The 57,671-nt window shown below is 41.4% G+C and carries 51 protein-coding genes (1 of these 51 running past the window's edge); 28 read left to right on the top strand and 23 right to left on the bottom strand.

What is annotated here, in order from left to right; translation table 11 throughout:
* Positions 1 to 850, bottom strand: partial view of an ArnT family glycosyltransferase gene (locus tag V7K41_RS31270; protein ID WP_334854407.1) — the 5' portion only. 692 nt of this gene lie to the left of the window's left edge; only the first 850 of its 1,542 coding nucleotides appear in the window; it begins with the start codon at positions 848 to 850; the stop codon falls past the left edge of the window.
* A 176-nt stretch (positions 851 to 1,026) separates the two neighbouring features.
* Between V7K41_RS31270 and V7K41_RS31265 the strand changes: the two genes are divergently transcribed.
* Both V7K41_RS31265 and V7K41_RS31260 read left to right on the top strand, forming a co-directional pair.
* Positions 1,027 to 2,214, top strand: coding sequence for a hypothetical protein (locus tag V7K41_RS31265; protein WP_334854391.1), 1,188 nt, complete (start codon positions 1,027 to 1,029; stop codon positions 2,212 to 2,214).
* Between the two features lie 28 nt (positions 2,215 to 2,242).
* Positions 2,243 to 3,625, top strand: coding sequence for a DUF2079 domain-containing protein (locus V7K41_RS31260; protein ID WP_334854390.1), 1,383 nt, complete (start codon positions 2,243 to 2,245; stop codon positions 3,623 to 3,625).
* A 137-nt stretch (positions 3,626 to 3,762) separates the two neighbouring features.
* Here V7K41_RS31260 and V7K41_RS31255 read toward each other — a convergent pair whose 3' ends face one another.
* The 5 genes from V7K41_RS31255 to V7K41_RS31235 all read right to left on the bottom strand — a co-directional run bounded on the left by V7K41_RS31255 (position 3,763) and on the right by V7K41_RS31235 (position 7,840).
* Complete coding sequence (locus V7K41_RS31255; protein WP_334854389.1) at positions 3,763 to 4,149, bottom strand: endonuclease domain-containing protein; 387 nt, start codon at positions 4,147 to 4,149, stop codon at positions 3,763 to 3,765.
* A 30-nt stretch (positions 4,150 to 4,179) separates the two neighbouring features.
* Positions 4,180 to 4,431, bottom strand: coding sequence for a hypothetical protein (locus tag V7K41_RS31250; RefSeq protein WP_334854388.1), 252 nt, complete (start codon positions 4,429 to 4,431; stop codon positions 4,180 to 4,182).
* Positions 4,432 to 4,544: 113 nt separating this feature from the next.
* Positions 4,545 to 5,018 (bottom strand): hypothetical protein, encoded by a 474-nt coding sequence (locus tag V7K41_RS31245; RefSeq protein ID WP_334854387.1) that lies wholly within the window; start codon positions 5,016 to 5,018, stop codon positions 4,545 to 4,547.
* An 81-nt stretch (positions 5,019 to 5,099) separates the two neighbouring features.
* Positions 5,100 to 6,104 carry a hypothetical protein gene (locus V7K41_RS31240; RefSeq protein ID WP_334854386.1) on the bottom strand — a complete coding sequence of 335 codons (1,005 nt, stop codon included), beginning with the start codon at positions 6,102 to 6,104 and terminating at the stop codon, positions 5,100 to 5,102.
* A 344-nt stretch (positions 6,105 to 6,448) separates the two neighbouring features.
* A complete protein-coding gene (locus V7K41_RS31235; RefSeq protein ID WP_334854385.1) occupies positions 6,449 to 7,840 on the bottom strand; it encodes a malic enzyme-like NAD(P)-binding protein in 1,392 nt (463 codons plus the stop codon).
* A gap of 350 nt (positions 7,841 to 8,190) precedes the next feature.
* On the opposite strand from V7K41_RS31235, the gene V7K41_RS31230 reads away from it, so the two are divergent.
* The gene (locus tag V7K41_RS31230; RefSeq protein WP_334854384.1) at positions 8,191 to 9,783 is read left to right on the top strand and encodes a gamma-glutamyltransferase family protein; all 1,593 of its coding nucleotides are present in this window, start codon (positions 8,191 to 8,193) and stop codon (positions 9,781 to 9,783) included.
* 27 nt (positions 9,784 to 9,810) lie between these two features.
* Here V7K41_RS31230 and V7K41_RS31225 read toward each other — a convergent pair whose 3' ends face one another.
* The gene (locus V7K41_RS31225) at positions 9,811 to 10,752 is read right to left on the bottom strand and encodes an ADP-ribosylglycohydrolase family protein (RefSeq protein ID WP_334854383.1); all 942 of its coding nucleotides are present in this window, start codon (positions 10,750 to 10,752) and stop codon (positions 9,811 to 9,813) included.
* A gap of 393 nt (positions 10,753 to 11,145) precedes the next feature.
* Between V7K41_RS31225 and V7K41_RS31220 the strand changes: the two genes are divergently transcribed.
* The 5 genes from V7K41_RS31220 to V7K41_RS31200 all read left to right on the top strand — a co-directional run bounded on the left by V7K41_RS31220 (position 11,146) and on the right by V7K41_RS31200 (position 16,721).
* Entirely contained in the window at positions 11,146 to 11,685 is a 540-nt protein-coding gene (locus V7K41_RS31220; protein ID WP_334854382.1) for a hypothetical protein, read from the top strand.
* Between the two features lie 239 nt (positions 11,686 to 11,924).
* The gene (gene sir, locus V7K41_RS31215) at positions 11,925 to 13,862 is read left to right on the top strand and encodes a sulfite reductase, ferredoxin dependent (RefSeq protein ID WP_334854381.1); all 1,938 of its coding nucleotides are present in this window, start codon (positions 11,925 to 11,927) and stop codon (positions 13,860 to 13,862) included.
* A 150-nt stretch (positions 13,863 to 14,012) separates the two neighbouring features.
* Positions 14,013 to 14,762, top strand: a complete 750-nt coding sequence (locus V7K41_RS31210) for a 16S rRNA (uracil(1498)-N(3))-methyltransferase (RefSeq protein ID WP_334854380.1) — start codon at positions 14,013 to 14,015, stop codon at positions 14,760 to 14,762.
* A 68-nt stretch (positions 14,763 to 14,830) separates the two neighbouring features.
* On the top strand, positions 14,831 to 15,895 hold the full coding sequence (locus V7K41_RS31205; protein WP_334854379.1) for a tetratricopeptide repeat protein: 1,065 nt from the start codon (positions 14,831 to 14,833) through the stop codon (positions 15,893 to 15,895).
* A 256-nt stretch (positions 15,896 to 16,151) separates the two neighbouring features.
* Positions 16,152 to 16,721 (top strand): after-VIT domain-containing protein, encoded by a 570-nt coding sequence (locus tag V7K41_RS31200; protein ID WP_334854378.1) that lies wholly within the window; start codon positions 16,152 to 16,154, stop codon positions 16,719 to 16,721.
* A gap of 34 nt (positions 16,722 to 16,755) precedes the next feature.
* Here V7K41_RS31200 and V7K41_RS31195 read toward each other — a convergent pair whose 3' ends face one another.
* Positions 16,756 to 17,334 (bottom strand): hypothetical protein, encoded by a 579-nt coding sequence (locus tag V7K41_RS31195; protein WP_334854377.1) that lies wholly within the window; start codon positions 17,332 to 17,334, stop codon positions 16,756 to 16,758.
* Positions 17,335 to 17,851: 517 nt separating this feature from the next.
* On the opposite strand from V7K41_RS31195, the gene V7K41_RS31190 reads away from it, so the two are divergent.
* A complete protein-coding gene (locus V7K41_RS31190; RefSeq protein ID WP_334854376.1) occupies positions 17,852 to 18,532 on the top strand; it encodes an esterase/lipase family protein in 681 nt (226 codons plus the stop codon).
* 110 nt (positions 18,533 to 18,642) lie between these two features.
* Here V7K41_RS31190 and V7K41_RS31185 read toward each other — a convergent pair whose 3' ends face one another.
* Complete coding sequence (locus tag V7K41_RS31185; RefSeq protein WP_334854375.1) at positions 18,643 to 19,074, bottom strand: VOC family protein; 432 nt, start codon at positions 19,072 to 19,074, stop codon at positions 18,643 to 18,645.
* Between the two features lie 419 nt (positions 19,075 to 19,493).
* Here V7K41_RS31185 and V7K41_RS31180 point away from each other — a divergent pair, with 419 nt between their 5' ends.
* The 5 genes from V7K41_RS31180 (at position 19,494) to V7K41_RS31160 (ending at position 26,570) form a co-directional block, all read left to right on the top strand.
* On the top strand, positions 19,494 to 20,291 hold the full coding sequence (locus V7K41_RS31180) for a TIGR00297 family protein (protein ID WP_334854374.1): 798 nt from the start codon (positions 19,494 to 19,496) through the stop codon (positions 20,289 to 20,291).
* A 358-nt stretch (positions 20,292 to 20,649) separates the two neighbouring features.
* The gene (locus V7K41_RS31175; protein ID WP_334854373.1) at positions 20,650 to 21,432 is read left to right on the top strand and encodes a peptidylprolyl isomerase; all 783 of its coding nucleotides are present in this window, start codon (positions 20,650 to 20,652) and stop codon (positions 21,430 to 21,432) included.
* Positions 21,381 to 24,083 carry a type I secretion system permease/ATPase gene (locus V7K41_RS31170; RefSeq protein ID WP_334854372.1) on the top strand — a complete coding sequence of 901 codons (2,703 nt, stop codon included), beginning with the start codon at positions 21,381 to 21,383 and terminating at the stop codon, positions 24,081 to 24,083. Before V7K41_RS31175 ends, V7K41_RS31170 begins: the two co-directional genes overlap by 52 nt.
* Positions 24,084 to 24,517: 434 nt before the next feature.
* Positions 24,518 to 24,700 carry a hypothetical protein gene (locus V7K41_RS31165; RefSeq protein WP_334854371.1) on the top strand — a complete coding sequence of 61 codons (183 nt, stop codon included), beginning with the start codon at positions 24,518 to 24,520 and terminating at the stop codon, positions 24,698 to 24,700.
* A 277-nt stretch (positions 24,701 to 24,977) separates the two neighbouring features.
* Complete coding sequence (locus V7K41_RS31160) at positions 24,978 to 26,570, top strand: S8 family peptidase (protein WP_334854370.1); 1,593 nt, start codon at positions 24,978 to 24,980, stop codon at positions 26,568 to 26,570.
* A 337-nt stretch (positions 26,571 to 26,907) separates the two neighbouring features.
* On the opposite strand, the gene V7K41_RS31155 is transcribed toward V7K41_RS31160, so the two are convergent.
* The 3 genes from V7K41_RS31155 to V7K41_RS31145 form a co-directional block, all read right to left on the bottom strand.
* Entirely contained in the window at positions 26,908 to 28,416 is a 1,509-nt protein-coding gene (locus V7K41_RS31155) for an HlyD family efflux transporter periplasmic adaptor subunit (protein WP_334854369.1), read from the bottom strand.
* Between the two features lie 56 nt (positions 28,417 to 28,472).
* Entirely contained in the window at positions 28,473 to 29,348 is an 876-nt protein-coding gene (locus V7K41_RS31150) for an SDR family oxidoreductase (RefSeq protein WP_334854368.1), read from the bottom strand.
* Between the two features lie 561 nt (positions 29,349 to 29,909).
* Positions 29,910 to 30,287 carry a hypothetical protein gene (locus V7K41_RS31145; RefSeq protein ID WP_334854367.1) on the bottom strand — a complete coding sequence of 126 codons (378 nt, stop codon included), beginning with the start codon at positions 30,285 to 30,287 and terminating at the stop codon, positions 29,910 to 29,912.
* A gap of 128 nt (positions 30,288 to 30,415) precedes the next feature.
* On the opposite strand from V7K41_RS31145, the gene V7K41_RS31140 reads away from it, so the two are divergent.
* Positions 30,416 to 30,604, top strand: a complete 189-nt coding sequence (locus V7K41_RS31140) for a hypothetical protein (RefSeq protein WP_094341361.1) — start codon at positions 30,416 to 30,418, stop codon at positions 30,602 to 30,604.
* A 28-nt stretch (positions 30,605 to 30,632) separates the two neighbouring features.
* On the top strand, positions 30,633 to 30,863 hold the full coding sequence (locus V7K41_RS31135) for a hypothetical protein (RefSeq protein WP_334854366.1): 231 nt from the start codon (positions 30,633 to 30,635) through the stop codon (positions 30,861 to 30,863).
* Positions 30,864 to 31,322: 459 nt separating this feature from the next.
* Here the strand turns inward: V7K41_RS31135 and V7K41_RS31130 are convergent, their stop codons facing one another.
* Positions 31,323 to 32,225: a S1 RNA-binding domain-containing protein gene (locus V7K41_RS31130; RefSeq protein ID WP_334854365.1), complete on the bottom strand. Its 903-nt coding sequence runs from the start codon at positions 32,223 to 32,225 to the stop codon at positions 31,323 to 31,325.
* A 114-nt stretch (positions 32,226 to 32,339) separates the two neighbouring features.
* Positions 32,340 to 33,080, bottom strand: coding sequence for a dienelactone hydrolase family protein (locus tag V7K41_RS31125; protein WP_334854364.1), 741 nt, complete (start codon positions 33,078 to 33,080; stop codon positions 32,340 to 32,342).
* Between the two features lie 297 nt (positions 33,081 to 33,377).
* Here V7K41_RS31125 and V7K41_RS31120 point away from each other — a divergent pair, with 297 nt between their 5' ends.
* Positions 33,378 to 34,361 carry a GntR family transcriptional regulator gene (locus V7K41_RS31120; protein ID WP_334854363.1) on the top strand — a complete coding sequence of 328 codons (984 nt, stop codon included), beginning with the start codon at positions 33,378 to 33,380 and terminating at the stop codon, positions 34,359 to 34,361.
* A gap of 58 nt (positions 34,362 to 34,419) precedes the next feature.
* Positions 34,420 to 35,619 (top strand): FAD-dependent oxidoreductase, encoded by a 1,200-nt coding sequence (locus tag V7K41_RS31115; protein WP_334854406.1) that lies wholly within the window; start codon positions 34,420 to 34,422, stop codon positions 35,617 to 35,619.
* Positions 35,620 to 35,633: 14 nt separating this feature from the next.
* Here V7K41_RS31115 and V7K41_RS31110 read toward each other — a convergent pair whose 3' ends face one another.
* The 4 genes from V7K41_RS31110 to tig form a co-directional block, all read right to left on the bottom strand.
* Complete coding sequence (locus tag V7K41_RS31110; RefSeq protein WP_334854362.1) at positions 35,634 to 36,554, bottom strand: alpha/beta fold hydrolase; 921 nt, start codon at positions 36,552 to 36,554, stop codon at positions 35,634 to 35,636.
* Between the two features lie 97 nt (positions 36,555 to 36,651).
* Positions 36,652 to 37,992 (bottom strand): ATP-dependent protease ATP-binding subunit ClpX, encoded by a 1,341-nt coding sequence (gene clpX / locus V7K41_RS31105; RefSeq protein ID WP_334854361.1) that lies wholly within the window; start codon positions 37,990 to 37,992, stop codon positions 36,652 to 36,654.
* A 9-nt stretch (positions 37,993 to 38,001) separates the two neighbouring features.
* Positions 38,002 to 38,700, bottom strand: a complete 699-nt coding sequence (gene clpP, locus V7K41_RS31100; protein ID WP_334854360.1) for an ATP-dependent Clp endopeptidase proteolytic subunit ClpP — start codon at positions 38,698 to 38,700, stop codon at positions 38,002 to 38,004.
* A gap of 332 nt (positions 38,701 to 39,032) precedes the next feature.
* Positions 39,033 to 40,472, bottom strand: coding sequence for a trigger factor (gene tig, locus V7K41_RS31095; protein WP_334854359.1), 1,440 nt, complete (start codon positions 40,470 to 40,472; stop codon positions 39,033 to 39,035).
* 866 nt (positions 40,473 to 41,338) lie between these two features.
* On the opposite strand from tig, the gene V7K41_RS31090 reads away from it, so the two are divergent.
* From V7K41_RS31090 to V7K41_RS31075, 4 genes are all read left to right on the top strand, one after another.
* Positions 41,339 to 42,376, top strand: a complete 1,038-nt coding sequence (locus V7K41_RS31090; protein WP_334854358.1) for an aspartate-semialdehyde dehydrogenase — start codon at positions 41,339 to 41,341, stop codon at positions 42,374 to 42,376.
* A 140-nt stretch (positions 42,377 to 42,516) separates the two neighbouring features.
* The gene (dapA, locus tag V7K41_RS31085; RefSeq protein ID WP_334854357.1) at positions 42,517 to 43,401 is read left to right on the top strand and encodes a 4-hydroxy-tetrahydrodipicolinate synthase; all 885 of its coding nucleotides are present in this window, start codon (positions 42,517 to 42,519) and stop codon (positions 43,399 to 43,401) included.
* A 281-nt stretch (positions 43,402 to 43,682) separates the two neighbouring features.
* The gene (locus V7K41_RS31080; protein ID WP_334854356.1) at positions 43,683 to 45,455 is read left to right on the top strand and encodes a ribonuclease J; all 1,773 of its coding nucleotides are present in this window, start codon (positions 43,683 to 43,685) and stop codon (positions 45,453 to 45,455) included.
* A gap of 153 nt (positions 45,456 to 45,608) precedes the next feature.
* The gene (locus V7K41_RS31075) at positions 45,609 to 46,169 is read left to right on the top strand and encodes a Uma2 family endonuclease (RefSeq protein ID WP_334854355.1); all 561 of its coding nucleotides are present in this window, start codon (positions 45,609 to 45,611) and stop codon (positions 46,167 to 46,169) included.
* Between the two features lie 156 nt (positions 46,170 to 46,325).
* On the opposite strand, the gene V7K41_RS31070 is transcribed toward V7K41_RS31075, so the two are convergent.
* Positions 46,326 to 46,940, bottom strand: a complete 615-nt coding sequence (locus V7K41_RS31070) for a hypothetical protein (RefSeq protein ID WP_334854354.1) — start codon at positions 46,938 to 46,940, stop codon at positions 46,326 to 46,328.
* 517 nt (positions 46,941 to 47,457) lie between these two features.
* Between V7K41_RS31070 and V7K41_RS31065 the strand changes: the two genes are divergently transcribed.
* Positions 47,458 to 47,835 (top strand): Mo-dependent nitrogenase C-terminal domain-containing protein, encoded by a 378-nt coding sequence (locus V7K41_RS31065; protein WP_334854353.1) that lies wholly within the window; start codon positions 47,458 to 47,460, stop codon positions 47,833 to 47,835.
* A 111-nt stretch (positions 47,836 to 47,946) separates the two neighbouring features.
* On the opposite strand, the gene V7K41_RS31060 is transcribed toward V7K41_RS31065, so the two are convergent.
* A complete protein-coding gene (locus V7K41_RS31060; protein ID WP_334854352.1) occupies positions 47,947 to 49,803 on the bottom strand; it encodes a caspase family protein in 1,857 nt (618 codons plus the stop codon).
* A 202-nt stretch (positions 49,804 to 50,005) separates the two neighbouring features.
* Here V7K41_RS31060 and V7K41_RS31055 point away from each other — a divergent pair, with 202 nt between their 5' ends.
* The 3 genes from V7K41_RS31055 (at position 50,006) to V7K41_RS31045 (ending at position 51,768) form a co-directional block, all read left to right on the top strand.
* Positions 50,006 to 50,497, top strand: a complete 492-nt coding sequence (locus tag V7K41_RS31055; RefSeq protein WP_334854351.1) for a hypothetical protein — start codon at positions 50,006 to 50,008, stop codon at positions 50,495 to 50,497.
* Positions 50,498 to 50,693: 196 nt separating this feature from the next.
* Positions 50,694 to 50,867 (top strand): 50S ribosomal protein L32, encoded by a 174-nt coding sequence (gene rpmF / locus V7K41_RS31050; protein WP_094328804.1) that lies wholly within the window; start codon positions 50,694 to 50,696, stop codon positions 50,865 to 50,867.
* A 295-nt stretch (positions 50,868 to 51,162) separates the two neighbouring features.
* Entirely contained in the window at positions 51,163 to 51,768 is a 606-nt protein-coding gene (locus tag V7K41_RS31045) for a sulfite oxidase-like oxidoreductase (protein WP_334854350.1), read from the top strand.
* An 86-nt stretch (positions 51,769 to 51,854) separates the two neighbouring features.
* Here the strand turns inward: V7K41_RS31045 and V7K41_RS31040 are convergent, their stop codons facing one another.
* Positions 51,855 to 53,237: an aldehyde dehydrogenase gene (locus V7K41_RS31040; protein ID WP_334854349.1), complete on the bottom strand. Its 1,383-nt coding sequence runs from the start codon at positions 53,235 to 53,237 to the stop codon at positions 51,855 to 51,857.
* Between the two features lie 191 nt (positions 53,238 to 53,428).
* Complete coding sequence (locus V7K41_RS31035) at positions 53,429 to 54,574, bottom strand: hybrid sensor histidine kinase/response regulator (RefSeq protein ID WP_334854348.1); 1,146 nt, start codon at positions 54,572 to 54,574, stop codon at positions 53,429 to 53,431.
* A gap of 120 nt (positions 54,575 to 54,694) precedes the next feature.
* On the opposite strand from V7K41_RS31035, the gene V7K41_RS31030 reads away from it, so the two are divergent.
* Complete coding sequence (locus V7K41_RS31030; RefSeq protein ID WP_334854347.1) at positions 54,695 to 54,829, top strand: hypothetical protein; 135 nt, start codon at positions 54,695 to 54,697, stop codon at positions 54,827 to 54,829.
* 128 nt (positions 54,830 to 54,957) lie between these two features.
* On the opposite strand, the gene V7K41_RS31025 is transcribed toward V7K41_RS31030, so the two are convergent.
* Positions 54,958 to 55,188, bottom strand: a complete 231-nt coding sequence (locus V7K41_RS31025) for a hypothetical protein (protein WP_334854346.1) — start codon at positions 55,186 to 55,188, stop codon at positions 54,958 to 54,960.
* A 173-nt stretch (positions 55,189 to 55,361) separates the two neighbouring features.
* Between V7K41_RS31025 and V7K41_RS31020 the strand changes: the two genes are divergently transcribed.
* On the top strand, positions 55,362 to 57,623 hold the full coding sequence (locus V7K41_RS31020) for an NACHT domain-containing protein (RefSeq protein ID WP_334854345.1): 2,262 nt from the start codon (positions 55,362 to 55,364) through the stop codon (positions 57,621 to 57,623).
* Positions 57,624 to 57,671: the final 48 nt, after the last annotated feature.

Below are 57,671 nucleotides of genomic sequence, written 5' to 3'. Positions count from 1 at the left end.
CTAGATAAAAACCTGACGGTAAAAATAATAGCCAAGGAAAACTATACTTAATTAACTCAATTAAATAGTACCAGGGTGGCCCACTATGACCTTCAACAGATTGTGTAAGGCGCTCAAAGGTTTGTGTTTGAAAATTCACTTGGAAGAAAGTTTCACCATAATGTTGCCATTGAGCAGCAAACCAAGCGATCGCTGGTGCATTTCCTAAAAATATTCCCACTAATAAATAGGGGCTTGTTAACAAAGCAAACTGCCGATCTGCAATCAGGAATAAACAAGCGATCGCCCCTAGTGGCAAAACTATCATCCCTTTAGTTAGCACGATCAACCCTAGACAAAATCCCACACCTAGAGCATACCGACGATTCTGACGTGCTTTTAGCAAACAAAACAATAACAGCAAGAAAAAGGTAATAGTTGTACCATCTAGCATTGCTAGCCTTCCATGACGCACCACAGGCAACATCGTCAGGTAAACTAAAGCGCCAAACAAAGCTGGTAAACTTTGGTTAAAAAGCAGACATCCCACCAAGTAAAGCAAAGGCACTCCCAAGGCAGTTAACACTGCACCTGGTAGACGCGTTGTCCACTCATTCACGCCTCCGATCGAATAAGTCCAAGCAATTAACAAGTGCATCAGAGGTGGCTTATTATGATAAGGTTCTCCTCCCAAGGTGGGGTAAAGCCAATGCATTGAACCGAGTGGGGCACGCCAAATTTCACGGGCAACCTGTGCCACAGTACCTTCATCCCAATCTCGTAAAGGGGAGTTTCCCAAAAATATCAGCCATAGAAATAGAGATATTACCAGTAGGCTAAATAACCATTCTTTTTCTCGGAATAAACGCATATCTAAAATCGGGATAATCATCTCAAACCTCCAAGATATCTCCACGAAAGCTTGCTTTTTCTGGCATCATAGCAGCTTGTTAAACCAGTCTTATGCTACAGCGAAGTGTTGAACGGTCTTTGCTGAAATAAATACTTTGACATGATTTCATAATTTCTGAATAACAAATACAATTTATGACAAAAACTCCAGATAAGACATTATTAAAATTAATGAAATCTCGCTTCAATAGGTTATTAAACTTTTTTCCATCCCCGGTTTCTGGATACTTAACTATTGGAGTTATCTTAGCAGTGCTGATCCGATTGGTTTGTGTTCCTAATCAATCGTCTGATTATAAATCTTTCTTAGCACCTTGGTATGATTTCATCGCATCTCATGGCGGATTTAGCGCTCTTAAATATAGTTTTGCCGACTATACACCCCCGTACCTCTACTGGATTTTAATTGCTGCCACCCTGCTATCTGGATTGCCGAAAATTTTTGCAATCAAGCTTTTTGCGATGGCTGTTGATTTTATTTGTGGCTTTTTTACTTATAAAATTGTCCGACTGAAATGCCCAGAGGGTAATAAACCAATATTTGCTTTTTTGGCAGTTATTTTGAGTCCGACTGTTATATACAATAGTGCCCTCTGGGGCCAATGTGACAGCATCTATACAACAGGGATGATTGCCTGCATTTACTTTTTATGTATTCAAAAAGAAATTCCCGCCTTACTCAGTTTTGGCATAGGACTTTCTTTTAAGTTGCAAGCGATGTTTTTAGCACCTTTATTATTAGCTCTTTTGCTCCAAAAAAGGATTCATTGGTATTATTTACCATTAATTCCAGCAGTATATATAATTGCAGTTTTGCCACCTTTGTTGATGGGAAGACCGATACAAGAATTGCTATTAATCTACTTTAACCAAGCTAATAAATATAAAGAGTTGGCTAAAGGTGTGCCTAATCTTTATCAATGGATTCCTAACAATTTTTATAATATTGTTGTCCCGATAGGTTTAACATTAACTGTATCTGCAATATTTTTATTCGCATACATTGTTTATAAAAGTAAGCTAAAAATTACTCAAGATAGACTGATACACTTAGCCACTATCTCAGTTTTGTTTATGCCATATATCCTGCCCAAAATGCACCAAAGATATTTTTATCCTGCCGATATTCTTTCGATTATCTTTGCTTTTTACTTTCCTCGATATTTTTGGGTAGCTATAGTTGTGCAAATGGCATCATTATTTAGCTACTTGGGAACTCCCATATTTATCAAGTTATTTTCAGTACCTTTAGGTTTTGCTCTCTGGTTTGTTGTGCGAAAGTGCGATCTGATTTATCCAAAATTACAAACTGGATTTAAGTAGAATTTCAATAACAGAAAACCTGTCAAAAATGAATAATATCAAAGCAATTATCGGTATTAGTACCTTAATTTTATTTATCTCCAGCAGCTTACGACATGAGTTATTTAATTCGTCTGGGGATTTAGCATTTTTTGACCAAGGTATTTACTTAATTAGTGAGGGAAAACCACCAGTTTCTTCTGTACTTGGTTTTCATGTTTTAGCCGATCATGCTGCTTGGATTTTATATCCTTTGGCTTTATTATACAAAATTTACCCTAGTGTTTACTGGCTGTTTGCAGTACAATCTGTTGCTTTAGCATTAGGTGCTTTACCTACATATTTTCTAACGCTGCAAGCAGGTTTAAAAGAAAATTTAGCAGTTGCAATGGTGGCTGTATATCTAATGTATCCGGTGATATACAATAGCAATTTGTGTGATTTTCACCCAGATACGATCGCAGTCCCTGCCCTTTTGTTCGCAGTTTTGGCTGCTAGATCGAAAAAAATAGCTTGGTTTTGCGTCAGTATTCTTGTGGTATTGGGTTGTAAGGCTGTATTGTCACTGACTGTAGTGGCTATGGGGATTTGGTTACTTTTGTTTGAAAAGCGACGTTTATATGGTGCGATCGCCATTATTGGTGGGACAATATGGTTTTTGATTGCTAACTGGATTATCATCCCTTATTTTGGTACTGAAGCCGCGTTACTTAACCGTCATCTTTATCGCTATAGCTATTTGGGAAACTCATTTTCCGAAATGGTACAAATATTACTTTTCCAACCAAAAATTATTTTTAGCAATCTTTTTTCAATTATAAATTTAGAATATTTATGCTTTTTACTATTACCTGTAATTTGGGGTTTAAGACCACAATATCTCATGCCGTTGATAAGTATAATTCCTTGCATAGGACTAAATTTACTTGCCGATCATCCTTCGCAAAAAAATCTAGTTTTACATTATTCTTTACCAGCAATTCCATTTTTTATTTTAGTTTTAATTGCCAGCCTAGTAGCAGGTAAAGCTTGGCTAAAACAAAGACAAGCAATTATTTTGTGGTCTTTAGTTTGGTTTTTAGTTTTCGGTAAATTTGGTTTCTTTAGCTCCAAATATCTCCACAATCTGGACAATTGGACAGCTACAAAAGAGGCGATCGCTCTAGTTAAGACTAAAGATAGCGTTTTAACTACAGATATAATTACTCCACATTTAACCCACAGACAGTTGATTAGTTTTAAATATAATCCTTCTCAAGACATTGCTGAATTGAATAAGTTTCATTATGTCTTGCTCAATGTTCGCCATCCAGGTTGGGCTGCCAGTTCAGAGTCTCTTTCTAACTTAGTAAATGTTTTGAAAAATCAGTCAAGTTTTAACTTGGAATATCAACAAGATGATGTATATCTTTTTGAAAAAACTATTAGTTAAGAATACTACTTTTGCTGAAACTGGCTCAATAACCAAGCTCCAACTTCAGATTGATTCATCTCACGGCTACTGCGTAAAGCTTCCTCTAAAGTAAATTTCTACTGTAAATAAACTAAACTACAATTTCCCCCCCCTTTTTAAGGGGGGTTAGGGGGGATCAAACCCTCTATCTGCTCACACACACTATCAAACTGATTTGAAACTTGGTTATTTGTAAACCTGAGAACCTTTAAACCATACCCTTCCAGAATATGAGTTCTCTCCATGTCATAATCTTGACCTTGATCTGTAAAATGACTATCCCCATCAATTTCTATCACTAGTTTTAAAATGGGACAGTAGAAATCAACGATGAAATGATTAATTGTCCGTTGTCTTAAAACGCGAAATTGAAAGGTTCTCAGATATCCATACCAAAGCTTCTTTTCTGCTGTAGTCATGTTTTTGCGAAGTTCTTTTGCTCTTTCCACAAGCTTTGGATTGTAGGGTAGATGGAAATTGCTATTATTGAGGTTTTTGGTCATAGTTTCTAGTTTTGATCCCCCCTGCCCCCCTTAAAAAGGGGGGTAATATATACTTTTATCTCCAACTTGAGCCTCTGAACTCGGAAGTTGCACCTTTTTACTCGAACGTTGAGCTTCTGAACTCGGAAGTTGCACCTTTTTGCTCGAACGTTGAGCTTCTGAACTCGGAAGTTGCACCTTTTTGCTCGAACGTTGAGCCTCTGAACTCGGAAGTTGCACCTTTTTGCTCGAACGTTGAGCCTTTGAACTCGGAAGTTGCACCTTTTTGCTCGAACGTTGCACCTTTGAACTCCAAAAATTGAGCTTCAGACTCGAGATGTCGTGCTTTTAACTCCAACATTCAAGTTCTGAAGCTCTAACGTTTTACTTTTGACGTGCAACTACCAAGTTATTTTCTACAACATTGGTTCTTTAGGTTCCAACTTTACAGATTTACGAGTAAATCGTTTTCCCATTTCCGCAACCACTGTATCTAAACCCGCCCCTTGTCCACTGGCTTTGGCGTAGCTATACACCTGCAACGCGGCTGCATAAGCTTCACTGCCCACTGCCAAAGAAGTATCATCCACGAGTTCTTGCAATTGTGTCAAGGATAACAACACCGGATACAACGCTTCAAATAATTGCACGTCCTTTCGCATTTCATTCAAATCGAACGATCGCGGTAAAAACTCTGGGTTCTGCGCGGCCACCTCTAATGCTTTGCTGACAAAGGCGCGACTCTTATCGCCCATCTTGGGTAAAGTCTTGCGATCGTCGGAACTCAAATCAACTAAAAATGGTAACTTTTCTTTAATCGTGCTAATCGCTTGCAACACAGCATCTCTCTCTGTTTGTGCCAGTGTTGCACTAATTGGGGTCGTAGACATAGAAATCACTCTCCAGTATGTTTCTTAAATCTAGAGTGCCCACATATACAACAAAAATTTGCATTCACACAGCAAAGTCGATCATCGTAATAAGGACTGATTGGGCGTTAACTGGCTCTCAAAACGGCTGTAAACAATTTGGGTTGGATACCAAGAAGAAAACCAGTATAAATCTTGCATAACTTTGCAAGAACTACTCTCATCTGCAAATTCAAAGTGAACCAGAGCTAAATTATTCAATCCAACAACTTCTCGCCCGTCCTGAAACCAACGAGATTTCCAAAATATCAGGGGTTGCAACCATTTCCATTTAGCATTTTCGGTTCGTTTCCAGGGAGCTATCAACGATAATATATCTGCTGTGTAGGTAGAAGTCTGAACACTGTTTCGAGGTATCCACTCCAGTGCACAATGCCAGTCGGAGTTAGTCAGCATCTGACGATTATGGTGTAATTGTTTCTCGGAAATTTCTACCATATTGGGTGGATCGATCCAGCCTATCCAATGTCGCACCTTTTCTGGTAGCAGCCAATCTTTCAATCGTGTATGAATTAGCCGCGTCAAAATCTCTTCATTCTTCAATGCACTAGCGGTTAACTGCACTAACACAGACTGTAATTTGGAATGGGTGCGGGCATAAGATAAGTGAGCAACAGAACTGTAGTGGATATCTCCAGAAAGAATCACGACTTGTTGACGTTCCTCAAACAAGGTAGTTAGAAATTTCGCCAGGGCTTCAACATTAATGTTCCAGGCATCTCCAACATCGGTTGAAAAAACTTTCTCCTGTTGTAAATTCCAATGGTGAATCCAATCAATCACTTGTAATCCAAATACATTTGTGGGCGCGATCGCAACTACATGAAGATACTTACCCAGAGCAAAACTAGAGCGTTCTCCCTCTAATAAACAATTTTCTAGTGCTTCACCATCATTTGTTGTGTCATAAACCTTAAGTTCTACCTGACAAGACTGTTTCAGTGCTACCCATACTGTCACTGACTCTGGCTCAGTATGTTTGAGGATTGGCCCCCCTAAAATCAGTGGTAGTTCTTGTAAAAACTCGTCCCCAACTTGATACTTCATTGCAAACAGTTGACATGATGGTGTTTCAGATGTGTTACTTTGCTCCTAAATTGGTAGCTCAAACTTATCTAATCACCAATCATGGATCAATTCTCATCTGTTTAACATCAGTTCATAGCGCAAATTGATTGCAGCCTAAAAGCTCAGGGACAGGCAAGATGCCCATTCCATAAGAGTGATTATTAATTATTAGACTTCTTGCATGAATCCTTACCCTCACCCTAAATCCCTCTCCCAAGCCTGGGAGAGGGACTTTGAAATTGACTCCCCTTCTCTCAAAATTGGGAGAAGGGGTTGGGGGATGAGGGCAAGTTTTACATTCGTGCAAGAGGTCTATTAGTTAATTAATTGTGAGCGATACCTTCTTCACGCGCGGCACGTTGCACAGCCGCAGCAACAGCAGTGACGACGCGCTCATCAAACACTGAAGGAATAATATGTTCCCGATCCAAGTCTGAAGGCTTAACTAAAGAAGCGATCGCACTTGCAGCTTCTAGGTACATTTTGATGGTAATTGTCTGTGCTCGACAATCTAAAGCACCACGGAATACCCCAGGAAAAGCAAGGACGTTATTGATTTGATTTGGGTAATCACTGCGACCGGTCGCGATGACAGCAACATCTTTACTGATTAATTCTGGCTGAATCTCTGGAATCGGATTTGCCATTGCAAACACAATTGGATCTTTCGCCATCGAATGTACCATTTCTGGTGTCAAAACTCCTGGTACGCTGACTCCAATAAACACATCTGCTCCCTGCATTGCACCTGCTAACGTACCCTGAGCTTTCACAGCAAATTCGAGTTTTTCCTCTGTCAAATCGGTGCGACTGGTAGAGATAATCCCTTTAGAGTCGCACATCCAGATTTTTTCTGCCCCAGCTTTACGGAGTAAGCGAGCGATCGCCACACCAGCCGCACCAGCACCGTTAATTACAATGCGGATTTCCGCCATTGATTTATGTACCAGTTTCAAAGAATTAAATAATGCTGCCAAGGTGACAATTGCTGTACCGTGCTGGTCATCATGAAAAACGGGGATATCTAACTCTTGGCGTAATCTCTTTTCAATTTCAAAGCAGCGAGGTGCAGCAATATCCTCTAAATTCACGCCCCCAAACACCGGAGCAATATTCTTAACTGCTTGGATAATTTCTTCTGTATCTTGGGTGGCGAGACAAATTGGAAAAGCATCCAGCCCCGCAAATTCCTTAAATAGCATTGCTTTACCTTCCATGACTGGTAGGGCTGCTGCTGGACCGAGATTTCCCAAACCCAAAACGGCACTACCATCGGTAACAATAGCAACGGTGTTTTGTTTGATGGTTAAGTTGTAAACTTCTTCTGGATCTTGAGCGATCGCTGTACAAATTCGACCGACTCCGGGGGTGTAAGCCATTGCTAGATCGGAAACACTCTTCAGGGGAATTCTGCTAGTAATGCTAATTTTGCCACCGCGATGCAAATTAAAGGTGCGATCGTAAACACTAAGTAACTTGATGTCTGGCAATGCTTTGACTGCTTGCACAATGGTTTCAGCGTGCTCAGTACTAGCAGCATCCACAGTGAGATCGCGGGTGGACTCTTTGCGGGTTTGCTCGATTAAATCAATTTGACCGAGATTACCGCCAGTGGTTGCGATCGCCTGTGTTACCGACGCCAACATCCCTATACGATTGGGAATCTGCAAACGTAGTGTCAAACTAAAACTAGAATTCGGAGTTAGGTCTGCCATGTTGATTTTGGATTTTAAGTTTTAGATTTTATATTGAATTGAGACAAAAACTAAAATCTGAGATTTGTAGTCTGTGGAAACACAATGTATGTAAACTTTTGGGATAATCATCAATAGTTAGTTTATCCACTGCTCCCAGTTTTGATAATTATTTTTATTTATACCAATGCATTTACTAATATAAATGAGTAACAATTTAGTAATTGTACCCAAATACACCAGATATTTTTTTAAGATTTTATCTGTGTAAATATTTGTATAACTTTAGGAGTGGCCGCCGAGATACCGGCGGCCACCCGTGTGGGCCTGCAAGAATCAGCTGGCAAAAAATATTACTACAGAGCCATTTTATGGAGTTCAATCTCAATCATTATCCTTACCATTCCCACCGTCGAGTTATTTTAGGCAAAAAATATGCTGTTGCTACTAGTCAACATTTAGCAACCCTAGCAGGAATAGAAATGTTTTTAGCAGGAGGAAATGCAGTTGATGCTGCCGTTGCGACTGCGATTGCTTTAACCGTTGTTGAACCTACATCAAATGGAATTGGTTCAGATGCGTTTGCGATTATTTGGGATGGGAAATTACATGGTCTTAATGCTTCTGGAAGAAGTCCTCAACAGCTGAATTTAAAATCATACTTAGGTATGGAAAAAATTCCTCAATTAGGATGGTTATCTGTAACTGTTCCCGGAGCAGTTTCTGCTTGGTATCAATTATGGAATCGGTGGGGAAAATTACCGTTTGAACAACTATTTACTCCAGCAATCCGTTATGCAGAGCAAGGGTTTTCTTTGTCTCCCATAACTGCACAATCTTGGCAACGTCAAGAAAATATTTATCTGCCTCTAAATTTTCCAGAATTTCAGCCGTTCAAGCAAGTATTTTTTCCTAGCGATCGTGCTCCTAAAACAGGAGAAGTATGGGGTAGTTTATGGTTTGCAGAAACATTAAAAGAAATTGCTAATAGCGGAGGAGAAAGCTTTTATCGAGGAAAATTAGCAGATGCGATCGCTAATTTTTCTGCTGATACAGGAGGATGTTTAACAAAAACTGATTTAGCCAATCATCAACCCATTTGGTGCGATCCAATCTCAACTCAATACAAGCAATTACAAGTGTGGGAAATCCCTCCCAATGGACAAGGAATTGCTGCGTTGATGGCGCTGAATATTTTAGAAGGCTTGAAAATCGAAAAATATGCTCGTGATTCAACCGAAAGTTTCCACTATCAAATTGAAGCAATGAAACTTGCTTTCGCTGATGTTTATTCTCATGTTTGCGATCCAGGTTTGATGAAGATTTCTGTTAATCAGCTATTAGATAAAAATTATGCGATACAGCGTCAATCCTTAATCGAAGATACAGCAATTACTCTAGCTAATACAGGATTAACTCAAGGAGGAACTGTTTATTTATGTACTGCCGATTCAGATTTAATGGTATCCTTCATTCAATCTAACTATGAAGGATTTGGTAGCGGTATTTTAATACCTGAAACTGGAATTTCTTTACAATGCCGAGCAGCAGGATTTACTCTACAAGAGGGACATCCTAATCAAATTGCACCACAAAAACTTCCATTTCATACTATTATCCCCGGTTTTCTGACTAAAGACAATCAACCTTTAGGGCCTTTTGGGGTTATGGGTGCACCAATGCAACCCCAAGGACACTTACAAATGGTAGTTAATTTATCTGACTATCAAATGAATCCTCAAGCTGCTTTAGATGCACCTAGATGGCGATTTTTAGAAGGCAATAAGATTCTTTTAGAAAAGGGTGTAAGTTCTGAAATTATTGAAGGCTTAAAAAAGCGAGGTCATAATCAAGAAATTGCTTCTGAAATAATGTTTGGTAAAGGTCAAATGATTTTGAGACATAATGGAGTGTTAGTTGCTGCTTCGGAATCTCGTTCTGATGGTTTAGCATTAGCATATTAAGCACTTGGATTTTTGATAAGATCGGGACTAGCTGTAAACAGACCTAGCAAAGCGCTCTGCTAAGTAAATAATGTCTTGTCTACGAGCAATTTGGTTCATCCATTGTTTAGGAATATTTTCCACGCCGTAGTAAATTCCTGCTAACCCACCAGTGACGGCGGCGGTAGTATCGGTATCTCCGCCTAAGTTAATAGCTTTCAGTACTGCCTCAGAATAAGATGAGCTATTTAATAAACACCACAGGGATGACTCCAAGGTGTCAATTACATAGCCACCAGAATTAATCTCTTCAACTGGTATCTTGGCAATTTCACCACTCAAAACTCTGCCAAAATGCGGCTTCTCTAACAAAAATTCCCGCACAGAATAAATTGTTTGAATATCTTGCAATCCTTGTAGATAAGCTGTCTTAAGGTCAGCCCCTTCCAAGAGCGCCACTGCAATACTAATATAAATGCCACAGGCCATTTGCGATCGCGCATGAGCATGAGTAATTGCCGAAACATCATGCACCCGCGCCAGCAATTCGCCTAAAGTTAAGTTTCTGTGACAATAAGCCATCGGCAAGATTCTCATTAAAGAACCATTGCCATTACTATTTTCAACCTTACCGCCCGCCTGATGGGGAACAACTCCCTGTTTCAGGCGCATAATCGCTGTATGAGTAGTTTGACCAATGTCAAAGACATCGCCACGGGGAGTCCAGTAAGCCTCCTTGTACCAGCGCCAGAAGGAATTAGCTATAGCATCCAAGGAATACCCTCTACAAAGGCATTCTGCCAAGCAAAAGCTTAACGAACTGTCATCTGACCAAGTTCCTGGGGGTTGATTCCATGTGCCATAACCCTGCATCGTTGTTACTGGAGATTTCACTCGTTCAGCACGGCTAGTAAACTCCACCGGCACACCCAACGCATCACCGACACATAAACCCATCAAACCAGACAACGTTTTTGCACCGGTTAGCATTATTCAATCTCCACGATAACTGCTCAAAATTAACTTTATAGATTCCTTCTATAGCTTGTTGCAACAGATGCTACAGCCTACTTTTTCATCATCTGTGAAAAGCTCGGCAAAAATTCTTAATAGAGTATTTTATTTACCATATCCTGACTTAGTTTTAGTTCCAAATATTGTGCCACTTTTCAAAGCGTCTATTTTTGGAACAAATAACCCGGATAAAAAGACATTGAAAGTAATTATAACAGCTTAATTATTCTTTTCGGAGATACTTGGCCTCTAATAGTTATGCATCAATAGCAACATTCATTTAATAAAATTTGGGAAGCATTTGGAACATTATCAGTTTATTTTCGACCTGGAATATACAAGTAAAAAATACAAAATTTGGTAAAAATTATGAAACGCTTACTCAAGTCTTTCGTGACAATTTCTGCATTGTCTTCCTTAATAGTTGCTCCTTTTGTTCTATCAGCTGGTCAAGCTTCTGCTGAAACCAAAAAGGGTACTGATGCTAGTTATGTTGGTGCTGGTGTTGCAGCTGGCGTTACCAGTGGCGGACAAGGCACCAACGATGATGCCACATTTGGTGGTAATGTCACAGGCCGCGTGAAATTAGGAACTACGCCGTTTTCTGCACGCGGTAATGTCCTTTGGAGTGATAAAACGAGTGCCATCATCCCAGAACTTTCTGTGGATGTGCCTATAGCTAATAGAACTAACGCCTATTTAACTGGTGGTTATTCTTTTGTAGAGAAAGATGGCTCACCAACTCCTATAGGTAACAGAGATTCTGTAGTGGTAGGTGCTGGTGTTGAATCGGAAGTTGCTAACAACTTCCTCGTCTACACTAATGCCAAAGTAGGACTTGGTGCTTACCAAAATAGTGATGCTTCTGCTGTTAGCATCAATGGTGGTATTGGTTATCGCTTCAAATAAAAAATTATTGAGTCCTCAGTCAGTTTATACTTTACTTAGTACTCAGGACTCAGCACTCAAAACTCACTACTCCCAAAAGCTGGTTTTGTTAAGTATTACATCACTGACAAAGCCAGCTTTTGCCGTGGTAAAATTAAAATATTCCTCATTATTCCGGCCGGATTACCGGGGATAAAGTAGCCGAAGGGTGCTAATTCGGCGTCTACCTAATGCTTTATTGAGAATACTATACAAGTCTAATGGTTAAATCTGCTCCTTCCCCCATCGCTAGCCGTAAGCCTTCCAAACTCGAAGGAATCAAGGAAAATAGTAATTTTTTGCGTGAACCTGTAGCAACTGAGATCCTTGAAGACACTACCCATTTTACCGAAAATGCGGTGCAGCTTTTGAAGTATCACGGTTCTTACCAGCAGGATAACCGCGACAACCGCACCAAGGGACAGGAAAAAGATTACCAGTTTATGCTGCGGACAAAAAATCCGGGTGGTTTAGTACCACAGCAGCTGTATCTGGCTTTAGATAAACTAGCAGATGAGTATGGCAACCACACCTTACGAGTAACTACCCGTCAAGGTTTCCAAATGCACGGAATTTTAAAGAAGAATCTCAAGACAGCGATCGCCACCATTGTCAACAACCTGGGTTCGACTTTGGGAGCTTGCGGTGACATCAACCGCAACGTGATGGCACCACCAGCCCCCTTTAAGAATCGTCCAGAGTACCAGTATGCTTGGGAGTATGCCCAGAATATCGCTGACTTGTTATCAGCACAAACAGGCGCTTATTACGAAATTTGGTTAGATGGGGAAAAAGCAATTAGTGCTGTTCGCGCAGCGTCTCGAAGAGAAGAAAGCCCAGAGGTGAAGGCGGCGCGACAGCGCAATGGTAATGGCACAATTATCCATGACAACGAAGAACCAATTTATGGCACTCACTATATGCCCCGCAAGTTTAAAATTTGCGTGACGGTGCCAGGGGATAATTCGGTGGATTTGTATTCCCAAGACCTGACTTTGGTAGTAATTACCAATAAGAAGAAACAGCTGGAAGGATTTAATATTTTTGCTGGTGGTGGCTTAGGTAGAACTCACGGTAAAGAAGAAACTTTCGCTAGGTTAGCAGACCCCATCGGTTATGTGGAGAAGGATGACGTTTACGACATGGTGAAAGCGATTGTTGCTACCCAAAGAGATTATGGCGATCGCACCGATCGTCGTCATGCCAGATTAAAATATTTAATCAACGATTGGGGTGTAGATAAATTTCGCACCCAAGTTGAAGAATATTTTGGTAAAGCAGTTGAAGCTTTCAAACCACTGCCAGAGTTTAAATATCACGACTTCCTCGGCTGGAATGAACAAGGTGATGGCAAGCTATTCTTAGGAATTTCCATTGATAATGGTCGAATCAAGGATGAAGGTTCGTTTCAACTGAAAACCGCTTTGCGAGAAATTGTCGAACAGTTCAACTTACCCATCCGCCTGACACCCAACCACAACCTGATTTTTTACGATATCGAACCAGATAACAAGGAAGCGATTCAAGACATTCTCAGCCGTCACGGTGTCGGAGACGACCCTAGCAAAATCGAACCTTTAGTACGGTATGCAATGGCTTGTCCGGCTTTGCCCACTTGCGGCTTGGCAATCACAGAATCAGAACGGGCAATACCGGGTATTTTGGAAAGAGTTCGCGCCTTGTTGGATAAAGTTGGTTTACAAAAAGAACATTTTGTGGTAAGGATGACAGGATGCCCCAATGGTTGCGCTCGTCCGTACCTGGCAGAATTGGGCTTTGTTGGTAGCGCCCCAGAATCTTACCAATTATGGTTAGGGGGTTCGCCAAATCAGACTCGACTGGCACAACCTTACATAGAAAAGCTGCACCACAATGACTTGGAAACCTTCTTAGAGCCGATTTTTGTTTACTTTAAGAAATTTCGGAAATCAAAGGAAAAGTTTGGTGATTTTTGCGATCGCGTTGGTTTTGATGCCATCCGCGAATTTGCTGCTATATACGAACCCCAAACAGCCAATGGTGCAAATAAATCGCGCCATCGGGTCAATTTGAAAGAAGAGGTTTATAGCAAGTTGAAGGAAGTAGCAGAAAGTCAAGGTAAGCCGATGACTCAGTTAGTTACTGAAGCGCTAGAGGCTTACTTCCAGAATCTTTCTTAAGCCGAAAAATTGAAGATAATAAAATCAAAGAGAGACACAGATAAATCTATCTGTGTCTCTCTCGCATAAGTCCTAATACAGTTAGGTAACACATCCACAGGAAAGTTAGACAGCAGATATCCATAGCAGGGCAATAATTTATTAAGAAAAATGTCTCAACTGCAAAGAATTGCGATCGCACCCTCCCAACTCCAACAAGGGCAAATTTTGCTCACAAAAGAACAACAGCATTATCTGGGGCGTGTGTTGCGCTTGCGTGAAGGCGATCGCTTTATTGCAATGGATGGTAGAGGAAAATGGTGGTTAGCGCAGCTAGCAGGGGAACAAGCACGGGTTTTAGAACCACTTGTAGTAGAAACTGAATTACCTGTATCGATTACGCTGATGATGGCGTTGCCCAAAGGCAATGGATTTGATGAAGTGGTGCGGTGTTGTACAGAGTTGGGAGTAGCTTGTATTGCACCAGTATTGAGCGATCGCACTTTGCTTCATCCTAGTCCTCAAAAGCTCGAACGCTGGCGGCGCATCGCTGCGGAAGCCGCCGAACAATCAGAGCGCTCATTCCTGCCAACAATTTTAGAACCTGTTACTTTTAATACGGGTTTGTCATTAGTCATTGGTCATTTGTCATTTGCAACCAGTCAGCAATATATCTGTGTAGCGCGTGGTGAGTTTCCCCATTTAAAAGATTGCTTACAGCACAAAGGACAAATGACAAATGACACAGGACAAGAAACAATTGTCATTGCTACTGGGCCCGAAGGGGGATGGACAACACAAGAAATTGAGAATGCGAAGTCAGCTGGATTTCAACCTGTTTCCCTTGGTCGGCGCATCCTGAGAGCCGTTACAGCCCCAGTAGTGGCATTATCCTTGATTACCGCAACTTGTGAAGTATAAATGATTTATAGCTCACGCAAAATTACTTTTGCGCGAGACATCACTCCAATCTGTATTTAAAGTAAGTGATGATTGAGCAAGTTGCGATCGCCTTTGAGCATAAAGACTATCAAACAGCAGCTAAATTACTCAAACAGCTGCAAAAAGAATCACCTGAAAATCCTTGGGTACAATATTATCTCGGTCGGCTACATGAAGTAACTCAAAAGTACCAAGATGCAGAAAAAATTTATCGCCAACTGCTGCGAGATACAAGGAATGTCAAAATAGTAACGCTCGCACGCCAAGGTTTGCGACGGCTACAAGAAATTGAGCTAGAAGAAAGACAAAGAGCTATTTCCCAAGCAAAATCTGAACCAAATAATACCGAACTTGGCGTACTAGTCTTAGAGCCACTCAGTAACGAACTGAAAACAGAAGCGTCTCAAAAATTCGCCCAGATTATGCAGCTAGACCCCTACACTGCACGATTAATACTGCCGAGTCGTGGCTGGAGGTTATACCGCACTGGCCAAGTAGGAGAACTAAAATTTTATGGCAAACAGCTACAGCAGGCTGGTATTGCTTGCTTTTGGGCAACAATAGTTCAAATTCAGGAAATTCAAGTTTATCAAGTCAAACATTTCCAAGCATCTACCCCACAAGCTACTGTTGTTTGTCGTAACGAGGTAAATCAACTCGGTTTTCTCACCTTTGACTGGTCAGAAGTCACAGCAAGAGTAGTAGGACTTTTGCCAATTTTTGAACAAGTTGTAGATGTTGATGCCCGCCGTAAACTGGAATGGAAAACTCAAACACAAGACTATGCACAGTTTTGTGATTTACACATACCTGGTAGACGCTGCATTCTCCGACTTTATGATAACGGCTATGAATTTCAGCAAGGTTTAGAAATTATTCCCCAAGTTAGCCAAAATACAATCAGAATTAATTGGAATAGTTTATCAAGTTGGATTGACCAGCAACTTCCTCAAGTCAAAATCTGGTCAGATTTCACGTCTTTTGCAGATACAACATTAGATCAAACAGAAATGCTGAGTCATATCAAGTCTCACATCGATCTGTTTCGTAGAGAACAGACTAATTGGGATTCAGCTTTCCATTTATATAGTGGACTGGTGTTTGTTAAATAATTCGTAATACTCGCCATTCGCGTAGCGTCTCGTAGAGAAGGCGAGAAGCAAGCTACGCAATTTGTAATTAAGTTCTCTATTGCCTATTACCTACCTTCACAAGTAAGTTCACAAATAAAATAGGAGTGTTATATCAAATCTATGAATACAGTAAGTACTAAAAACCAAAAGCTAGGGGGTTTGTACGTTCAATCCCCTCAAGGAAGTTACAGAAACAGCCTTAATTTATCAACTACTTTCTCAATACACCGCTTTTGTGGCTGTCAGCGATGACGTGCAGGTTGAACCAGGAAGCGAATACGTGTCTATGCAAGTTCCGGTAGAAATGGCTGAAGCAGTTAGTTACCTTGGTGGTGTTCCTGCTGGTATTTTTGCGAGTCAAACCTTAACCTTAAATGCAGCAGCGCCAGCTTCAGCAGAAACTCCAGATTTTCTCCGGCAAAGGCGATCGCCACGATCTCCAGTAGCGAAAGAAGTAGAGTTCTCTTTGAGCTTTGATTCCGAGGAAATGGGACAATATGAAATATTAGACGCAGCTATCAACTATAAGTTAGACGCGATCGGCGTTACTGGCTTGGATGACACAGAAATTGCTAACTTAACCCAACACCTGCAACAACTAAACTTGCCTTCTGGCTTTAGTGGTGAAATTGTCTTTGAGTTCACCGTCAACAAAGGTCGGGTAGAACAGGTAGTTTTGGATGAGGAAACCTCAACCCTAAAAGATGCAGTTGTAGTGGAGAAAATTAAGCGATCGCTCTTACTTTGGAGAGTTCCCTCATCTACAACTGGCAAAGTTATCTTAAACTTGCATCTTCACGTTTAATCTATAGAGACCGTAAATTTACGGTCTCTATGAATTATTTAGGTGTTTTAATCTGACGTGCCATGTCTAGATAAGCACTCATATTCGCTCCTGGACGACGACGACCATTAGAGCTAGTAGTCGAAGGAGCAAGATATTTTGGTGCAAAGGTGGTTTCAGTTGGCTGCTCTTTGAGTACTTTGGCTGCTGCGGCTTTTGCTTTTTTGCCCGGTTCAACTTTAAGACCTTCAGCAGTCTGGACTAGTTGAACGTCGGCTGGTTTGGGATTATTAGCTGATTTTTCCTTAGCTGATTTTTCCTTAGCCTTAGTCTTAGCCGTAGCAGTTTTTGTTCCATTCAATGAATCTGGTTTAGATTGAGTTGGTGCTTCTGATGAAATTGTCTCTGCTACTTTCTTAGCATTCGATGCAACTGTCGATGTAACTGTCTCTGCTACTTTCTTCGCGTTCGATGCTACCTCTTTAGCAGCATCTTTGGCAGCATCTTTTGCTTCGTCCAATTCTAAGAAGTAGCCATTGCTTTTCTTCTTGCCTGGTAACAGTCCGGTAATGAAACCCAGAATACCGCCAAGGAAACCCTGAATACCCGAAATTAACTTTTTGATAAAATCCATTACAATTACTCCTGCCTTTTACCTTTTATATTTTGAACTCGACCGTAATTGTTAAAAATTACGACAAAATGTTACATTATCTACTTGGCCTCACCCCGTTCTGGTGACAACCCTTATAGCCTTGTGCTTAATTAACATTGTAGTAAAACCACAGGGCAAATGTTCTATTGCAAGCATTTGCAACCTGCACACACCGAGAACTAATTATTAAATTTTACTGTAGCTAAGAGCAAGATTCTGAAAGCAAGCTTTACAATAATTAACATTTCTTTGTTTGGTAAATACTTAATTGAAGTTAAACAAGCAGTTTACTCTCAACCAGTGGAAAGAGTGTCATAGCCCAATGGCAGATGGCTAGATTAATCTGTAAAACTTTATACAAATTATCTTTGAAAGCATTTCAGTTTTGTTTGCAACAATATCTTTTAAAGAATGCGAAAAGCAATAGCTTCAGTTTGTAGAACAGTATGTAGCTACAAAAGTGAAATACACCACTTAATTAAGTTAGATTTTGTAAATGAACATTGAAAATCAACAACGCAATCCCGTTTTGTTAATACACGGCATTGACGACACAGAGACAGTTTTCCATAAAATGGCGGCTCAATTAAGACTACAGGGTTGGTCTGTATATTCCCTGGATCTCGTACCTAATAATGGTGATGTGGGTCTCGATCAATTGGCAAAACAAGTAGCCGATTATGTTACAGCGACCTTTGCACCAGAACAACGCCTAGATTTAGTAGGCTTCAGCATGGGAGGAATTGTCAGCCGTTACTATGTTCAGCGATTGGGAGGAATTAACCGCGTGCAGCGATTTATTACCATTTCTTCCCCCCATTATGGAACTGTGGTTGCTTATGGTTCCCGGCGTCCTGGTTGCCTACAAATGCGCCCCGACAGCATTTTTCTCAAGGATTTAAATTCTGATGTTGTAATGTTGGGGCAGTTAGATTTTACGTCTATCTGGACACCTTATGATTTAATGATTGTGCCAGCAAATAGTTCACAAATGCCCGTAGGAAGCCAAGTAATAGTACCAGTTACTCTACACCCTTGGATGCTGACAGACTCCAGGAGTTTAGCGGTAGTCACAGCAGCTTTAGCAAAGCCTATTATGCTACCCTTGCTGAATCGAAAATCCAGTCACGTCGCTTCGCTCCAAATTCAAAATTCAAAATTCAAAATTCAAAATTAATGATCCTCATAAATAAATTTAGTTGCTCTGTATCCTTTTCGTTTTCGGTCATTAGCTAGAATTCTTGCCACACTTGATTTATTCCTCTTTAATTACGAATTACGAATTTCTTAAGTCCTATCCCCAATTTGCGTATGTTCGTAACTCCCAAAAATCGCCTCTGGGTGACGATAATACTTGAACTCCATGAGGTTATAAAAAGGATCTTCTAAAAAGAAAGTGCGATGCTCAAGAGGAGAACCAACAAAGCGATTTTTGGTTTCTTCGCGAAAAAGTAGCTGTTGTTGTTGTGCCCTTTTTAGTAAGTCTTGCCAGTCACGTTCTTGGGTAAAAATTAGTCCAAAGTGTCTGGGATAGATGGTTTTTTGCGGTGTCAAAGGTTCTTTTGTGAAATGAGCCACTAATTGATGACCGTAGAGATTGAGAATCAGGGCATGGTGGTTTTCACGACCAGGAATGCAACCCAAACCATCTACATAATATACTTTTGTTTGGGCAATGTCATTTACAGGGAAAGCTAAATGGAATAAAGTTTGGCTCATAGCTTGTGTGAAAAAGACTAGTAGTTGATGCTATCTACAATTTATGCTATTAAGTTCTGATTGTGGTTAACTTGAACACAGTTTTTATTGCTATTAAATTATATTCTTTATGCTTATGACTAAGATTGGGGACTGAGTAATACTTCAGCCACTGTACTGTGTGGTTACGGAGAAGAGTTTACCTAATTCAAAAGAAATTTTGCATTTTGTTTAATGCACGTTCTTTAGTCAATATTGAAGTGTATGTCTAAGACATCATTGATGGTTTGACACTCAGCTTTGAGAGCTATGCCTACGCAATTTAGTTAATAATACAAATATACTACTTTAGCTAGAGAGGTTTCAAAAATAAAGCACTAAGCATCACAAATTGGTTATTCTGTTGATATTCAGACAAAATTACTCATGATTAATTGCTGATGTCATCCTCAATTGATTCTGTAAATCCCTGGTTAGTAGCAGTAGTATTAAACACAATTTTATTGGGTTTAGCTTGGATTGCTCCGAAAAAGTTACTTACCCCTGTTGGATTATTCCACGCCTGGTTCTTGGCCATCTTAATTTGGGTAACATTAGGCTGGCAAGGATATGCAGTAGTAATGTTCTATTTTTTGGTTGGTTCTGGCGTTACCCGCATCGGTATGGCGCAGAAGGAGGCAGAAGGAATTGCCGAAAAGCGTTCTGGGGCAAGAGGTCCAGAAAATGTTTGGGGTTCGGCTTTAACTGGGGCCCTGTGTGCCTTGGGAGTAGGAGTAATAAATTCGGGATTCCTCGTACCTAGCCCCCAATCCCTAATCCCTAATCCCCAGTCCCTATTATTACTAGCCTATGTAGCGAGTTTCAGCACAAAGCTAGCTGATACTACTGCTAGTGAAGTCGGTAAAGCTTATGGTAAAAGCACCTTTTTGATTACTACACTCCAACCAGTGCCTCGCGGTACAGAAGGAGCGGTAAGCTTGGAGGGAACTTTAGCCGGGATTGTGGCTTCTGTAGCGATCGCATTTGTGGGTTGGGGAGTTGGTTTAATCGATCTATTGGGAGTAGCTTGGTGTGTGCTGGCAGCATTTATTGCCACCAGCTTAGAAAGTGTGATTGGCGCAACACTGCAATCTAAGTATACCTGGCTGACCAATGAAGTAGTAAATATTTTTAATACATTAATTGGTGCGATCGCATCTGTGCTATTTGCCTGGACATGGATAACTTTCATTAACTAGACTGATGAGAATAAACAATTACTCGTTTAAGTGGGGTATTGAGCAAAACAATTTCGCTAACAGCACGGGCTAAATGCCCTGCTACCGCTAACAGCACTCTTGAAGGGCATTGTAGAAAATAACTAATTTGCCTTACTACTGTGCCAACACTGATATTTTCAATCCTGATTTTGTCCCGGCTAGACTGTAAAAGTGATCGTGGCAAATTATTATTTACTAACTATATAATTTTTTGACTATTTAGATGTAATTAGTTCATTGAATCTTTATCATATTTATCCATTAACAATCAGATGATTTCTATATGATTTAATAAAAAAGCCCTAAAAGTGTTTAACCAATTTCACATAATTAGTTCATGGAATCTTTATCATTTTTGACAATTAATGACCAAATAATTTCTATTGAGCAAGCAGTAAAGTACCTGCAAGCCTCTGGAAAACTGGGACAGTTCATTGGGGATATTCTCCGGCAGTACGTAATTGAGGAAGAAATCCGAACACGAGATGATATTGAAATTGGCACCGCAATAACTGAACAATCAATTATTGACTTTAGGCTGAAAAATCAACTCACTGACCCCCAAAGTTTTCAAGAATGGTTAAAGACAAATAACACAGATTACAGTACCTTTCACACATCGGTCACTTTTGGTTACAAGTTAGAAAAACTAAAAGCTGTAGTGACCCAAACAAAACTCCCAGAATATTTTATTGAACGCAAAATTTTTTTGGATCGGGTGGTACTTTCCCGGATTGTTGTTGATAATCGAGAATTAGCAGACGAACTCCAAACCCAAATTGAAGAAGGAGGTAGTTTTGAGCAACTAGCTAAAGAGTATTCCCTTTCAGATGATCGAATTGTGAATGGCATGATGGGAATCGTCAGCCGAGGTAGTATGCCGGATATATTACGGGCAGCTATTGATGTGGCCAGTCCCGGACAATTGATAGGACCAATAGAAATCGTTGACAAAGACTCTCCCCAAGGAAAAGGGCCTTATGGTTTGTTTCGAGTAGAACAATTTCTACCAGCGTCTTTAGAAGATACTCAACTACAGCAAGCACTACAAAATGAGTTGTTTGAAAAATGGCTAGCAGAGAAAATTCAAAAACTGACAGTCAAGTTACAAGTGAGTTAAAAATTCTGGATAATGAATCTTTACGATTAAAAGTGCTAGCTTCTTTGCCTTGGAATCAGCCACCGCTATGCTGGTTGACTCCCGAACAACAATCCCGATTGGAAAATGAGTGCCAAACACGCCAGTATCGTCTTGGAGAAAAAATCTGGTCAAACGATGTCGGTGGCTATCAATTCTTAATTGTGGCTGGGAAAGTCCGCTTGCGAGAAGAAGGGATTGGCAAACCTTTAGCAGCCCTAGATGTGGGGGATTGGTTTGGCGACTTCCAAAAGCTATCTGCGGATTTTAAAGCTGTAGCTGCTAGTAAAGAAGTGGTAGTAGTTTGTTGGGACACTGCGCTGTGGGCAGAATTTTCTCACCCACAAATTCAGGAATTTTGGCAAGTGTTACCAGTAGAGATGGAGGGACAAAGGGAGACATTTTCCTTGTCTGCTACTCCTTCAGTAACATCAGCCTCAGACGGGACTTCCAGCCCCCATAGCCTCCAACCCCAAAGAGGACTTCCAACCGCCAATCTAATTACTTCAATTTATCCGTTTGTTGCCAGCTGGAACACTGCTGCTGCCTGTTTAACAATGGTGGCGCAACAGTTAGAAAATTCTGTGCAACTGGAATGGGTGCAGCGTCAACTCAGAGGACAACGCCCAAAACAGGTTGTGGAAGCAGCAGAAAAGTTAGGGTTAGTATTGCGGCGGTTACAAGTGAGTTGGAGTGAGTTGCGACAGTTGTCATTCCCAGCTTTATTGCTGTGGAATTCTGACTCACCCCAGAGTCCATCCTGGGTGGTGGCTTATGGAGTTAAAGGCGATCGCTTAATTATCGCTAACCCTCTAAATCCCGAACGGACTTGTGAAAGCTTGCCACAGTCCATAGTTGAGGCGTCTTGGGATGGACGATTGTGGCAAGTAGAACTCATATCCCAGCAAGAAAAATTTAACCTGAGTTGGTTTACTCCAGCAGTTTGGAAGTATAAAGGATTGCTCACAGAAGTATTGTTAGCATCTTTTACCTTGCAGCTTTTGGGATTAACAACACCGCTAATTACCCAAGTTGTTATTGATAAAGTGATGGTGCAGGGGAGTTTGCCAACTCTCGATGTGATGGCACTTGCACTTTTATGCGTAGCCATATTTGAGTCCATACTGGGTATTCTGCGCCTATTTATCTTTACCCATACAGCTCGTCGTCTGGATTTGAGTTTATCAGCACAGCTATTTCGCCATCTGATGCGACTGCCTTTGGCTTATTTTGAGTCGCGACGCGTCGGAGACACAGTAGCAAGAGTCCAGGAACTCGAACAAATTCGTCAATTTCTCACAGGTACAGCATTAACTGTAATTCTGGATAGCATCTTTGCTGTGGTGTACCTGGCATTGATGTTTTACTATAATATCCCACTCACCTTTGTGGCTTTAGCAGTACTGCCGCTATTTGCCACATTAACGATAGTTGCAACACCAATTCTGCGTAACTGGCTCAACGAAACTTTTAACCGGAGCGCCGATAGTCAATCGTTTCTAGTAGAGACAGTGACGGGGATTCACTCCGTTAAAGCCCATGCAGCCGAACCAGTAGCCCGCGATCGCTGGGAAGGCTTATTTGCTCGCTTCATTCGCACAGGCTTTAAAGCTTCTACCACCTCCAATATCAGCAGTAACATTGGTGACTTTCTCACTAATTTGTCCACCATGCTGATTCTCTGGTTTGGAGCCAAGTTAGTCATCGAACAAAAGCTCACAATCGGACAGCTAGTTGCATTTCAAATGTTGTCTGGTAGAGTCACAGGCCCGCTTTTGCGCTTAGTACAGTTGTGGCAAAACCTTCAACAAGTGCTACTTTCTGTAGATCGCATTGGTGATATTCTCAACGTCTCCCCAGAAGCTGAACTGGGAACTGGCCTAGTTTTACCACCCCTGAAAGGACAAGTCACCTTCGAGCAAGTATTTTTCCGCTACCGATCCAACTTTGAAGCAATTCTGCGAGGAATCTCTTTCAGTGCTGAACCAGGGCAGTTTGTTGGCATTGTCGGACGTAGCGGTTCTGGGAAAAGTACCCTGTCTAAGCTATTGCAACGCCTCTATCAAATTGAATCAGGACGCATCCTGATTGATGGTTTTGATATAAAAAGTGCCGATTTAGCCTCACTGCGGCAACAAGTTAGTGTAGTTCTCCAAGAAGACTTTTTATTTAACGGTTCTATTTTGGAAAATATCACTCTCGGTAGTCCTGACATTACCGCAGAGCAAGTAGTAGAGGCGGCAAGATTAGCTGTAGCCCACGACTTCATCAGTCAATTACCCTACGGTTATGAAACCAATGTTGGCGAACGCGGTACAGCTTTATCTGGTGGACAGAGACAACGTATTGCTCTAGCAAGGCTATTTCTTTCCCAAGCGCCGATTTTAGTTTTGGATGAAGCTACTAGCGCCTTGGATAGTGAAACTGAACAACAAGTGCTGCAAAACCTGCAAAAAATTTCCGCCAACCGTACTGTGTTCCTGATTGCTCACCGCTTTGCTCCCCTCAAACGTGCTGATTTGATTTTGGTATTAGAGCAAGGCGTGATTGCCGAACGTGGTACTCACTCACAGTTGTTGCAACAAAAAGGTTTGTATTGGTCACTATATCAACGGCAGCAAGCAAACATTTAATAAATTTAATTAACTCAAAGCTTATAGCTATATAAAAGATAAACTTTTGTAAAGCGGCTTAAGGATAGCCTTTGGCGAATGGAGCATAACTCCATTCGCCATTTTAATTTTGATGATTTTAATAATTATCTTTGCTCCAGTCTAGGTGGGTAATACCAATTCGCAATTGAGAAATTTAGATGCAGTAAGGCAATCCTTGCTTACATCTGTTGCCTTATTTTAGAGAATTGGTATAAACACTTTTATAGCTAGTGATCGCAGCAGTTCTAAGAGTAATCTAGGACTTACGCACAGGTAACGGAAAACGAACCACAGAGGACGCAGAGGTCACGGAGAAATGAGAGTTTGAGAGGGTTTTTGCGTAAGTCCTATAATCAAAGGAGTTATAACGCAATACCGTTCAGTTAAGAAAATTGTCGGTTGGGTAAAACGAAGTGAAACCCAACATCACGCAAGTGTTGGGTTTCGTTCCTCAAATGCCACTTGCTTCAACGGGGGGAACCCTCCGAAGTTCTGATGCCTGCGGTAAGCCGCAAAGCGTCTACGGAGGAAGCCTCCGCTCAGACTTCTCTTTGCAACGCAGTGGCTCCCCAACCTACGTAGAAGTTGAGTTTTAGGCTTAATTAAACTGTATTGACTCATAACATCCTATTACTATTTTTGCATTAGTCTCCATTAATACACCTCAAATATTTAAGATTTCCTCGATAAATTTACTCTTAATAAAAACCGTAATTCTCAAAAGGTTTTTTGGTAATAAAATTAGCATTTTGTTATTAAATTCCATAGTAATTATTGAGAATAAGGTTTATTCACACATTGAAATCTTTTTATTGTCAAGGTTTCAAAGCTTTAAACTGTCAAAAAAAGATTGCTATCTTTGAGAAAAAATTTATGCACATTGATGATGTTAATAACAATATATTGTCAAAGAAACAGCTAAATGCCACTTCAATTTCCTCATTAGATAGCTTTAATACGAAAGATGGATACAGCCTCAACTTCAGCAGACGTAGTAGCTATAACTCAGCCGATGCTGATGTGCGGTTGCTAAATAACGATAAATCTGAAAATGCTTTTAGCGCTCAAAATTATAACTCCACTAATGGCTATGGTTTGATTAATGGAGCAGCAGCAGTGGCTAGAGCTATTAATCAAAATACCTTTGCTGATGTTCCCGATCTTGGTGGCAATAATTGGGGAGCAGACCTGGTTAAAGCACCGGAAGTTTGGGCACATGGATACACAGGTAAAGGCGTTGTTGTTGCTGTTGTAGATACTGGAGTTGACTACAACCACGAGGATTTAAAAAATAATATCTGGACGAATAGCAAGGAAATTGCGGGTAACGGTATAGATGATGATGGCAATGGCTATGTTGATGATAATTACGGTTGGAACTTTGCCGATCAAAACAACAACACCCTAGATGACAATGGTCATGGTACTCATGTTTCCGGCACGATCGCAGGAGAAAATAATAACTACGGTGTCACTGGTATTGCCTACGATGCCAAGATTATGCCTGTCAAAGCTTTAGATAGCTCTGGCTCTGGTTCTTATAGTTCCATATCTAAAGGTATTCGTTACGCTGTGGATAATGGAGCTAATGTGATTAACCTCAGTTTAGGAGGCGGATCTTCTAATCGCACTCTAGAGTCAGCCATTGACTATGCCAGCAGTAAAGGAGTAATTGTCGTCATGGCAGCAGGTAATGATGGTGACTCATCACCAGACTATCCCGCGCGCTATGCATCCAAGTCGGGAATTGCCGTTGGAGCAGTAGATAAGAATAGTAATTTGGCCGACTTCTCTAACCGCTCTGGAACGAATGAAATCGCTTACGTCACAGCTCCAGGAGTCAAAGTCTATTCATCAGTTCCGAATAATCAGTATGCAACTTATAGCGGCACATCTATGGCTGCTCCCCACGTTGCTGGTATCGTTGCCCTGATGCTTAGTGCTAACCCTAACCTGACTGATGCCCAAGTACGTCAGATTGTCACAGAAACCGCAGGAAATAGTACACAAAATACAAGCTCTAGTTTTAACATTTCTAATGTCAGTTCTCTAGCAAGTCAGGTGATTGCAGAAACAGCAGTAAATAATACACCAACTACAAGCTCTAGTTTTAACATTTCTAATGTCAGTTCTCTAGCAAGTCAGACAATTACAGAAACAGCAAAATATTTAACACCAGAAACTACCGCTAGTTGGAATAATTCTGATTTTAGCCCTGCAACCGGTAAGGCGATGTCTAAGACAAGCTACACCTACGCAGAAACTACAAAATATCTGACATCAGCCGAAGATAATAACGGATTAATAAATCCAGAATTATGGTCGCAATTCCAAAATTATGAGAATATTCTGGACAGGATCAATGTGAATAGCAATGAGGATCAGAATAATCTTGATTTTGGCAAACTACTAGAGGGAATGCAAAAACAAATAGATCAGTATAGAAAATTCTTGGGTATGGCTTGAAAATTATAGTGATTTGCAGTTGAGTTTAATACTGCTCGGCTAAGAAAATCAACCAACCCGCTCATCAGTCGTGAATGAATGTAGGGGTTTAATAATGCTCATAGGTGTCAACTTAACGTATAAGCTAGATTTGGCGAACTTTCCAGGTTTGACCCTCACCCCCAACCCCTCTCCCAAAATTGGGAGAGGGGAGCAAATTCTCTAGTTCCCCGAATCCCAAGTTGGGAGAAGGGGTTAGGGGATGAGGGCAAAACGTCCTCTCAAAGCAGATTTTTTCTTAAGTTGACACCAATGAATAATGCTAAACCCTTACTTCTCGCTCATCTAACAGACTTTCCTACCTAACAGAAAATGCTTCGCTGAACCGCCGTGTCACAGGCTCAGTGATGAATGTCAAAATTGACTTTTTACGAGTGACAATTTCACCTGTAGCAGCCATCCCTGGTGTAAATTCTACTTCTTGACCCCGAACATTTACTGCGTGTTTATTTAGCTTAATTCTCGTCGGAAAAACTAAACCCAATTCTTTATCAGCAATTGCATTTGGACTGACTTGCATAACTTCGCCATCCACAATGCCAAATTCTTGGAAGGGAAAAGTTGCCATTTTCACTTTTGCTTTCATTCCTTGACGAATAAACCCAATATCGCGGTTGAGAACTTTTACCTCTAGAAGCATTTCTTCCCCTTCCGGCAAAATTGACAGCAATTCTTCACCCGATTGTACTGGCCCCTTGGTGGCTTTGACTTTATAAATTGTACCGGCTACGGGAGCCTCAATCGTTTCTAAAGCTTGTTGCTTCCTTGCCTGCTCTAATTGACCTTGTACAGTTGTCAGTTCTTCTTTACGCTTATTAAACTGCGTCAAAATTTCGCTTTGGCGTTCTGATGCCACACGCTGGGCCTGACTGCGTGCAGCGTTGTAAGCTTGTTCTGCTTGGCGAATTTCCTGGACTTGAGCAGCAATATCTTTTTCTAATGATGTGGCTTTATCTTGAGCCTCTGTGATTCTATTCTGGGCGTTGGTAACTTCATCTTGCGCTCTGGTGATTTCTGTCTTTGCACGAGTTAATCTTTCTTGAGCATCCAGGTAATCGACACGAGGCACAGCGCCAGGAGTAATTAGAGTGCGTAAGCTTTTTTCCCTTTCTTGAGCAAGGGCTAAATTACTTTCAATTTTAATTCTGATGCTATCTGCATTAACAAGGTTGGTTTGAGCATTCGCAAAGCTACTTTTGGCATTAACTAAGTTGTCTTGCAATCGAGTCAAGCGGACTTTGGCTTGATCGATGAGTGCCATTTGACGATTTGCTTCTGCTTCCGCTGCGGCTTGACGCGCTTGGTAGTCTTGCAAACGGGAGGTTAAAAGTTCATCTTGCAGTTTCGTCCCAGTAGTTTTGCCTCCGGTGCGTTCTGCATCCAAACGTTTTAAATCGTCTTGAATCAATCTGGTAGATTTAGCTAGGCGGGAAACATCGGTTATTTGCAAGTCTGGATCTTTTTGAATTAGAATTTGACCTTTAGTAACGCGATCGCCTTCTTGTACTTTAACAGCGACAATTGACCCTCCACCTAAAGATGTCACCGGTCTTACCTGTGTAGAAGCAATTAATTCCCCCGGTGCTGTTGCGACTTCATCTATTTGTGAGAAGTACGCCCAAGCGATCGCCCCAAAGACGATGGCGCTCATCGTTCCCGCTAATAATCTAGTGTACAGGGGTGGCAATTCCTGTACTGCTTTCCCCAATTCATAAGTAAGTTGTTCCTCCGGTTGGGCGAATCGCTCTTTTGTCTGACGTGCTTGAGCAGCATTTACCATATATTTTTGTCCTTTGTCATTTGTCATTTGTCATTTGTCATTTGTCCTTGGTTATTCACGAATGACTAATGACTAATGACTATTCAAACTGCTAAATAGCGCCGCAAAAAATTTTCTAATGTCTCTAATTGGAAGTTAAAAATTGCCTCTAAATTGGCAATTTCATCTTTTGTGCAGAAAAATTCATTTGCTAGCAATGTACGATAAGTTCCCAAAGCTTTTTGGGTTTGGGGATTAAATAAACCTAATGCACTCTGTAACCCATCAATGAGAAATAAAGGTGAGTTAATTATTACTGGTTCTTTAGCGAAAATCCGACCAAAAATCCGGGGAATATCTTCTCGCAATAAAATCTCTGGCCCTCCAACGGGTAAAATCTGGTTGCGAGCGCCTTCAACTGTCACAGAATCCACTACTATCTTTGCCAAATCATCGGTACTGACAATTGAGGTACGGTTTTTGCGATCGCCAATCAGCAGATACAATCCCGTTTCCCGAAATCGTTCTACCAGTGGTAGCAAGTTAGATGCTAATCCAGCTGGGCGTAAAATAGTGTAATTTAAGCCACTAGCTGCTAAATATCGCTCTACTGCTCGTTTGGCTTTGAAAACAGGAGCATCTTCATAACCGCGATCGGCTCCCAATACGGAAATGAAGACAAAATGCTCTACACCATTGGCTTTTGCTTGGTCAATCAGTTCAATATTGGCGCGGTAATCTAAGGATAGAGCATCGCTATCAGAACCGTGGGTGCTGATAATATACTTCACACCCCGACTAGCTTTCTCGATATCTTTTTCTCGCTGCAAGTCACCAATAAAGATTTCTGCACCCCGGTGTTCTAACTCGCTATAGCGCGACGTAATGCGGACAAATGCCCGCACAGACTGTTCTCGTTGCCGTAGGAGTCGTACAACTCTGCGACCAATTCCTCCCGTTGCTCCAGTTACTAGAAACATATAAATACCTAAATTGAATAGTTTCAGCGTTTATACTTGTCAAAATGCTCAATATATGCTAAGAACCCGTTTATCAATACTTAAACAAAAATATGAGCATATTTTTATACTTTGTTACCATGCTCAAGATATCCTCACGCCAACTAAGCCAATAGATCGCACCTTATTTATTTTAATACTTTAAAAATGATCCCCCACATCCTTATAGATGCAGAGGATAGGTTAATATACCAGTTTGCAGTTGAGTCCAATACAGACCTAACCCCCAACCCCTTAAGAGCAAGCAGGGTGGTTTCATACGAAAAAAGAAAAATACATAAGTCTTGATTTCTCGTGAAAGTGGCATGGCTTTTTCCCTCACTTCCATTCCTCTCCCCCACGGGGGGAGAGGCTTTGAAACCCAGTTTTAATTTTTCTTTGCTTGTATGAAACCACCCTGCCAACCCCTTAAGAGCAAGGGAATGGGAGTAAGATTTCAAAGCCTCTCTCCTCTTAGGAGAGAGGTTTGGAGAGAGGTTAAAACTGTACTGCACCCAAACGAGAACCGCTATAAAATTAGTTTTACTGACTCAAGAAGTCGATAGCTTGTTCAAGCGACATCTTAGCTTTGTGCAAGTTCAGCAGATTCTCTTGCTGGTATCGGTCAGGATAGCTCATTTTCCTGCCTTCTAAAGTTATCCGAATCAGTGCTGCTTGCTCATCTGTGGGTGAATTCATCTCCTCAATCGCAGAACTGATTATTTGGATAGCGTTAAAGTTAGGGGATTTTAACCCTTTACCTTGCTTCATTTGTTGGAGCGCTAAAAGTGGAAATGCCATCAGGGTTACGATGTACGAGGTTTTGTATCCTGCATTCCCGGTTGGTTTGATGCCGTATCTGCGACACAAGTCGCGTAATTCTTTAATAGTCTTAATTTCAAGTTCGGAACGCGTGAACATAAAATAGTAGTGTCCATTTTTTGAATTGGATATTAGTGGTTGTACTTCCGGCAAGTTGTGGCAACCACTAAAAAACAATCTATTGTTTTGGCACCAAGTAAATCAAGCCTTATTTATATTTCTCAATAATGCCTAATCCTAAAGGGAACCCACAAAATTTACAACCAATTAAATCAAATAGAGAAGAATCATTAACAGAAAGGATTAACCTACGCATTACCAAAACTATGAAGGAAGAACTATCTACCAAAGATGATCCTCCAGAATTTTGCCGTCGTGCGATTCAGGAAGCATTAGATAAAGATAAAGAGAAGTAATGTTAAAGAAATAGTTTGTAACGAGTGTGTGAATTACTTAAATGAGTTAGCAATCAAGTATATTGCTTTCTCAATATGCTTAATTATTTGCGGAAAACACCAAAATGAGAAAGTAAAAGCAGCTTTTGAGAAAGTAAAAGCTTATTTTGCTTGCGGAAAACACCAAAATGAGAAAGTAAAAGCAGCTTTTGAGAAAGTAAAAGCTTATTTTGCTTGCGGAAAACACCGAAATGAGAAAGTAAAAGCAGCTTTTGAATAAGTAAAAGTAGCTTTTGAATAAGTAAAAGCAGCTTTTGCTTATTAAATTCGACTTTAGAGGATGTTTTAAAAGGGTCTTTTGCTCTCATAGTTAGCACAGCCAAGCATCTCAGTACATGGCTAAAACCTTAATTTTTCGTCGCACTTAACCCCGTGCTGAATAGCAAAATTATACCTTTCGGGACTTTTAAAACATCCTCTTAGCAGTAGTAGGTTGGGTTGAGGAACGAAACCCAACAATTAACGCTTAATGTTGGGTTTCACTTTGTTCAACCCAACCTACCATTATCCTTAACCCAAGCGTATTGGACTAGAAAGGACTCTACGAAAATTTTTCCCAATTTAAAATCCCCCCATATCTTTTGTAGATGCAGGGAGAGTATTAACAATTCAAAATTCAAAATTTAAAATTGTTTCAGATGGCAATTTAAACGCTTTATGCAAACAGCCCACTTCAAAACTATTCAGGAGCTTTGTTATTTGCTCTATTAGCACGCGCCTCAGCTGAAGCCATCACCTCATCAAAATTCTCTAGCACTTCGCCAGGGAAGTTTTCCAAAACTCTGGTAGAAAGAGCAACCCGCCCTTTACCTTCATCCAAATCAATAATTACAGCTTTAATTGGCTGACCGACTTGAAATACCTTTTCTAAAGAATCAATAAATTTCTGGCTTACCTGCTTGATATGAAGCAAAGCCCCCATACCATTTAAATCGACAAACACACCAAAAGGTTTAATGCCAGTAACTTTACCTTCTACCAGTTGACCTAGTTCTAATAAGCTGAAGTTGCTAGAACGAGTTGCTAATCGCTGAGAAAGGATGAGTTTGTTGGTGTTTTTATTAATTTCCAAAAAGCCGACAGTCAGATTTTGACCTTTGAGTGCTTCTAAATTATCACGCTCTGCCAGGTGCGATCGCGGGATAAATCCCCGCAAAGAAAGAATATCGACGGTGACACCACCTTTATTCACACCCATAACCCGTACTTGCACAGTCTGAGCATTTTCCTGCATTTCGGCCAATCGTTCCCAGATGTGCTGAATTTCCAACTGCTTTCGAGAAAGGGTGACTTGACCTTCTGCATCCTGATCTCGGATAATCAAAAATTGCATTTCCTCTTGCAATGGCAGCACTTCCGATAAATCGGTAACTGCTCTCAAAGAAGCCTCATCGCGCGGCAGAAAAGCTGACGACTTGCCACCAATATCAACATAGGCTCCATCATGGTCAAGTTGGAAAACCTTGCCATTTACAAGCTGTCCCTTTTGAAATTGGTAGTCGTGTTTTTCTAGTGCTTTGGCAAAATCGTCCATTGTAAAGGGCGAATTGGCTGTTTGAGAAAGTTTCGATTCGGAATTCATGACTTTTGAAGATTAGTTGTTATTTGAGATGGTGCAACTGAAGTTTAGATTGTCATTTGTCCTTTGTTATTCACCAATGACCAATGACCAATGACAAACTTGGCTGTGTATGCTTCAGTTCAGTTGGCTAAAGAGTTGTTTGACTTGCTCCCAAGCATCAGCCGCAGCTTTAGGATTATAACTGGCGCGATGGTCACAGAAAAATCCGTGCTCAGCTCCATCGTAGCGAAACACACGATGAGGAATTTTATATTTTTCTAACTCTGCTGCAATCTCATCTACTTGTTCGGCTGGGATGCTAGTATCTTCCTTGCCAAAGAAGGCATAGAGAGTACCTGGAATCTCTTTGGTGCGGGTAACAGTGGGAGCGCCACCTCCTGGTGTGCGAGTGGTAATTCCAGCACCGTAAAAGGAAGCCGTAGCTTTAATATCTGATAAGGTGGCTGCAAGATATGCAACATGACCACCAAAGCAGAAGCCAATACAGCCAAAGCCATCTTTTTTGACTTGGGGCAGATTTTTGAGGTAGTCAATTGCTAGTTGAATATCGCTCAATAACTCTGAGGCTTGAGTTTGCATAGCGTAGCTTCTGCCTGTTTCAATATCTTCGGGTGTATATCCGGTTTCAAAGCCAGGAGCAATACGTTGAAAAAGGGCAGGTGCGATCGCTACATACCCAAGTTTGGCAATCCGTTCTGTAACTTCCCGAATGTGAGTGTTGATACCAAAAATTTCCTGCAATACCACGACTCCTGGGTAAGAACCAGATTCTTCTGGCTCTGCTAGATAAGCAGACACTTGAATATTATCTTGCAAAAGATTAACCGTTGTGGTAATTGTTGCTTGCTCTGTCATAATAATTTTTACCAGTGCTATGTGATTAGCCGTGTGTTTATTTGATATAACTATGCCAGTATGCCTAGCTTTTTTCTAATTAAATTATCAATTACCAATAGTGAGCGCATTAGAAATTTGTATCAGAAAAACTTTATATGTAAATAAACTTATTTGAAATGTAGCAAATGTAGCTGGTCAAAAAAGAAGGCTGAGTTAAAAGTGTTGAGCATAAAAGTAACACTTAATACTCAAAAGTCAGCACTCAGCACTCAGAACTCAGCACTCATTAGCACTTAGTATTCAGGAGGTTTGGTGATGATTCAATTCCGTATTCAGCCAGACAGCGAAATTCCCGCATCAACCCAGCTGTTTAATCAAATCCGATTTGCGATCGCTTCTCGGCAATATCCCCCTGCTTACAAATTACCAAGCACACGAGCGCTGGCAATGCAAACCGGGTTACACCGTAATACCATAAGTAAGGTTTACCGTCAACTAGAGGAAGACGGATTTGTTGAAAGTATGGCTGGTTCGGGTATTTATGTTCGTGCCCAAGGTCATGAGGGCGGTAGTAGGCTGCAATCACCAATTCTCAAACAAAATCCTGATGCATATCAAGTTGTCCAGCAAGCACTTGACGAGCTGCTCTCCCAAGGATGTTCGCTAAATCAAGCCAGAGAGCTATTTTTAGCGGAAATTGACTGGCGCTTGCGTTGTAGTGCGCGGGTACTGGTTGCAGTTCCATCTTATGACATCGGTGCTGGTGAGTTGATGGTGTATGAATTAGAACGATCGCTAAAAATCCCAGTCCAGTTGGTAGCAATGGAAGAATTGACAGCTGTGTTAGATAAAACCACCTCTGCGACAGTAGTCACAAGTCGTTATTTTATCAGTAATGTAGAAGCGATCGCAGCTCCAAAAGCTGCACGGGTGATTCCTCTCGATATCTACGACTACAGCAAGGAACTCAACCTATTGAAAACTCTACCAAAAGAAAACTGTGTTGGGATAGTCAGCCTCAGTTCCGGGATTGCACGAGCCGCAGAAGTCATCCTCCACGGTCTGCGAGGAGATGAACTATTAGTGATGACTTCGCAACCAAAAGATGCTTATAAACTTCATGCTATGGTTAAGCGGGCTGAGGTAATCATAAGCGATCAAGCCAGTTTTGCGGCAGTACAAGCAGCCGTGCAAGCATCTGATGAAGATATTATTCGCCCACCAAAGCTGATTAAAGTTGAAAATTATATCGGCGCTAACTCAATTAACTTGCTAAAACGAGAACTGGGTTTAAGTTAATCTCAAGATTATTAATTCTACCAACATCTTTGAGAGCAACTGATACAGGAGGAATGGGATAGTGCAGATTGTGATTGTGGGTGCAGGCCCAACAGGTGTAACACTTGCCCTGCTCCTTGTAAAACGTGGTATTACTGTAACGTTAATTGAAGCAGCAAAAGACTTTCATCGTGTATTTCGCGGTGAAGGATTAATGCCCAGTGGCTTAGATGCCCTAGAGGAAATGGGTCTATCGGCGTTGTTGGAGGATATTCCTCATCGGCAACTTGACGCGTGGGAATTCATTATCGGGGACAAGCAGTTGTTTCGAGTTGATGAACCAATGGAGGCAACTCGACCCTGTAAACTGGTTTCACAACCACCACTACTCAAAGCACTGATTTCGTCAGCTCAAACCAATGATGGGTTTGAATTTATCCAGGGTGTTCCTGTCAAGGATTTGCTATGGAGTAATCAACGTGTCGCAGGTGTAGTACTAAGCGATGGGAGAGAATTTGCTGCTGACTTAGTGATTGGGGCAGATGGTCGAAATTCCCTTGTGCGACAACGTATAGGATTGGAATTGGTACGCCAGCCTAAAAATATTGATATTCTTTGGTTTAAACTTGCCGCCAGTCCTGAGTTTGCAGATAATAATGTGTTTCGTACTATTGTAAATGGCGATCGCGCATTTACCATCTTTCACGGAGCAGAGTCAGGAAAATTGCATCTGGCTTGGATAATGTCCGCAACCGAAAACACTGACTCCAAGCAAACCAACTGGGCAGAGATTTTTGCCTCACTATCACCTTCATGGCTAGCAGAGCATTTCCGTAATCATGCAGACACCATCGAATCCCCCATTCGGCTTTCTGTTGTGGTCGGTTATTGTCCACAATGGCACGCACCAGGGGTACTGCTTCTGGGTGACGCTGCACACCCAATGTCTCCTGTTCGCGCTCAAGGAATTAATCTAGCATTGCGTGATGTGATTGTCGCCGCTAATCATCTTGTGTCATTATTGGACAAAGAAACTGGATACGAGGATATCGACATGGCATTATCGCATATCCAAGCAGAACGGGAGCCAGAAATTATCCGCGCCCAGCAACTCCAGTTAGAGGAAGCTAAACAAGGCGAACTACTGCGAAAAAATGCACTACTGCGTTTGCTGTTGATTCAACTTGCTCCCTTGCTCCGTAAAACAATTCAAAAGTCTTGGTTAAAGCGACAATATGAAATGCGTCAAGGTATCACACAGGTACACTTAACTGTTTAAAAAACCGCTATTAGTTATCTGACTTGTGGTTTTGGCGTGTTAATTTGCAAAAACTCTTGTACACGTTGCAGATAAGTTGGTACATCTTCCAACATTGGGAAATGCGCTGTGTTGGGAATCATCACAAATTCCACTTTGTCACTCAGTGCAGCTGCTTGACGGCCCATCTCAGCTGGAATAATCTTGTCATACTCCCCCGCCACCAGTAGAGTCGGCACTGTCAGCTTGGCAAACTCAAGGGGCATCACTTCAGCTTGAGCCTTACTGACTGAAGTAAAAATTGTCCCTAAAGCCGCATCGTAATCTGCTTCGAGAAAATCTTCTAAAAAAGCTTGCCGCTCAGAATGTGGTATGGAACTATATAAAAATCTGGCCATAAACATTTGGTCAACAAATGGAATTTTGCTTAACCATTTGGGACGGAATTTAACTACATAGCCACCAAATTTATGAAAAGCACTAAAGGATTTTTCATCGTATTCAAAAATGCCGCTACAAGTTAAAATTCCTCGTTCCACTCGTTCGGGATAGCGGTTAAAAAATAAAGTGGCAACAGACGCACCCATTGAATGAGCATGGATATAAACACGCTGAATATGCAACCCATGTAGCAAAGCTGCCAAATCATCAGCGTATTCCTCTAATTCATAGGTTAACTCTCTGATTGCCTCTGATTCTTCCTGTGGTGACTCAGATTCAGCAACAGCTTCACTTGCTTGGGCGATGGTTGGCTTCCCACGAGAACGGCCAAATCCCCGCAAATCGTAGAGTAAACAATCAAATTGCTCTGATAAAGCATCAGCAGTATTTTGCCAATATCTAGCCGAACCAGCCCAACCGTGCAGGAAAACCATCACTGGTTTTACCAAAGAACCGGATGGTTTTTTCACCCATTCGTAGTAATGCTCAACGCCACGAACATTAATATAAGGCATTAGTCATTTGTCCTTTGTCAGTTGTCATTAGTCCCTGGTACATGGTTATTATTCCTTATTTTTTGACCAATGACTAATGACTAATCACTAATGACTATTAAGCTGATTCTGGCTTCGGTAATGAAGACGGATGTATTATCAGTTCGGCAGTCGATCGCTTCTCGACCATCTCCTTCGTAACTGTACAGCGTGTCACATCCTTACGGGATGGTAACTCATACATTACATCTAACATCAATTCTTCGACAATACCACGTAATGCTCTAGCACCAGTTTTACGGCGGTAAGCTTCTTGAGCGATCGCTCGTAAAGCATCTGCTTTAAAATCTAACTGGACATTATCCATCTTCAGCAGCTTTTGGTACTGCTTCACTAGGGCGCTGCGTGGTTGGGTGAGAATCGCCATCAGCGCTTCTTCATCTAGCGGATCTACTACTGCTACCATTGGCATCCGCCCAATAAATTCTGGAATCAGGCCAAATTTTACTAAATCATCCGGTTCTAGATGGCGAAGAGTGTCTGCTGCTCGTTTCTCTTTGGATTGCCCTTCTCCCGGTTGCACAAAGCCGATTGCTTTTTTGCCAACTCTCTGATCTACAATCTTTTCTAAGCCCACGAAGGCACCACCACAGACGAACAAAATATTACTTGTATCAATCTGGATGCAGTCTTGATAAGGATGCTTGCGCCCTCCTTGAGGTGGTACATTAGCGATCGTTCCCTCTAACATTTTCAGCAAGGCTTGCTGCACGCCTTCGCCAGAAACATCACGGGTAATTGACGTGTTCTCGCTCTTACGAGCAATTTTGTCAATTTCGTCAATGTAAATAATTCCCCGTTGCGCTTCCTCTATATCCAAATCTGCCACCTGCAACAGTCGCAGCAAGATATTTTCCACATCTTCTCCCACATACCCTGCTTCCGTCAGCGTCGTCGCATCGGCTACGGCAAAAGGTACATCCAGGATTTTCGCTAGGGTTTGCGCTAAGAGAGTCTTGCCGCAACCAGTCGGGCCAATTAATAAAATGTTGGACTTTTGCAGTTCTATGGCATCATCCGCCCCTGGCTTGCCACTGGCTTTAGACTGAATGACTGCTAGCCGCTTGTAGTGATTGTAAACGGCTACTGACAGCACTTTCTTCGCTTCATCTTGACCAATGACGTGTTCGTCTAGATACTTTTTAATCTCTCTTGGCTTGGGTATTTGATTAAACGAAATACTAGCAGAGTGGGTACGCCGTTTTTCAGGTGGCTCTGCTCTTGGTGCTGGTTGTGCTGCCGCACCATTAGTATCGAGTAACTCCTCGTCTAGTATTTCATTACACAAGTCAACGCATTCATCGCAGATGTAGACTCCCGGCCCTGCGATTAATTTACGCACCTGCTCTTGAGACTTGCCACAAAATGAACATTTTAAATGGGAGTCGTACTTAGACATACCAGCCTCTTATTTCAGAATGGTGACGTTCTCCCCTGCTACAGGAAGATTTTGCCTGGAAATGACTTGATCGATCAAACCGTAGTTTTTTGCCTCTTCTGCCGACATAAAAAAGTCGCGCTCAGTATCTGCTTCAATTCTTTCCAAGGGTTGACCAGTATGGTGAGCCATTAACTGATTCAACTTAGCCTTAACGTAAAGAATTTCTCTGGCTTGAATTTCAATGTCAATGGCTTGACCTTGAGCGCCACCAAGTGGTTGGTGAATCATAATCCGGGAGTCGGGCAGAGACATTCGCTTACCGGCAGCTCCTGCTGTCAACAAAAATGCCCCCATGCTCGCGGCTAATCCAAAACAGATGGTAACAACATCAGGGCGAATTTGCTGTATTGTATCATAAATTGCCATCCCTGCGTAGACGGAGCCGCCAGGAGAATTAACATACAGTTGGATGTCTTTTTCTGAGTCTTCAGCGTCTAGGAATAACAATTGAGCCACAATTGAGTTGGCTACGGCATCGTCTATTGGCGTTCCTAAAAAGATAATCCGCTCTCGCAGCAGGCGGGAGTAGATGTCGAAAGCTCTTTCTCCCATGCCAGATTGCTCTATCACCATCGGTACGATGTTGCTAGGGCTGCTTAACTGGGAGTTAATGTTTATTCGACTTAAGTTGTTGATTGGGGAATTTCCCGACTGCGATTCAAGCATACAAGCTTTCTTTGACAATTATTTAGGACAAATGTTTCAGCAGCAGATGCTGCCTTTTCAACGAATGGAATTTTTATAAGCTACGTGTTAACCATTATGCCTCATATAATTTCCTCTCGTGTAACACACTATCAAGTTCAAGTGATAACAGGTGTCACTATTTGCCAAAAATTCATTAATTCTTTAATTCTTTTGACTTCATCCCTGACTTATGGAGCATGGGGCATGGGGCATTGGTTATTTCTCCCTGTACTTTCTCATCTCCCTTAGCTTACCCATTTCACCAGTACTTTAATTCAGAACTGGTGAACTCATGGCTGTGGGATTTTTTATTATCCTTCTGTGACTTCTGTAGAAATTTCGCTGTTTCCTTGCTCTGTCTGAGGTGCATCACCATCAGCATCTGATTCTGCGTCTTCTGTTTCCTTTGCAGGACTCAAAGAACCTTCGGGTACAAGTTCAACTGATGAGTGTTCTAAGAGCCAATCGATGATTTTTTCGGTTAACAGTTCGTTTTCCACGATTGAGCGCAGTTTATCTTCATCAACATCTTGTTCCTCTGGGTATTGCTCCAAAAGTTCTGTGACTCTGGCTGCGATTTCTTCTGGTGTTACCTTGATAGATTCGCGTTTGCCGATTTCTCTCAAGGATAAGGAGCGTTTAATGCGTTCAATTGCTTCAGTACGCGATCGCTCCCGTAATTGCCCAATAATATCTTGAGTAAACAGCTTTCTCACATCCAATCCCTGCTGAGACAGCCGGATAGCTGTTTGCGTTAGCATTGCATCCACTTCTTGCTCAATCAATGTTGCTGGTAAGTCAACTTCTACGTGCTTGAGTAGTTCCGTTAACAAGGCTTCCTGCTTATTGGTTTTTGTTTTGTCGTCCGCCTCTTTTTGATATTGCTCTACCAAAGAAGCGCGTAACTCCTCTAAGGTTTCAAAATCGCTGATTTCTTGGGCTAAATCGTCATTTACTTCTGGTAGCTCCTTTTCCTTCAGTTCTTTGAGCATCACTGTGAAAGTTGCCGCTTTTCCAGCTAAATCTTCATTAGCATACGGATCTGGGAACTGCGCCGCAATTTCTTTAGTTTCTTCAGGATTCATCCCCACTATTCCCGAAATAAAGCCTGGAATAAACTTATCTTCTTGCAACTCGACTTGAAAATCAGTTGCTTCAGCTCCGGGAATCGGTTCTAGTTGAGCTGTTTCGTCCTCGCCCTCAACTCTGGCGAATGAACCTTTAAAATCGACTACGGCAATATCGCCGATTTGAGCGGCACGTCCTTCCACAGGAATCAATGTCGCCAATTCTTGACGTTCCTTATCCAGCGTGTTTTCCACTCGTTCTGGATCGAGCTTGACTTCTTCGGCCTTGGCTTGCAAATCAGTGTACTGCACTAGATTCACTTCTGGTTCTACATCCACAGCAGCCGAAATCGTCAGCGGTTTTCCAGGTTCATAATTATTAATCAAATCCTCAAAGGAAGAGCGCAATTGCGGCTGACCGATTGCCGGGATGGCTTCTTGTTTAACCGCTTGCTCAATGCCATCTTGAATTAGTTCTTCCAGCGCCGCTGCCTTGATTCGAGTTGTACCCAGCCGTTGTAGTAATATCGGCCGAGGCACCTTGCCTTTACGAAACCCAGGAATATTGGCAGTACTCGCTAAGTTTTTAATCACCTGTTCGTAAGTTTGCTTGGTAATTTCCGGCGTAATCTCTATTTCCAGGCCAATTTGGCTGGCGGGAAGTTTTTCCTGGGTAACTTTCATGCTTCGTCTCTAGTTTTCTGGTATTTTATACTCCGAGTACACACAAAACGCAATAAAATAATTGGTTGCGTTTATGGCTTGATGTCTCTTAGGGTCTTGTGGCATCCAAGGATGGATGTTTGTCCTGGGGCAAAGATCCAGTTTACTGCCAATTATCAAGGACTTGACATTTTACCTTCATAACAATTTGGTTAATGGGGCATTGGGATTAGGGGGGAGGTGACAGGTGATAGGGAATAAATCTGTAACCCATACCCTATTCCCTTCTTCACTCCCGACTCACTCTAAAACTTAGGAATTAATTATTCAGTGGGCTAACGCCGTGATATCCTGGTTCTCAAAGAGTGGTTAGTACCCCCAGGTTAAAGTTATAGTATTAAGTCTAGCTATTATCTAGCTATTGTTAAGTTGTGTGTGGTACGAGAGCGCATCTGTTACTTAAACCGCATAGCTCAATTTGAAGTTGTGCTGGCTTTATTTAGATCCTAGTTTATTCATCATCTTGGTAAGCAAGTTTGCAACCAATACATTTGTTTCTTTAGAGGTAGGATGCTTAGTTAAACGCCTAAGTGCAGATATCTACTACATATTTATGAGAAATGGCGGTTTGTTGTATAATATATAGTTAGAGTTAAAATTATTGATGAAAAAAAATAAATCACCGTTATTTTAAAATGCAACATCACTTAACTTATTAAACAAACAAAAAAATAAATGTATTAAATATATTAAAGATAGACTAAATTAAAGAAAAATATAAACCTATTAAAAATGTATTTCCAGACTGCGATCGCTATTTAAATATAACTAAATTGTCAATTGTTCCAATAAATTGCAGATTAAGTCTCTTAAAGGAGGAAGCAAATTTGTCGAAATCCTATCGTTTAGCTATCTTGGGAGCTACCGGTGCAGTTGGCACAGAGTTGCTGGAATTATTAGAAAGCCGTAATTTTCCGGTTGCTGACTTGAAGTTATTGGCATCAGAGCGCAGTGTCGGGCGATCGCTACGGTTTAAAGGGGAAAATATACCAATAGAATCAGTGAGCGATCGCGCCTTTGAAAATGTAGATATAGTACTAGCTAGTGCAGGTGGTTCCACATCCAAAACTTGGGCAGCAGTTGCTGTGGAAAAGGGCGCAGTGGTAATTGATAACTCCAGTGCCTTTCGGATGAACCCGGAAGTTCCCTTAGTAGTACCAGAGGTGAATCCCCAAGCCGCAGCGAATCACCAAGGCATTATCGCTAACCCCAACTGCACAACAATTTTAATGGCTGTGGCAGTCTGGCCATTGCATAAAGTTAAACCAGTGCAACGCATCGTCGCTGCAACCTACCAATCTGCTAGTGGTGCTGGGGCTAGGGCAATGGCAGAAGTCAAAACCCAAACAAGCGCTATACTACAAGGACAGCCAGCGATTGCCGAAATATTGCCTTACCCATTGGCATTTAATTTGTTCCCGCATAACTCCCCATTAAACGATTTGGGTTATTGTGAGGAAGAAATGAAAATGGTCAACGAAACCCGAAAAATATTTGGTACTCAGCAAATTAGAATCACTGCAACTTGTATACGGGTTCCCGTACTCCGCGCCCACTCAGAAGCCATTAATTTAGAATTTGAGACTCCCTTTAGTGCGAAGGAAGCCAAAGAAATTTTAAATTCTTCTCCTGGAGTAAAATTGGTCGAAGATTGGGGAACTAATCATTTTCCGATGCCCATTGAAGCAACAGGTCAAGATGAAGTTCTAGTGGGAAGAATTCGTCAGGATCTTTCTCATCCTTGTGGGTTGGAATTATGGTTGTGTGGCGACCAAATTCGCAAAGGCGCAGCATTGAATGCAGTACAAATCGCTGAGTTGTTGGTAGAGAAAAATCTACTCAAACCATTAGCTATTAGTCATTAGTCATTAGTAAGTGACAAAAGACAAAGGACAAATGACAAATGACAAATGACAAATGACACTTGAAAGCAATTTGCAGATAGGTTATTACAATAGAGAACCACCAAGATATAAAAACATGGGTAATCAGGAGTGAAAAAAGGGTGGGAGATTTTGGCAATGTTTTAACCGCTATGATTACGCCATTTAAAGCAGATGGTAGTGTCAACTATGATGTAGCGGCAGAACTGGCGGCGCATCTAGCCAACAACGGTACAGATACATTGGTGATGTGCGGCACAACCGGAGAATCCCCGACGCTAAGTTGGGATGAAGAATACCAGTTGTTTGTCGAGGTATTGCAGTCCGTGGCCGGAAAAGCCAAGGTAATCGCAGGTTGCGGATCGAATTCCACTAAAGAAGCGATCGCAGCCACCCAAAAAGCGTCTAAAATAGGAGTACATGGTTCCTTACAAGTTGTTCCTTATTACAACAAACCGCCGCAAGCGGGACTGGAAGCGCACTTTAAGGCAATAGCACAAGCCTGTCCCGACTTACCGTTGTTGTTATATAATGTCCCCGGTCGTACCGGACAAAACCTTCAGCCAGAAACAGTTGCCCGGTTAGCTGAGGTTAGCAATATTGTCGGGATTAAAGAATCCACTGGTAATATAGATCAGGCAAGCGAAATTCGTCGCTTGACACCAAAAGAATTTTACATCTATTCTGGTGATGATTACATGACTTTGCCCTTGTTAGCGATCGGGGCAAAGGGTGTGGTAAGTGTGGCTTCTCATCTGGTAGGAAACCAACTACAGCAGATGATTCAAGCTTTTAGTGCAGGAAAAATTGAGATAGCCAGCGAGATTCATCTCCAACTGTTCCCGTTGTTTAAAGCTCTATTTCTCACTTCAAATCCCATTCCAGTGAAAAAAGCACTGAAACTTCAAGGTTGGGAGGTTGGTTCAACTCGTCCGCCGCTATGTGAAGCTGATTTAGAAGTCAGTCAAAAGTTAGAAGCGGTTCTGAAAGAACTTAGTTTAATCTAGCCACCAGCTATTTAAATGCTGGTAGTATTCTCCTTGCCAAAGATACATATAAACAACGATCGTAATTGTTCATAAGTTGCAATTTAAAAACCTGTGCTAGGACTGATAGATATACTATAAATCCTTGAGTTTTACAGTTGATTTTATTGAATAAAAAATTGAAATCTTCAATTAAAACTTGATTGCTTTGGAACTAACTTAAGAGACAAATGATGTTGTCTTAAATACAAGTGAAGTTAACTATCAACTTAATTAACCACAAGTAACAATCTAACAAGAAAATGGCTAAAAACGAAGCTGATAATTCCGCCTTGAAAATTATTCCTTTGGGCGGTTTGCATGAAATTGGTAAAAATACCTGTCTTTTTGAGTATGACGATGAAATTGTCCTGTTAGATGCAGGATTAGCTTTTCCCACAGAGGCGATGCACGGAGTAAATATTGTTTTACCAGATACAACCTATCTGCGGGAAAATCGCCACAAAATTAAAGGGATGATCGTGACTCATGGTCATGAAGACCATATTGGCGGAATTGCTTTTCATCTTAAGCAATTTGATATTCCAGTGATTTATGGCCCCAGACTAGCAATGGCAATGCTAGAGGGTAAATTAGAAGAAGCAGGAGTCCGCGATCGCACAGAAATCAGAACAGTTTTACCACGTGATGTAGTGCGGATTGGCAAAAACTTTTTAGTTGAATATATCCGTAATACTCACTCCATCGCTGATAGTTTTACTGTTGCCATTCATACTCCCCTGGGTGTAGTTATTCACACAGGGGATTTTAAAATTGACCATACCCCAGTAGATGGTGAAAAGTTTGACTTGCAACGCCTAGCAGAACATGGTGAAAAAGGCGTTCTTTGTTTACTGAGTGATTCCACTAACTCAGAAGTGCCAGGATTTACACCTTCGGAACGTTCAGTTTATCCCAATCTGGAGAGAGTATTTAGTCAAGCTACTGGGCGATTGTTCGTTACTACCTTTGCTTCTAGCGTCCATCGCATCAACATGATTTTGGATATTGCCAAAAAGCAGAATCGTGTAGTGACAGTTGTCGGGCGTTCTATGCTGAACTTGATTGCTCATGCCCGCAATTTAGGTTACATCAAGTGTGAAGATAATCTGCTACAACCATTGCACGCTGTCCGCAATCTACCCGATGAAAGAGTACTGATTTTAACTACAGGTTCTCAGGGCGAATTGATGGCAGCAATGACCCGAATTGCCAACAAAGAACACCCTCACATTAAAATCCGTCAAGGAGATACTGTCGTATTCTCTGCTAACCCAATTCCCGGAAATACGATCGCTGTAGTCAACACTATTGATAAATTAATGATTCAAGGTGCAAAAGTGGTCTATGGTCGGGATAAAGGGATTCACGTCTCCGGTCACGGCTGTCAGGAAGAACAAAAGCTGATGATTGCCTTAACTCGACCCAAGTTCTTTGTGCCATTTCACGGCGAACATCGGATGCTAGTGAAGCACGCAGAAACGGCTCAAAGTATGGGCATTCCCGCAGAAAACATGATCGTTATTCAGAATGGTGATATTGTCGAATTGACAGAAGATGCCATTTGCGTCGCTGGGAAAGTGCCATCTGGTATCGAATTGGTGGATACTACTAGTTCGGGTATGGTAAGTGCCAAAGTTCTGCAAGAACGGCAACGCATGGCTTCAGAAGGCATTATCACGATCGCAGCTGCCATTGATTGGAATGGGAAACTGTTGGCAAAACCAGAAATTCACCTCCGAGGTGTAGTGACAAGTGTAGAGCGATCGCTCCTACAAACCTGGGTAAAACAACGAATTGAAGAAATCCTCACTGTGCGCTGGACAGAATTTGCTCCTAGCGAAAGTCAAGCAGCAGATATAGACTGGGGTGGATTGCAAGGTACTTTAGAGCGAGAATTACAACGTTCCATCCGTCGGGAATTGCAATGTCAGCCATCTGTGACTTTGTTGATGCAAATCCCTGATGAGCCACCTGTGAAAGTTGCTGATGGCAGAAGACGACGCACTCGGACTGCTGCTCAAGTAGCATCGTAGGGAATTTACGGTAAAATCTCAGGCAGAGGCGCACAGACGTAGAGTTTTTCTAACGTCTTTGCGCTTTGGCGTGAAATACAGTTTCTGAGTATAAGTATAGAAGCCGCAGCAGCTTGTATTTGCTTATAGTTATAGTTATTGGAGGCGATCGCTATGACTAAAACACCAATAAAAATTAGTACTCTTGAGGAATACATCAATTTTGATGATGGTACCGACAAGCGCTATGAAATTGAGGATGGGGTGCTGGTAGAAATGCCTCCTGGTACTGGCAAACATGAGGCGATTATCACCCTACTGTTAGTTCGCTTTTTTTTAGAAATTCAAAAAATGGGACTGCCTCTACAACCGCGCCCTAACGGTACAGAGGTGCTGACCAATAAACAACTTAGAAGACCTGATGTTTGTGTAATTACTAATGAACAGGCAAAAAGTATTGAGACTACCTCGGCTATCCTCAAAACAGCTCCACCCCTTTTAGTTGAAGTGGTAAGCCCTGAATCTATTGACAGAGACTATAACCAAAAAACCTTTGAGTATGCGGCGATGAGTGTGTTCGAGTATTGGATTGTCGATCCTTTGGAAAATAAAATAACTGTGTGTTTGCTAAATCAGAGCAGTTACAAGCAAACAATGTTTATCGAAGACCAACGGGTTGTTTCTCAAACGTTCCCAGAATTAACCCTGACAGCCCAGCAGGTGTTTTCACCTTAAGGTTGTTTGGTTCCTTTGCGTGAAATCAAAAAAATACTGGTTGCGTTCGTCGTTCGCGCAGCGTCTCCGACATGAGAAGACGTTGCCAAAGGCATCGCCTAAATTTTGTAATGTTCAACTCGGTAGAGCGATCTAACTTTTTAGCTTGCTGTCACCTCAAGCAATTCCAACCAATATCTCCTCATTTTTCTCGGCTGCTGAAAGATACAAATTTCTCCACCGCTCAAAGTCGTCAAGATACCATTCATTTCTTGCAAACAGTGTTTCAGGATCGATCTGTCGAAAAATTCTGGCTCCTTCACTGACTAGCTTGCGGGATATAAGTCCTAATGACTCATCTGTTGACAAGAGAGTTGGAGCAAGAGTTTGATCTCCAAACATGAGCTTTTCAACAATCTCATCGGCATTCGCAAACTTTCTTCTCGATAGCTCCTGCGACAAACGTTTCTCGATCTCAGCAGATGATTTTTCTAGTGATGCCGTTCTATCTTTAATCCCTGGATAGGCTTGACGAGTAAGCCTTAACTCAGACCGTAATTCAGCGATTATCCGATCTGTTTCTAGCTCAGATCCAAAAGTCTCTTGGTGTGTTTCGATAACATATTCAAGGATTTCGTTAATCTCTTCAGGCTCAATCTCAAAAAAGCGGAAAATACCGCAACCATAGGGGAAAAGAGAAACTACAAGGATGCTGAGTGCCTTTTCCCGTTGAAGGCATGCGTACAGCGGACTGTCAGGAGGAATTGCGCTGTAGAGTACAGAAACACCCATAAGCAAGCTGATCTGATTTTAATGCTTCAGACTATATCATTCTCAAATCGCACTGCCAACCTAAGTTTTGTGAAATGCAATTGATTCTAGTCGAGCAAAAATCTACTTCTACGGCATTCAGCCAGCAATGAATAGGACACACTTATGTGAGAAAGTGGGAACACGGAGAGGGAAAATGCCTTCTAGAATATTATTGATGTTTATACTTAGCAAAAATACTTTCAGAAACACCTTATATTAAGTTCTGTAAATGTTACACTAAAGCCTATCCAATGATGGATGTCTTTATTAAAATCTAAACTATGTCAAGTTATGAACAAGATCGTAATATTACACTACCGATCCCCAGAAAATTGCGATTAACTTGACGTAGTAATAAATTAGGTTCTGACTTAAGTGGCTAATCAGGTATTACATTATATCGCAGTCAGAACGCGATTTTTCCGGGAAAGTTCGTTGCCACGTTGTATATATTCATCAAAAAGGTGAATAGCCTCAATAACACAGAGGGTTAACCATGAAGGTATTCGACAATACCACAAAAAAGATTTTTCTGGCTAGCTGGGTATCAATCAATCAAGCAGAGACTAGTGACCACAAAGTAACCCAGCAAAACCATTCTGCTTCCAAGCCTTACTGGGATATTCTCCAACCCCTACGGCAACGAGTAGAAAACATTCAAGTTCGCGATCGCCAACTAGCTCACCGCTTGTGCAAACTGATTCCATCTCAGTGCCCCTTTGAGCGCGATGTCAAATTATTTGGGAAAAGCTTGTTTCACATCCCACCCATGTGCAAGCTCAACCCCTTATATGAAGAAGTGGTTGGTTTACGTTTCCGAGCGTTGTGCTATCTAGCCGACGAATGTAGCGAAGATGTATCACAGTACTGCTAATACTGAGATATGAGAGATGAGGTAAAAGTTATGAGTCAGGAGTAACAGGTCGGGGATCAATAATATAACTCCTAACTCCTAACTCCTAACAATTCTTTTACTATTTTTTTACTATTTCTTTTGCCATTTTTGGATGGCATCCTGAGCATCTTCGTAAGCGCCTGTCTCCTCTGGCACTAAAGCTGCGGTTGCAATTGCGGCATTACGTTCTCCTTCGGTGGCGCGACGCTTTGCCAGGTCTAAAATTTTCTCACTCCAGTTATTGATCGATTTTTGGGCAGTATCGAAGCCTGGTTGACCTGATGGTACTTTCTTGGCAACTTCGATCGCCCGATTGTAGGTAGATGCCTGTTCGGACTTAATTAAAGCATTAGCTGCATCTAAAAGAGTTTTGTTACTTACATACTGCTTACCCTCTAGCCGCCACAGGTTAATTGCTGCTTGTGCTTTGGCGTAGGGGGCTTCATCTTTGGTGATTAATCGAGCAGCAGCAATAGCGCTGGCATACTGTCTTTGTTTAGCACGACCTTCTGCTAAATCTAAAATCATCTGGCTCCAAATCTTAATATTCTCCTGAGCTTGTTCGTACAGTGGTTCACCGGGTTGAATTTTCCGGGCTGTAGCGATCGCCATGCTCAAATCGTTAGCCTGAGTTTGTCTGAGCGACATTTTCGCCAGGTCTAATACTGCTTGATTTCGCTTTTTTGACTGGTAACTAGAGGTTATTTGGGCGCTAGATTGGTTGTTAAGTCTTGCTGGTGGAGTGCGATCGCTTGGTAAATTCTCGACAACCTGGCGATCGCTAACAGTAGCATTGGGTGATTTACTTGATATTTGCTTAATTCTAAAAGTTTCTTGATTACGTAGAAAAACTACGGCAATTAAACCTGCTACCAGCAAGCTGCCTCCGCCCCACAAGATAAACTGTTTCCAAAAAGGGATGCTTGGCTGATTTGCTGGCAATCGAGACACGTAACCTTTGGAAGAATTGGGGATAAATCTTCCTCTGGTATTCACTCCCAAGGAAGTTTCCGGCATTGGCAGGGAAACTAAGCTGCCACCTGATTCCTGAACTTTTTTACCCTTCACCTGGAGCGAGGAGTTAACACTAGCTTCTCCTTGTCTGCCCCGATCTGGTGAAGTTTTAGAGGAATCGTCAAGGGGAGGGGCTGCAAGGGCAACAGCAAAAGATTCTTCAGGATAAATTATCGGTTCTGGTTGAAAATCACTTTCCATTGCCAATTTTGGCAAGATTACTTGCTGCCTTGATGGGATGATCGTGGCAGGGTTTTGGATAGGACGCCAGTGGTGGTGACATAATTTTGGCACGATCAGGCTTAGGTAGCTTTCTAAATCTGCCAAGTTGCTGCCATTACCAGAACGTAAAGCTTCTAACAAAGCTGCTGTAAAGAATCCGTGACCTAGTTCGCTACTCTCATGGGAAAATTGCTCTGGTTGGCAAGAAAGAATTGTCGCCAGTTGTAGCTCTTGGGCTAGTTCTATTGTTTCTTCACCAACGGGAGCATCCGCTTGAGTGCCAAAAGCGCGGTTGATATCGAGTAGTAGCAATACATTCAAATCGGCAAGTTGCAGACTTTGCATTAGCGATCGCAATTCTATACCAGTCTGTTGCACGAGTTCGGGGTTGCCCTCTGCTGGCATTAAGTAATCTTTGCCCTTGTAGTTGACTCCATAACCACTAAAGAATAACCACAGATAGTCTTCTGGTTGCCAACTTGTTGCTGCCAAATCTTCAAGTAGCAGCAAAATATTCTCCTTCGTCGGGTAAGTTGACCTATCCCCAATCGGCGGCGAAGTATCTGTCATGACTAGACAGTGCTTGGGGAGAAAACCTGCCTCTGCCACCAAAAAATCTTCTAGTGCCTCAGCATCTGCTTGGGCACAACTTAAAGGTTGAAATAACTGATATTGATTGATACCAATCGCGATCGCCCAGTAATTTGCCATCCCGCTCTTTGTCAGTTATTGTTGTTTGCTGGTCTTAAAATTGCGGTTGGCTTTGCCAAAAAAACAAAGCTAACCAATGTCTTATAGTCTAGGTGATTCTGATTGAATCTTAAGTTAAAATGTAATTTTTATGACGTTATTAAGCCGGAAAATACCTTTACCTAATTTCAATAACAGATCATTACTAAGGAGATAGAAGGTCATGAGCAAAATTTCTGCTCACCTACCATCATCGCTCGTTCCCTTTTCAGTTATTAGCCAAATTGCCAGAAGAATCCGGATAATTCCTTTAGTAGTTTTGCTCATATCTACTGTTCCTGCGTGGTTTTTGATGGAAGCGATCGCACCGCAGGTTGTGCGAGCTTACACCGCTAGAGTCGATCTAGCTATTGACCGCCTACCGGAAGAAAACTATGAAACCGTTCTCAGGAGGGCGGAAGCGGTCGCTAGGGCAGCTGCTCAAAGGAGCTTCGACCAAGATATCTTGGTGACAGATGTTTCCATCATTGTATCCGTACAAAATTATGGAGCGATCGCACCAGTCCTGACATTAGATGTCAGTCGTCCTCAATGGCGATCGCGCCCTGATGCTCAAAGTTGGGCTACTTACTTCAAAACTGCGCGATCTTTACTTTTCTTTGAAAATAACTCTAATCAAGTTCCAGCAGCTAGCGCTGTGTCAACGCCAAAATGACGGGTTGAGCTAGAAGTCCGAGCCAAAGCTTTCTTGGCTCGGAACCTTGGGTGACTTAAAGAAGGTGATTGTTTCTGTTCTTGCGTGTTTGCGTCAGTCTTAACCCAACTTACTTATTGCTGACTCAACTGTTGTCCTTGGCGTCAGTGGATGGCCTAGAATAAGAAGGTTGTCAAGAATCACGATATCTGCTGACATGGCTGTTCCTAAGAAGAAAACTTCCAAATCAAAACGAGATAAACGTCGAGCTACCTGGAGGCATAAAGCCGTCGTTGAAGCTCAGAAAGCCCTATCTCTGGGTAAGTCAATTTTGACTGGACGTTCTACATTTGTTTATCCAGCTGCTGAAGAAGAGGAAGAAGAATCATAATTTTTCAGTCAGGAAAAGCATGAACAGCACCGATAGATTTGATTGCCAAACTCAACAATCAAACTTGCGATCGCTAGATAAATGCTTTTTCTTAGCTTTCCTGATTGCATTATGAATCATAGACACTCTACATAAGCTCATTAGATCGAAAAAAATTGGTAGTGAGTAATTGGAAATATCCATTACCCATTACCTATCATTCAAAAGTTTATATAAAGAGTAAAACATCTGATACTGTTGGCAACTCAGCAAAAAAGCTTGTAAACATCTTGAGAAAACTTATTTTTCTCTAACTATGCTAGGAAAATTTTTTCAGAAACCAGGCAAAGAAGAAAGCGAACGCGTCCCTCCTGGTCAACATTTAGCTAAAGGTTTCCCGGTATTAACTTACGGTGAAACTCCCCAAGTCAGCACTGAGGAATGGGAGTTTCGAGTTTGGGGTTTAGCAAAATCTGCTACCTTTAGTTGGTCAGACTTTATGGCCCTACCTCAACATGAATTCACATCTGACTTCCACTGTGTAACGCGCTGGTCTAAACTCGATGTCAAATGGACTGGCATTAAAGTTACAGATTTCATAAGTCTGATTGAATTAGACCCAAAAGTCGCCCACATTATGGAACACTGCTATGGCGGCTACACCACCAATATTTCTGTAGAAGATTTTCTGCGCGAAGAAAACTTCTTTGCTTTTAAAGTCTTTGGTGAAGACCTTCCATCTGAACACGGTGGGCCGATGCGTTTAGTTGTACCCCACCTCTACGCTTGGAAAAGTGCTAAGTGGATTAATGGTTTGGAATTTTTAGCTGCTGAAGAACTTGGTTTTTGGGAACGCAATGGCTACCATCGCCGTGGTGAACCTTGGGCTGAGGAGCGTTACAGCAAAGCTTTTGGGTTTTAATAATTAATAGTTAAGAGTTAGAAGTTAGGAGTTAGGAATTTAGAGTTAAAAATTCATAACTCATAACTCATAACTCATAACTTTTTTTAACCTAGAAGTTTCTTGATTAGCGGCAATTTGCCCTGATATGGAGCGTATCGCCATTTCAAATCGAGCCAGAAGGAGTTTTGCAAAACACTTTTCTTATGGGAAAAGGTGTCAAAGCTAGCTTTGCCGTGATAGTTGCCGATACCGCTATCTCCCACTCCACCAAATGGTAAAGACGAGACACCAACCTGCATAACTGTGTCGTTAATACAAACTCCACCAGAGGAAGTTTGCTGCAAAACTTGCTTTTGCAGGTTTTTGTCTTGAGAAAATAAGTATAACGCCAAGGGTTTGGGTCTAGAGTTAATCAAAGCGATCGCGTCTGCAATGTCAGTGTATTCAATCATGGGTAAAATGGGCCCAAAGATTTCTTCCTGCATGACAGAATCTTCAAGTGAGACATTATCAATCAGTGTTGGGGCAATATAACGCTCTGAAGGTTGATTTTCTCCCCCGACGACAACTTTTCCATCTTTGAGAAAGTGAACTAACCTATCAAAGTGTTTTTGACTAATAATCCGGGCATAATCAGGACTATTTACAGGATTCTCACCATAAAATTCTTTTAAAGATTTTTCCAGACCATCTATTAAATCTTTCTTGATTGTTTTATTAACTAAAAGATAATCGGGGGCGATACAAGTTTGTCCAGCATTAATAAATTTGCCCCAAGTAATTCGTCTGACAGTGTGTTCAAGATTAATGTCAGTATCTACAATGCAAGGACTTTTCCCACCCAATTCTAAAGTCACTGGTGTAAGATATTTTGCTGCTGCTGCCATAATGATTTTGCCGACTGCTGTGCCACCAGTAAAAAAGATATGGTCAAACTTTTCTGCAAGTAGTTTTTGACTTGCTTCCACGCCTCCTTCAATCACTGCAAGATAAGCAGGGTCAAAATGTTTGGCAATAATCTTAGCAATGACATCAGACGTATGAGAAGCAATTTCTGAAGGTTTGATAATTGCACAATTTCCGGCTGCGATCGCACCTATTAACGGTGAGATAATTAACTGAAATGGATAGTTCCAAGGGCCGATAATTAAGACAACTCCTAATGGTTCTGGATAAATTTTTGCTGAGTAGGAAAAAAAATCCCAGGAAACTGCTGCTTTTTGGGGTTTAGTCCAGTTTTGAAGATGTTTGATTGCGTAATCAATATCCTTAATTACGCTGATTTCTGTAAGGTAAGTTTCCACTTCTGGTTTATGTAAATCCGCTTGTAATGCCTCGACTATCGATTGTTCATGCTCAATGATTGCTTGCTTAAGATTTTTTAGTTGTTCAATGCGAAAATTTACATCTTTAGTTTTGCCCGTTTGAAAAAAATCTCGCTGATTCTGGATAATATTGTCAATGTTAGATAATTCAGTGGTAATCATTGTTTTGTCCTATCAAAAAGTATTTAAGGCTAATGCTGTTATCTCAGAATATTTGATTCGTCAATTCTTAGCGTTTGATTTTATAATTGAAGTTTTGAGTTTAAATTATCGGTAGATAGTAGTAAGGTTATAAATTATGAATTATCATGATAAAAAACTCTGTAATTCATAATTTATAATTACTAATTTTCTCATGTTTTGATGGGTAGAAGCACAATAAATACACTACCTTTCCCCAACTCGGAATTAAGCAGAATAATACCTTGATGTGCTTCGACAATTCGACGAGCAAGGTACAGTCCTAAGCCACTACCAGAACTCTTGTGACTGCCCTGGCGAAATCGTTCAAATATGGTGGCTTGTTCTTCATGGGGAATACCTGGGCCAGTATCCGCTATTTCAATTCTAATGTAGTCAACGGAATTGGATTTTTCAGAGAACTGAGATTGATTACTTTTGTTGAACTGGGGTTGAGAAGTAAAACAAATAGTAATAGACCCAGCTTCGGTAAATTTGATCGCATTGCCTATAAGGTTGGTAAATAGACGATGCAGTTCCAAGCGATCGCCCATCACTGTGTTTGTGATTGACTCTTCAGTAACGTCCAAATTTAGGGACAGTGTTTTATCTTGAGCTAAGGGTGACAATTCTCCAGTCACTTCATCTAGTAATTGACCCAGATTAACTGGTTGAAACGCTAAACTTTTGCGACCCGCTTCAAAACGATAAACTTCCAATAAGGTATTGACCATAGAAAGCAGGTTGATATTGCTACGGGCCATGATAGCGATTACTTCCTGCATTTGCGTTGATAATGTTCCCAAAGCACCTTGCTGAAATAGCATCAACATACGATCTGCGGCTACCAAGGGAGTGCGTAAATCGTGGGTGAGACGGGAGACAAAATCTTCTCGCTGGCGGGCAATTTCATCACGTTCATCCATACTATGCTTCAAACGCAGGAGCGATCGCACTCGTGCCAGCAATTCATCTACTGTTACAGGTTTGCGGATAAAATCATCAGCACCCAAGTCTAGTCCGTGGGCGACGTTGGGCGCATCGTGGGCAGTGATCAGCAATATAGGGATATATTGCGGCAATTTCATCTCTCCACGAATGTGCTTGGTGACTTCGTACCCATCCATATCTGGCATCATCAGATCCAGCAGAACTAAATCACAAGGAGAAGCTTTCAATTCTGCCAAGGCCGAAATCCCATTTTCTGCGGTGCTAATCGTGTAACCCTCTTCTTCCAAAATAGTTTTGATCAAAAACACATTATCAGGAGAGTCATCGACAACCAGAATTTTATCAGAGCGAGAAGATTGTGAAGTCATATAGATGCAAGGTATGGGGTAAAAGTAAATTTTTGTAAGACTAGCTGTATTTGTAACAATTTGTCTGCCAAGTTTTTTAGTAAGCCTCCCTAGCTAAGAAGTATTTTTTACTATTAAATTATGGCTGGTAAAATTTTAGCTTTGGATACAGCAGATGGTGGAATGATTTATGTAGCCTTTGATGTATCGGTTTTCGTAGGGAACTGGAGATATAATTGCGTAGGCGATCGCCCAAGAGTTAAGAGTGCCTTCTGAGTTACTTAGGACAACATACTTCTTATGGTAGAGCGAACTTTCCCGTATTTAGGATAGGTTCTGTTCAGCATTCTGTACAATTTGTTTTCAAAATTAGAGCATAGAGGAAACCGTTGCCTCCTTCACAACTAGCCACTTGTGTCTAAATTGTTCTCTTTTGCTAGCTCCGGTAGAGATTTTAGAGATGTTTTGAGCAAAATCCAATCCAGATAGAGTACAAAAATCTGCATTTTCAGAAAATGGTTAAGGCGTTGGAAGCTTTTATCCGTCAACAGCCATGCCCAGATTTTTTCCAGTAGTAGCTTTAGGATAACTTCAATAGACTTGTTGATAACTAGGGGGATTAGTGTTTCTAGCATTGCGTTGCGATCGCCTCAGTTGCTTGACTGAGTTCAATGTCGCAATTTTCTTTTGTGGTTATTTATTTGACTTGTAGTGACTTAGATTGACTTGTCTTGACATATCTTGACTAACCGCAAATCTCTGTAAACGCGAGCTAGACTGAACTTTAAGGCGATTTCACATTAGGTATATGTCGTTACCAAGAGACTTCCTGACACAACTAGAGCAATACAGCGAATTATCAAACCGAGAAAAGGCGGTCTTTTTGGAAATCTTCAGTAATGGCAAGAGTCGAGTTCAAGTTACACAAACGTTCAATATCTCTGATAGCAATCTCAGTAGTTGTTTAACGGGGATTTACAAGAAGTTCTGTATCAATGGCAGTGGGCCTGTGAAAGAAACCCGCTTGCGAGAGTATCTCGAAAAGCGATATTCCCAGCAGAAACCTTCTGGTAGATCAACTGCTAACGTTGCAGAGAATGATATTGATGCTCTAGTTCAAGAAATCCGCGAACAGGTTAAACCCAACATTAAAGAAAAGTGTGGAACGATACATGTGCTGGATATGCCCCAGCCAATTGAATTAACTGGAGAGCGAGGCATCTATACCAACGTCAACATTCTGGAGAAAATCACAGGACGCAGGCGACTGGATATCCCTGAACTATTGCAAAACTGCGATCCAGAACACTTTGGTCACTTTGGACTTAGCCGAGTAACTGAGAAGCGAGTATCAGGGCTGGAAGTGGTGCAACGCTACAGTAAGCTGATGGTTTTGGGAAAACCCGGAGCAGGTAAAACCACATTTTTGAAGTATTTGGCAATGCAGTGCATTGAGGGGCAGTATTTGACAAACCGAGTTCCTTTATTCATCACCCTCAAGGCCTTTGCAGAAGCGCCCGAACAGCCAGATGTATTGAAATATATTACTCAACAATTATCAAGTTCTAAAGTGAATAATGCCAGCGTTAGAGCAGACCAACTGTTGAAACAAGGTAAGGCATTAGTGTTACTAGATGGGTTGGATGAAGTTCGTGAAGAGGATACGAAGCGTGTCTTACGGCAAATTTTGGATCTTTCTGAGCAGTTTCATACCAATCAGTTCATGATTACCTGTCGAATTGCTGCCAAAGAATACACCTTTGAACGGTTCACTGAGGTGGAAATGGCAGATTTTGACCAAAAACAAATCGCCATTTTTGCCGAAAACTGGTTTCGGTTAAGTGACCCGGTAAAAGGTGAGCATTTCATCCAAAAACTGGAAGAGAACAGACCGATCCAAGAACTGGCTACCAATCCGCTATTGTTAACACTGCTGTGTTTGGTATTTGGGGAAAGTGCAGATTTTCCAGCAAATCGTTCCGAACTTTATAAAGAAGGGTTGGATGTATTGCTCAAAAAATGGGATGCCAAACGCAATATTGAGCGTGATCAAGTTTATAAAAACCTGTCGCTGCACCGTAAGGAAGATTTGCTGAGTCAAATTGCCCTTACTACTTTTGAGCAGAAAGACTATTTCTTTAAGCAAAAAACAGTTGAAGCATACATTGCTGACTTCATTCGCAATTTACGTGATGCTAGTACTGAGCTAAAAGAATTGGAACTAGACAGCGAAGCTGTTTTGAAGGCGATTGAAGCACAGCATGGGTTATTGATAGAAAGAGCAAAGGGAATCTATTCTTTCTCTCACTTGACGTTTCAAGAATATTTCACTGCTAGGGAAATTGTTGCTAATTCTGCCTGGAATAGTTTGGTGGAACATATTACTGATAAACGCTGGCGGGAGGTTTTTTTGCTTACTATAGGCATGATGCGTAAAGCTGATGAATTGGTGCTATTGATGAAGCAAAAAATTGATGAACTGGTTGGAAAAGATGAGAAGTTACAGCAATTCTTAAAATGGGTTAGTGAGAAATCTATTACAGTTGATGCTTCCTATAAACCAGCTGCCATTCGTGCATTCTACTTTGCCCTTGATAACCCTAATATTCATACTATTAACAACAGTCTTTCGCCTGCTATCGATAGAGAAATCCATGCTGTAGGTCAATTTATTGATAGTAAAATATATAACGTTGGTAAAGTTCCTGATAAGAAGCTGAAAGATTTTATTAACCTTGCTATTGATAATCTACTTAATGGCGCCCTTTTCGATGCTAAAATAAATCCGACTAGAATCGAATTTAGACGTATACCTTACGGCTCTAAATTTTCTAGGGAGACTAATTTGATTTCTGGTTATCCTCTATTTTTAAGAAAACTTGATCTTGTTTCTATTATGGCTCCAGAGATTGAGCAAAAATTTAAATTACTTAGAGGTCAGTTACCTAACATAACTAGTAGCAAAGAAGAACATAAAAAATGGTGGAAAGCTAATAGTTATAATTGGATTAAGCAATTACGAGGCAGGGTTAGCGCGTCTCAAACCCTATTGACAAAAGGACTTGCCTGATAGGCAATCAAGTTGGAAACAAAGTGGGACTATCCGGGCTAGGGTAAA

Source organism: Nostoc sp. (assembly GCF_036917415.1).
In the GTDB taxonomy this organism is placed as follows: Bacteria; Cyanobacteriota; Cyanobacteriia; order Cyanobacteriales; family Nostocaceae; genus Nostoc.
Note: the sequence above shows the minus strand (reverse complement) of the source record. Positions and strands in the feature narration are given on the sequence as shown.

Bases quoted from the DNA above. Each gene is read 5' to 3' on its own strand.
- V7K41_RS31245 (WP_334854387.1), bottom strand. From the start codon at position 5,018: ATGTCTACGACCCCAATTAGTGCAACACTGGCACAAACAGAGAGAGAT.
- V7K41_RS31180 (WP_334854374.1), top strand. From the start codon at position 19,494: ATGTCATCCTCAATTGATTCTGTAAATCCCTGGTTAGTAGCAGTAGTA.
- rpmF (WP_094328804.1), top strand. From the start codon at position 50,694: ATGGCTGTTCCTAAGAAGAAAACTTCCAAATCAAAACGAGATAAACGT.
- V7K41_RS31260 (WP_334854390.1), top strand. From the start codon at position 2,243: ATGAATAATATCAAAGCAATTATCGGTATTAGTACCTTAATTTTATTT.
- V7K41_RS31020 (WP_334854345.1), top strand. From the start codon at position 55,362: ATGTCGTTACCAAGAGACTTCCTGACACAACTAGAGCAATACAGCGAA.
- V7K41_RS31150 (WP_334854368.1), bottom strand. From the start codon at position 29,348: ATGTTTCTAGTAACTGGAGCAACGGGAGGAATTGGTCGCAGAGTTGTA.
- V7K41_RS31190 (WP_334854376.1), top strand. From the start codon at position 17,852: ATGAACATTGAAAATCAACAACGCAATCCCGTTTTGTTAATACACGGC.
- V7K41_RS31065 (WP_334854353.1), top strand. From the start codon at position 47,458: ATGAAGGTATTCGACAATACCACAAAAAAGATTTTTCTGGCTAGCTGG.
- V7K41_RS31025 (WP_334854346.1), bottom strand. From the start codon at position 55,188: ATGCTAGAAACACTAATCCCCCTAGTTATCAACAAGTCTATTGAAGTT.
- V7K41_RS31055 (WP_334854351.1), top strand. From the start codon at position 50,006: ATGAGCAAAATTTCTGCTCACCTACCATCATCGCTCGTTCCCTTTTCA.
- V7K41_RS31110 (WP_334854362.1), bottom strand. From the start codon at position 36,554: ATGCCTTATATTAATGTTCGTGGCGTTGAGCATTACTACGAATGGGTG.
- V7K41_RS31120 (WP_334854363.1), top strand. From the start codon at position 33,378: ATGATTCAATTCCGTATTCAGCCAGACAGCGAAATTCCCGCATCAACC.
- V7K41_RS31175 (WP_334854373.1), top strand. From the start codon at position 20,650: ATGGAATCTTTATCATTTTTGACAATTAATGACCAAATAATTTCTATT.
- V7K41_RS31070 (WP_334854354.1), bottom strand. From the start codon at position 46,940: ATGGGTGTTTCTGTACTCTACAGCGCAATTCCTCCTGACAGTCCGCTG.
- V7K41_RS31240 (WP_334854386.1), bottom strand. From the start codon at position 6,104: ATGAAGTATCAAGTTGGGGACGAGTTTTTACAAGAACTACCACTGATT.
- V7K41_RS31210 (WP_334854380.1), top strand. From the start codon at position 14,013: ATGTCTCAACTGCAAAGAATTGCGATCGCACCCTCCCAACTCCAACAA.
- sir (WP_334854381.1), top strand. From the start codon at position 11,925: ATGGTTAAATCTGCTCCTTCCCCCATCGCTAGCCGTAAGCCTTCCAAA.
- V7K41_RS31255 (WP_334854389.1), bottom strand. From the start codon at position 4,149: ATGACCAAAAACCTCAATAATAGCAATTTCCATCTACCCTACAATCCA.
- V7K41_RS31080 (WP_334854356.1), top strand. From the start codon at position 43,683: ATGGCTAAAAACGAAGCTGATAATTCCGCCTTGAAAATTATTCCTTTG.
- V7K41_RS31155 (WP_334854369.1), bottom strand. From the start codon at position 28,416: ATGACAAATGACAAAGGACAAAAATATATGGTAAATGCTGCTCAAGCA.
- clpX (WP_334854361.1), bottom strand. From the start codon at position 37,992: ATGTCTAAGTACGACTCCCATTTAAAATGTTCATTTTGTGGCAAGTCT.
- V7K41_RS31195 (WP_334854377.1), bottom strand. From the start codon at position 17,334: ATGGATTTTATCAAAAAGTTAATTTCGGGTATTCAGGGTTTCCTTGGC.
- V7K41_RS31170 (WP_334854372.1), top strand. From the start codon at position 21,381: ATGGCTAGCAGAGAAAATTCAAAAACTGACAGTCAAGTTACAAGTGAG.
- V7K41_RS31145 (WP_334854367.1), bottom strand. From the start codon at position 30,287: ATGTTCACGCGTTCCGAACTTGAAATTAAGACTATTAAAGAATTACGC.
- V7K41_RS31075 (WP_334854355.1), top strand. From the start codon at position 45,609: ATGACTAAAACACCAATAAAAATTAGTACTCTTGAGGAATACATCAAT.
- V7K41_RS31160 (WP_334854370.1), top strand. From the start codon at position 24,978: ATGCACATTGATGATGTTAATAACAATATATTGTCAAAGAAACAGCTA.
- V7K41_RS31130 (WP_334854365.1), bottom strand. From the start codon at position 32,225: ATGAATTCCGAATCGAAACTTTCTCAAACAGCCAATTCGCCCTTTACA.
- clpP (WP_334854360.1), bottom strand. From the start codon at position 38,700: ATGCTTGAATCGCAGTCGGGAAATTCCCCAATCAACAACTTAAGTCGA.
- V7K41_RS31030 (WP_334854347.1), top strand. From the start codon at position 54,695: ATGGCTGGTAAAATTTTAGCTTTGGATACAGCAGATGGTGGAATGATT.
- V7K41_RS31225 (WP_334854383.1), bottom strand. From the start codon at position 10,752: ATGCTAACCGGTGCAAAAACGTTGTCTGGTTTGATGGGTTTATGTGTC.
- V7K41_RS31205 (WP_334854379.1), top strand. From the start codon at position 14,831: ATGATTGAGCAAGTTGCGATCGCCTTTGAGCATAAAGACTATCAAACA.
- V7K41_RS31235 (WP_334854385.1), bottom strand. From the start codon at position 7,840: ATGGCAGACCTAACTCCGAATTCTAGTTTTAGTTTGACACTACGTTTG.
- V7K41_RS31230 (WP_334854384.1), top strand. From the start codon at position 8,191: ATGGAGTTCAATCTCAATCATTATCCTTACCATTCCCACCGTCGAGTT.
- tig (WP_334854359.1), bottom strand. From the start codon at position 40,472: ATGAAAGTTACCCAGGAAAAACTTCCCGCCAGCCAAATTGGCCTGGAA.
- V7K41_RS31125 (WP_334854364.1), bottom strand. From the start codon at position 33,080: ATGACAGAGCAAGCAACAATTACCACAACGGTTAATCTTTTGCAAGAT.
- V7K41_RS31035 (WP_334854348.1), bottom strand. From the start codon at position 54,574: ATGACTTCACAATCTTCTCGCTCTGATAAAATTCTGGTTGTCGATGAC.
- V7K41_RS31060 (WP_334854352.1), bottom strand. From the start codon at position 49,803: ATGGCAAATTACTGGGCGATCGCGATTGGTATCAATCAATATCAGTTA.
- V7K41_RS31140 (WP_094341361.1), top strand. From the start codon at position 30,416: ATGCCTAATCCTAAAGGGAACCCACAAAATTTACAACCAATTAAATCA.
- V7K41_RS31220 (WP_334854382.1), top strand. From the start codon at position 11,146: ATGAAACGCTTACTCAAGTCTTTCGTGACAATTTCTGCATTGTCTTCC.
- V7K41_RS31185 (WP_334854375.1), bottom strand. From the start codon at position 19,074: ATGAGCCAAACTTTATTCCATTTAGCTTTCCCTGTAAATGACATTGCC.
- V7K41_RS31265 (WP_334854391.1), top strand. From the start codon at position 1,027: ATGACAAAAACTCCAGATAAGACATTATTAAAATTAATGAAATCTCGC.
- V7K41_RS31045 (WP_334854350.1), top strand. From the start codon at position 51,163: ATGCTAGGAAAATTTTTTCAGAAACCAGGCAAAGAAGAAAGCGAACGC.
- V7K41_RS31040 (WP_334854349.1), bottom strand. From the start codon at position 53,237: ATGATTACCACTGAATTATCTAACATTGACAATATTATCCAGAATCAG.